General features: G+C 57.4%; 51 protein-coding genes and 2 riboswitches (2 of these 53 cut by a window edge). Of the genes, 43 read left to right on the top strand and 8 right to left on the bottom strand.

All coding sequences use genetic code 11. The features are described from left to right. From M516_RS0118735 to M516_RS0118720, 4 genes are all read left to right on the top strand, one after another. On the top strand, positions 1 to 348 hold the 3' portion of the coding sequence (locus tag M516_RS0118735) for a CoA transferase subunit A (protein WP_029100475.1). Its footprint begins 342 nt before the window's first position; 348 of the gene's 690 nt are visible here — the last part of the coding sequence; the start codon falls outside the window, past its left edge; the stop codon is at positions 346 to 348. Positions 349 to 360: 12 nt separating this feature from the next. Beyond that, the gene (locus M516_RS0118730) at positions 361 to 1,026 is read left to right on the top strand and encodes a CoA transferase subunit B (protein WP_029100474.1); all 666 of its coding nucleotides are present in this window, start codon (positions 361 to 363) and stop codon (positions 1,024 to 1,026) included. Between the two features lie 51 nt (positions 1,027 to 1,077). Continuing rightward, positions 1,078 to 2,463 carry a GntP family permease gene (locus tag M516_RS0118725; protein WP_029100473.1) on the top strand — a complete coding sequence of 462 codons (1,386 nt, stop codon included), beginning with the start codon at positions 1,078 to 1,080 and terminating at the stop codon, positions 2,461 to 2,463. 62 nt (positions 2,464 to 2,525) lie between these two features. Next, entirely contained in the window at positions 2,526 to 3,311 is a 786-nt protein-coding gene (locus M516_RS0118720; protein ID WP_029100472.1) for a 3-hydroxybutyrate dehydrogenase, read from the top strand. Positions 3,312 to 3,447: 136 nt separating this feature from the next. Here M516_RS0118720 and M516_RS0118715 read toward each other — a convergent pair whose 3' ends face one another. Continuing rightward, positions 3,448 to 4,068, bottom strand: a complete 621-nt coding sequence (locus M516_RS0118715) for a DUF3298 and DUF4163 domain-containing protein (protein WP_029100471.1) — start codon at positions 4,066 to 4,068, stop codon at positions 3,448 to 3,450. Positions 4,069 to 4,303: 235 nt separating this feature from the next. Here M516_RS0118715 and M516_RS0118710 point away from each other — a divergent pair, with 235 nt between their 5' ends. The 7 genes from M516_RS0118710 (at position 4,304) to M516_RS0118675 (ending at position 12,224) form a co-directional block, all read left to right on the top strand. Continuing rightward, positions 4,304 to 5,785, top strand: a complete 1,482-nt coding sequence (locus tag M516_RS0118710; protein WP_029100470.1) for a methyl-accepting chemotaxis protein — start codon at positions 4,304 to 4,306, stop codon at positions 5,783 to 5,785. A gap of 87 nt (positions 5,786 to 5,872) precedes the next feature. Next, positions 5,873 to 5,983: riboswitch (SAM riboswitch) on the top strand. A gap of 234 nt (positions 5,984 to 6,217) precedes the next feature. Next, positions 6,218 to 7,246 carry a BMP family lipoprotein gene (locus M516_RS0118700; protein ID WP_029100469.1) on the top strand — a complete coding sequence of 343 codons (1,029 nt, stop codon included), beginning with the start codon at positions 6,218 to 6,220 and terminating at the stop codon, positions 7,244 to 7,246. Positions 7,247 to 7,323: 77 nt separating this feature from the next. Further along, on the top strand, positions 7,324 to 8,853 hold the full coding sequence (locus M516_RS0118695; RefSeq protein ID WP_029100468.1) for an ABC transporter ATP-binding protein: 1,530 nt from the start codon (positions 7,324 to 7,326) through the stop codon (positions 8,851 to 8,853). After that, positions 8,828 to 9,898: an ABC transporter permease gene (locus M516_RS0118690; protein WP_029100467.1), complete on the top strand. Its 1,071-nt coding sequence runs from the start codon at positions 8,828 to 8,830 to the stop codon at positions 9,896 to 9,898. Before M516_RS0118695 ends, M516_RS0118690 begins: the two co-directional genes overlap by 26 nt. Beyond that, positions 9,885 to 10,802 (top strand): ABC transporter permease, encoded by a 918-nt coding sequence (locus M516_RS0118685; protein WP_029100466.1) that lies wholly within the window; start codon positions 9,885 to 9,887, stop codon positions 10,800 to 10,802. The genes M516_RS0118690 and M516_RS0118685 overlap by 14 nt, the downstream gene beginning before the upstream one ends. Positions 10,803 to 10,836: 34 nt before the next feature. Continuing rightward, positions 10,837 to 11,499 carry a sulfite oxidase-like oxidoreductase gene (locus M516_RS0118680; protein ID WP_029100465.1) on the top strand — a complete coding sequence of 221 codons (663 nt, stop codon included), beginning with the start codon at positions 10,837 to 10,839 and terminating at the stop codon, positions 11,497 to 11,499. 2 nt (positions 11,500 to 11,501) lie between these two features. Next, positions 11,502 to 12,224 carry a nucleoside phosphorylase gene (locus tag M516_RS0118675; RefSeq protein ID WP_029100464.1) on the top strand — a complete coding sequence of 241 codons (723 nt, stop codon included), beginning with the start codon at positions 11,502 to 11,504 and terminating at the stop codon, positions 12,222 to 12,224. A 288-nt stretch (positions 12,225 to 12,512) separates the two neighbouring features. Here the strand turns inward: M516_RS0118675 and M516_RS0118670 are convergent, their stop codons facing one another. Continuing rightward, entirely contained in the window at positions 12,513 to 12,713 is a 201-nt protein-coding gene (locus M516_RS0118670; protein ID WP_029100463.1) for a hypothetical protein, read from the bottom strand. Between the two features lie 88 nt (positions 12,714 to 12,801). Between M516_RS0118670 and M516_RS23915 the strand changes: the two genes are divergently transcribed. The 8 genes from M516_RS23915 (at position 12,802) to M516_RS0118630 (ending at position 19,782) form a co-directional block, all read left to right on the top strand. Further along, entirely contained in the window at positions 12,802 to 13,215 is a 414-nt protein-coding gene (locus M516_RS23915; protein WP_051188296.1) for a hypothetical protein, read from the top strand. Positions 13,216 to 13,523: 308 nt separating this feature from the next. Then, positions 13,524 to 14,126, top strand: coding sequence for a glycerol-3-phosphate responsive antiterminator (locus M516_RS0118660; RefSeq protein WP_029100462.1), 603 nt, complete (start codon positions 13,524 to 13,526; stop codon positions 14,124 to 14,126). Next, on the top strand, positions 14,104 to 14,778 hold the full coding sequence (locus M516_RS0118655) for an HAD-IA family hydrolase (RefSeq protein WP_029100461.1): 675 nt from the start codon (positions 14,104 to 14,106) through the stop codon (positions 14,776 to 14,778). The genes M516_RS0118660 and M516_RS0118655 overlap by 23 nt, the downstream gene beginning before the upstream one ends. Then, positions 14,766 to 15,833, top strand: a complete 1,068-nt coding sequence (locus M516_RS0118650) for an ABC transporter ATP-binding protein (RefSeq protein ID WP_029100460.1) — start codon at positions 14,766 to 14,768, stop codon at positions 15,831 to 15,833. Before M516_RS0118655 ends, M516_RS0118650 begins: the two co-directional genes overlap by 13 nt. Further along, positions 15,833 to 16,777, top strand: coding sequence for a carbohydrate ABC transporter permease (locus M516_RS0118645; protein ID WP_081656601.1), 945 nt, complete (start codon positions 15,833 to 15,835; stop codon positions 16,775 to 16,777). Before M516_RS0118650 ends, M516_RS0118645 begins: the two co-directional genes overlap by 1 nt. A 69-nt stretch (positions 16,778 to 16,846) precedes the next feature. Continuing rightward, on the top strand, positions 16,847 to 17,674 hold the full coding sequence (locus tag M516_RS0118640) for a carbohydrate ABC transporter permease (protein ID WP_029100458.1): 828 nt from the start codon (positions 16,847 to 16,849) through the stop codon (positions 17,672 to 17,674). A 45-nt stretch (positions 17,675 to 17,719) separates the two neighbouring features. Beyond that, positions 17,720 to 19,048, top strand: coding sequence for an ABC transporter substrate-binding protein (locus M516_RS0118635; protein WP_029100457.1), 1,329 nt, complete (start codon positions 17,720 to 17,722; stop codon positions 19,046 to 19,048). Positions 19,049 to 19,062: 14 nt separating this feature from the next. Continuing rightward, positions 19,063 to 19,782: a glycerophosphodiester phosphodiesterase gene (locus tag M516_RS0118630; protein WP_029100456.1), complete on the top strand. Its 720-nt coding sequence runs from the start codon at positions 19,063 to 19,065 to the stop codon at positions 19,780 to 19,782. Positions 19,783 to 19,892: 110 nt separating this feature from the next. On the opposite strand, the gene M516_RS0118625 is transcribed toward M516_RS0118630, so the two are convergent. Both M516_RS0118625 and ggt read right to left on the bottom strand, forming a co-directional pair. Continuing rightward, a complete protein-coding gene (locus tag M516_RS0118625) occupies positions 19,893 to 21,881 on the bottom strand; it encodes a methyl-accepting chemotaxis protein (RefSeq protein ID WP_029100455.1) in 1,989 nt (662 codons plus the stop codon). 95 nt (positions 21,882 to 21,976) lie between these two features. Further along, the gene (gene ggt / locus M516_RS0118620; RefSeq protein WP_238551012.1) at positions 21,977 to 23,599 is read right to left on the bottom strand and encodes a gamma-glutamyltransferase; all 1,623 of its coding nucleotides are present in this window, start codon (positions 23,597 to 23,599) and stop codon (positions 21,977 to 21,979) included. A gap of 249 nt (positions 23,600 to 23,848) precedes the next feature. Further along, a riboswitch (cyclic di-GMP riboswitch) is annotated at positions 23,849 to 23,938 on the bottom strand. Between the two features lie 285 nt (positions 23,939 to 24,223). Here ggt and M516_RS0118615 point away from each other — a divergent pair. From M516_RS0118615 to M516_RS0118580, 8 genes are all read left to right on the top strand, one after another. Then, entirely contained in the window at positions 24,224 to 24,823 is a 600-nt protein-coding gene (locus tag M516_RS0118615) for an SET domain-containing protein (RefSeq protein ID WP_029100453.1), read from the top strand. Positions 24,824 to 24,918: 95 nt separating this feature from the next. Next, positions 24,919 to 26,589 carry a glutamine--tRNA ligase/YqeY domain fusion protein gene (locus M516_RS0118610; protein ID WP_370512122.1) on the top strand — a complete coding sequence of 557 codons (1,671 nt, stop codon included), beginning with the start codon at positions 24,919 to 24,921 and terminating at the stop codon, positions 26,587 to 26,589. A gap of 188 nt (positions 26,590 to 26,777) precedes the next feature. Beyond that, positions 26,778 to 28,109: an APC family permease gene (locus tag M516_RS0118605; RefSeq protein ID WP_029100451.1), complete on the top strand. Its 1,332-nt coding sequence runs from the start codon at positions 26,778 to 26,780 to the stop codon at positions 28,107 to 28,109. Positions 28,110 to 28,528: 419 nt separating this feature from the next. Next, positions 28,529 to 29,122 carry a TetR/AcrR family transcriptional regulator gene (locus M516_RS23910; protein WP_051188295.1) on the top strand — a complete coding sequence of 198 codons (594 nt, stop codon included), beginning with the start codon at positions 28,529 to 28,531 and terminating at the stop codon, positions 29,120 to 29,122. Positions 29,123 to 29,228: 106 nt separating this feature from the next. Further along, complete coding sequence (locus M516_RS0118595) at positions 29,229 to 29,687, top strand: hypothetical protein (RefSeq protein ID WP_029100450.1); 459 nt, start codon at positions 29,229 to 29,231, stop codon at positions 29,685 to 29,687. Between the two features lie 13 nt (positions 29,688 to 29,700). Then, complete coding sequence (locus tag M516_RS0118590; RefSeq protein WP_029100449.1) at positions 29,701 to 30,288, top strand: NAD(P)H-dependent oxidoreductase; 588 nt, start codon at positions 29,701 to 29,703, stop codon at positions 30,286 to 30,288. A gap of 289 nt (positions 30,289 to 30,577) precedes the next feature. Continuing rightward, positions 30,578 to 31,861 (top strand): MDR family MFS transporter, encoded by a 1,284-nt coding sequence (locus M516_RS0118585; protein ID WP_029100448.1) that lies wholly within the window; start codon positions 30,578 to 30,580, stop codon positions 31,859 to 31,861. A 230-nt stretch (positions 31,862 to 32,091) separates the two neighbouring features. Further along, positions 32,092 to 32,793 carry a uracil-DNA glycosylase gene (locus tag M516_RS0118580; protein WP_029100447.1) on the top strand — a complete coding sequence of 234 codons (702 nt, stop codon included), beginning with the start codon at positions 32,092 to 32,094 and terminating at the stop codon, positions 32,791 to 32,793. 18 nt (positions 32,794 to 32,811) lie between these two features. Here M516_RS0118580 and M516_RS0118575 read toward each other — a convergent pair whose 3' ends face one another. Both M516_RS0118575 and M516_RS25735 read right to left on the bottom strand, forming a co-directional pair. Further along, entirely contained in the window at positions 32,812 to 33,456 is a 645-nt protein-coding gene (locus M516_RS0118575; protein ID WP_029100446.1) for a thiamine diphosphokinase, read from the bottom strand. A gap of 10 nt (positions 33,457 to 33,466) precedes the next feature. Then, entirely contained in the window at positions 33,467 to 33,637 is a 171-nt protein-coding gene (locus M516_RS25735) for a hypothetical protein (protein ID WP_193746996.1), read from the bottom strand. Between the two features lie 200 nt (positions 33,638 to 33,837). Between M516_RS25735 and M516_RS0118565 the strand changes: the two genes are divergently transcribed. The 4 genes from M516_RS0118565 (at position 33,838) to M516_RS24970 (ending at position 40,483) form a co-directional block, all read left to right on the top strand. Further along, positions 33,838 to 34,734: a GNAT family N-acetyltransferase gene (locus M516_RS0118565; protein ID WP_029100445.1), complete on the top strand. Its 897-nt coding sequence runs from the start codon at positions 33,838 to 33,840 to the stop codon at positions 34,732 to 34,734. Positions 34,735 to 34,889: 155 nt separating this feature from the next. Beyond that, complete coding sequence (locus M516_RS0118560; RefSeq protein ID WP_029100444.1) at positions 34,890 to 36,047, top strand: THUMP domain-containing class I SAM-dependent RNA methyltransferase; 1,158 nt, start codon at positions 34,890 to 34,892, stop codon at positions 36,045 to 36,047. A gap of 31 nt (positions 36,048 to 36,078) precedes the next feature. Further along, positions 36,079 to 38,835, top strand: coding sequence for a DUF4855 domain-containing protein (locus tag M516_RS0118555; protein ID WP_029100443.1), 2,757 nt, complete (start codon positions 36,079 to 36,081; stop codon positions 38,833 to 38,835). A 205-nt stretch (positions 38,836 to 39,040) separates the two neighbouring features. Beyond that, a complete protein-coding gene (locus M516_RS24970) occupies positions 39,041 to 40,483 on the top strand; it encodes an ATP-dependent nuclease (protein WP_081656598.1) in 1,443 nt (480 codons plus the stop codon). Between the two features lie 113 nt (positions 40,484 to 40,596). Here M516_RS24970 and M516_RS0118550 read toward each other — a convergent pair whose 3' ends face one another. After that, entirely contained in the window at positions 40,597 to 41,862 is a 1,266-nt protein-coding gene (locus M516_RS0118550; protein WP_029100442.1) for an MDR family MFS transporter, read from the bottom strand. A 630-nt stretch (positions 41,863 to 42,492) separates the two neighbouring features. Between M516_RS0118550 and M516_RS0118545 the strand changes: the two genes are divergently transcribed. From M516_RS0118545 to M516_RS0118515, 7 genes are all read left to right on the top strand, one after another. Further along, complete coding sequence (locus M516_RS0118545) at positions 42,493 to 43,605, top strand: aminopeptidase (RefSeq protein WP_029100441.1); 1,113 nt, start codon at positions 42,493 to 42,495, stop codon at positions 43,603 to 43,605. 165 nt (positions 43,606 to 43,770) lie between these two features. Next, the gene (locus tag M516_RS0118540; RefSeq protein WP_029100440.1) at positions 43,771 to 45,048 is read left to right on the top strand and encodes a helix-turn-helix domain-containing protein; all 1,278 of its coding nucleotides are present in this window, start codon (positions 43,771 to 43,773) and stop codon (positions 45,046 to 45,048) included. After that, positions 45,045 to 45,176: a hypothetical protein gene (locus M516_RS26190; protein ID WP_274518674.1), complete on the top strand. Its 132-nt coding sequence runs from the start codon at positions 45,045 to 45,047 to the stop codon at positions 45,174 to 45,176. The genes M516_RS0118540 and M516_RS26190 overlap by 4 nt, the downstream gene beginning before the upstream one ends. Before the next feature lie 215 nt (positions 45,177 to 45,391). Further along, positions 45,392 to 45,562: a hypothetical protein gene (locus tag M516_RS25730; RefSeq protein ID WP_156110380.1), complete on the top strand. Its 171-nt coding sequence runs from the start codon at positions 45,392 to 45,394 to the stop codon at positions 45,560 to 45,562. 105 nt (positions 45,563 to 45,667) lie between these two features. Next, complete coding sequence (locus M516_RS0118525) at positions 45,668 to 46,594, top strand: RluA family pseudouridine synthase (protein WP_029100439.1); 927 nt, start codon at positions 45,668 to 45,670, stop codon at positions 46,592 to 46,594. Positions 46,595 to 46,821: 227 nt separating this feature from the next. Then, positions 46,822 to 48,063 carry an efflux RND transporter periplasmic adaptor subunit gene (locus M516_RS0118520; RefSeq protein WP_029100438.1) on the top strand — a complete coding sequence of 414 codons (1,242 nt, stop codon included), beginning with the start codon at positions 46,822 to 46,824 and terminating at the stop codon, positions 48,061 to 48,063. Beyond that, a complete protein-coding gene (locus M516_RS0118515) occupies positions 48,060 to 51,173 on the top strand; it encodes an efflux RND transporter permease subunit (RefSeq protein ID WP_029100437.1) in 3,114 nt (1,037 codons plus the stop codon). Before M516_RS0118520 ends, M516_RS0118515 begins: the two co-directional genes overlap by 4 nt. A gap of 108 nt (positions 51,174 to 51,281) precedes the next feature. On the opposite strand, the gene M516_RS0118510 is transcribed toward M516_RS0118515, so the two are convergent. Further along, positions 51,282 to 52,175 (bottom strand): hypothetical protein, encoded by an 894-nt coding sequence (locus M516_RS0118510; RefSeq protein WP_238551003.1) that lies wholly within the window; start codon positions 52,173 to 52,175, stop codon positions 51,282 to 51,284. Positions 52,176 to 52,477: 302 nt separating this feature from the next. On the opposite strand from M516_RS0118510, the gene M516_RS0118505 reads away from it, so the two are divergent. The 5 genes from M516_RS0118505 to M516_RS23905 all read left to right on the top strand — a co-directional run. Beyond that, complete coding sequence (locus M516_RS0118505) at positions 52,478 to 53,773, top strand: HD domain-containing protein (RefSeq protein WP_029100435.1); 1,296 nt, start codon at positions 52,478 to 52,480, stop codon at positions 53,771 to 53,773. Continuing rightward, on the top strand, positions 53,766 to 54,293 hold the full coding sequence (locus M516_RS0118500; RefSeq protein ID WP_029100434.1) for a YwgA family protein: 528 nt from the start codon (positions 53,766 to 53,768) through the stop codon (positions 54,291 to 54,293). The genes M516_RS0118505 and M516_RS0118500 overlap by 8 nt, the downstream gene beginning before the upstream one ends. 187 nt (positions 54,294 to 54,480) lie before the next feature. Beyond that, positions 54,481 to 54,876, top strand: coding sequence for a thioredoxin family protein (locus M516_RS0118495; protein ID WP_029100433.1), 396 nt, complete (start codon positions 54,481 to 54,483; stop codon positions 54,874 to 54,876). Positions 54,877 to 55,035: 159 nt separating this feature from the next. Beyond that, positions 55,036 to 55,914: an S-layer homology domain-containing protein gene (locus M516_RS0118490; RefSeq protein WP_029100432.1), complete on the top strand. Its 879-nt coding sequence runs from the start codon at positions 55,036 to 55,038 to the stop codon at positions 55,912 to 55,914. A 1,038-nt stretch (positions 55,915 to 56,952) separates the two neighbouring features. Further along, positions 56,953 to 57,671, top strand: partial view of an ABC transporter permease gene (locus M516_RS23905; RefSeq protein WP_152523436.1) — the 5' portion only. The gene runs 2,269 nt beyond the window's last position; only the first 719 of its 2,988 coding nucleotides appear in the window; its start codon is at positions 56,953 to 56,955; the stop codon falls past the right edge of the window.

Here is a 57,671-nt window from a genome sequence, read left to right as displayed (position 1 = left end):
GCCTTTTACACCCCGGCAGGCGTCGGCACCCCCATCCAGGAGGGCAAGGAAGTCCGCACGTTCAACGGCAAGGAATACGTGCTGGAAACGGGGTTGCGGGCCGATTTTGCCCTGGTGAAAGCCTGGAAGGGAGACCGGCTGGGCAACCTCATCTACAACAAGACGGCCCGAAACTTCAATCCGATCATGGCCGCCGCCGGGGCGATCACCATCGCCGAAGTGGAAGAGCTGGTGGACGTGGGCCAACTGGACCCGGACGCGGTTCATACCCCCAGCATCTACGTGCAGCGGATCATCCGCTGTGAGAACTATCAGAAACGCATCGAAAAACGTACGGTGAGAAGCTAGGAGGGAGCTGTCCTGATGTTAACGAGAGAACAGATTGCCAAAAGGGCCGCGCAGGAAATTGAAAACGGTTTCTACGTGAACCTGGGAATCGGGATTCCCACGCTGGTCGCCAACTACATTCCGGCGGACAAACAGGTCGTGCTGCAGTCGGAAAACGGGCTGCTCGGGATCGGACCGTACCCGACGGAAGACGAGGTGGACCCGGACTGCATCAACGCCGGCAAGGAGACGATCACGATGATTCCCGGCGCCTGTCTGTTCGACAGCGCGGAATCGTTCGCGATGATTCGCGGCGGCCACATCGACGTCGCCATACTGGGCGCGATGGAAGTCTCCGAGCGGGGGGACCTGGCGAACTGGATGATTCCGGGAAAGATGGTCAAGGGAATGGGCGGCGCCATGGACCTGGTGCACGGGGCCAAGAAGATCGTCGTGATCATGGAGCATGTAAACAAGTACGGCGAGCCGAAAATCCTGAAAACCTGCCGGCTCCCCCTGACCGGCAAAGGGGTGGTTCACCGCATCATTACGGATCGCGCCGTCCTTGACGTCACGCCGCAGGGGTTGGAACTGGTGGAAGTCGTGGACGGCTATTCCCCGGCCGATATCCAAGCTTGTACCGAGCCTGAGCTGATCATCTCCCCCAATCTGCGCGTCCTGTCGTCCGCCGCGCTGTAACGTGGCGGCCGGGGCTCAGCTTTTTGGCGAGGGGCAGGAAAGGAGAATTCTATGGTAATCGAAGTGTTGGCGATTCTCGTCTCGTTGGGACTCTTGATGTTTTTTGCGTACCGCGGCTACCCTGTCATCGTGTTTGCGCCGATTTTTACCCTGTTGGCCGCCGTTCTGTCGGGACTTGCGCTGCTGCCCAGCTACACTGAAACGTTCATGACGAACGCGGCCAACTATGTGAAATCGTTCTTTCCCGTCTTCCTGTTGGGCGCAATCTTTGGCAAGGTGATGGAAATGAACGGAGCGGCCGCCTCCATCGCCCAGTCGATCGTAAAGGCGCTCGGCTCCAACCGGGCGATCCTGGCCGTCGTGCTGGCCTGCAGCATTTTGACCTACGGCGGCGTGTCGCTCTTTGTCGTGGCGTTTGCGGTGTACCCGTTTGCCGCCGCCATCTTTCGCGAGGCCAACATTCCCAAACGGCTGATTCCGGGCGCGATCGCCCTCGGCGCGTTTACCTACACGATGGATGCGCTTCCCGGTTCGCCGCAGATTCAGAATATTATCCCCACCAATTATTTTGGGACAGATGCGTACGCCGCTCCGCTGGTAGGGATTATCGGCGCCATCATGGTCTTTTGCGGCGGCATCTTCTGGCTGGAGCGCAGGCGCAAACAGGCAGCCGCGGCCGGCGAAGGGTACGGGGAAGGCCACATCAACGAACCGGAGCTCAACCGGGATCAAACCTACATGAACATCTGGCTGGCCGTGCTCCCGTTGGCGCTGGTCCTGGTGTCGAACTACCTGTTCAGCAGAGGGTTTCTGACCGTGGAAACCTGGTACGACCCGCAGCTTCTGAAGGACAGCTTCAAAATCGACAAGGTGAAGAACGTCGCCTCCTCCTGGGCGCTGATCATCGCGTTGAGCATCGGCATCCTGGCCGCGGTGCTGATCAATCTGAACCAGGTGAAAACGAAGCTCGCCTCCGGTTTGACCGCCGCCGCGATGGGGGCCCTGCTGGCCATCTTCAACACGGCGTCCGAGGTGGGATTCGGCAACGTGGTCAAAACGCTGCCCGGTTTCAAGCTGATTCAAGACTGGATTCTCGGGGCAAGCAGCCATCCGCTGGTCTCCGAAGCCGTGGCCGTCAACGTGCTCGCGGGGATTACGGGATCGGCCTCCGGCGGCATGTCCATTGCGCTGGAAGTGATGGGGAAACAGTATCTGGAACTGGCGCAGGCGGCCGGCATCAGTCCGGAGCTCTTGCACCGCATTGCCTCGATGGCTTCCGGCGGGATGGATACCTTGCCGCATAACGGAGCCGTCATCACCCTGCTGGCGATCACGGGATTGACGCACCGCCAGTCCTACAAGGACATTTTCGCGATCACCGTGTTGAAAACGCTGACCGTCTTTATTCTGGCAATCGCCGCTTCGCTCTTCGTCTAGGTCAAGAACGCATCCGGGACGAAGCGGCGGAGGTACCAATCGGAAAAAGGAGTTGTGTCATCATGAACAAGCTGCTGGAAGGAAAAGTCGCACTGGTCACCGGTGCGGCAAGCGGAATCGGGTATGAAATCGCCCGGACGTTTGCCCGGGAAGGAGCCAAGGTGCTACTGCTGGACCTCAACCGGGAGGCCGTGGAAAAGGCGGCCGAGCAGCTGCAGAGCGAGGGGAGGGAAGCCCTGGGGGCAGGCTGCGACGTGACGGATGAAGGCCAGCTCAAGGCGAGCATTGAGAAGAGCGTGGAGACGTTTGGCCGGCTGGACATCCTGGTCAACAATGCGGGGCTGCAGTTTGTGTCGCCGATCGAGGATTTCCCGACCGAGACATTTGAGCGGCTGCTCACCATCATGCTCACGGCGCCGTTTGTCGCCATCAAGCACGCCTTTCCCGTCATGAAGCGTCAGGGGCAGGGGCGGATCATCAACATGGCCTCGATCAACGGCCTGATCGGGTTTGCCGGAAAAGCGGCCTACAACAGCGCCAAGCACGGGGTGATCGGCCTGACCAAAGTGGCCGCCCTCGAGGGAGCCGCTCACGGCATCACCGTGAACGCGCTGTGTCCGGGGTACGTGGACACGCCGCTCGTGCGGAATCAATTGGCCGATCTGGCCAAGACCCGAAACGTCCCGCTGGAACGCGTGATGGAAGAAGTCATTTACCCGCTCGTTCCGCAGCGGCGGCTGCTGTCCGTGCAGGAAATTGCGGACTACGCCGTCTTTCTGGCAAGTGACAAGGCCAGGGGAGTGACGGGGCAAGCGGTCGTGATTGACGGCGGGTATACGGCACAGTAACGCCGTACGTGTTCCCGTCTGCTGCCGCCGTCTCCACACCCGGGCGCCCGGCAATCAACCAGGCTGTCGACATCGTCGGCAGCCTGGATGTTTTTATGAGTCCGATCCCACAAATGGCCGAATCCAGCCACGCACGCTACGAGTTGGTCGCCATGACGCTGAGCGGCCCCTTTTCGCTGATGATCGGCTCCAGTTCGAACACCGAGATGGGAAACATGGGGAAGCCCACGTAGTACGGCGTGATCTCGTAGAGTTGAAAATAGATGACGAGCGCTTTGTCGGCCACGTAGAAATCCTGGTCGGGACGGATCGCCTTGAACGGCTCCAGGGTGGGAATACGCCGTTCCGCGATCTGTCTCCTGATGTTGTCCGACAGCACCTTGACATAGTCGCTGCCCGGTTTGAACAGGTCCCGCAGGGAGAAGATTTTCCCGGTCTGCACATCCGCGGTGAGCGACTTCAGATAGGTCATGCCGTGGGCCATCGGATAGGTGTAGGCGTAGTTGTTCAGGGTGACGCTGAAGATGCCCCGCTGATTGTTTTTGATCTCGTAGCTCCCCTGCATGTCCGTCGTTCCCGGCACCTGGATGTCATGCTGCCGGTTGATCAAATCCTGCACGTACCGCGACAGGGTTTGGTTGATCTTCTGTTCGGCCTGCGGATTGGCCAGGCCGGCCAACTGCGGGTAGGTAATGGTCACGTTCGGACGGCTGATCGTGCGGGTCAGCACGGCTGCCGGCAGTTGATTCAGTTCCACGGCGTTCCCGTTCCCTTCCTGAAAAATGCGTTCCCTGCATTAGCCTATTCGCAGGGGGGCCAAACGGTCATTGCGGAACCCTCTTCTGATCCGGCAGCACTACGGGCGCGTTAGAACTTTTTTCACATGTTTTCCATGTACCCGATAGTATTTGGAAGATTTTTCAGGATATAATGACAAAAGAAAGCTGTATCCAGACACACGGGAGGTAAAGGAGGAACTTATGCTTCAGACCATGTTTCAATTGGTCCGCAACACCTTGACCAACAAAGAAGGCTTCATGATCTTTATTCTCTGGAATCATCTGTGGCTGGCCGGATGGATCGCGTATCAGGAGGACGTGAACTTCTGGAAGCTGACATCGCTGGGCCTGCTGGTGACGCTGATCGTTTCGCCGTACTACTTCATCCGCAAAGGCAGTTACGTGATTCGCTACCTGGTGGCGATCGGCTTTATGTATTACTCCATCGCGTTCGACCACTTTACGTCTTACCCGGAGACGGCGTTCCTTTCCTTCATCGTGCTCGGCTTCCTCGCGGCCTATCTGGACTGGAAGCTGGTCGTCTCCGCCGGGATTGTCCAGATCGCGGCGACGTTTGTCGGGTTTTACACCGGTTTCTACGACATGTTCGACGAAGGCCGGACGGAGGTCAACCTGATCCTGCACCTCGTGTCCGTTGTGCTGATGATCGCCGGCTTGACCTACCTGTGTCTGGCCGGACAAGCCTCGCTGAGCAAAGCGGAGGCGGCGCGGCGGGAAGCGGAGGAAAAGGAACAGCGGCTGGCGGAGCTGTTGGGCCACATCCGACTGGTGACGGAACAGCTCGACCGCACGTCGGAGCACGTGCATGAGCACGCGGAGACGACCAAACGGAACACGGACGAGATGATGATCGCGTTCCGCGAAGTGGCGACGGGGATGGAGGCGCAGGCCAACTCCACGGTGAAGATCGAGGAGGAAGTCCAGTCGATCGACCACGAGATCGTGGCGGTCAACGAGCAGGCCAACGCGATGAAGGCGGAGGCCGATCAGAACAACCGCCGCCTCACCGACAGCATCGGCATGATGAACGAGCTGTCGCGGCAGATGGAGCAGATCGTGCAGGCGGTCAACGTGGCCTCGTCCACCATCCGCGAGCTGAACCGGCAGGCCAACCGGGTGGAGGAGATCGTGCAGACGATCAACCAGATCGCGACCCAGACCAACCTGCTGGCGCTCAACGCGGCGATCGAATCGGCCCGGGCCGGGGAACACGGACGCGGCTTCGCCGTGGTGGCCGACGAGGTGCGAAAGCTGGCCGAGCAAAGCGCCACAGCCACCCAGGAGATTGCCGAAATCCTGCAGTCGCTGCACCAGGAGAGCGAAAACGCCGTGCGCCACATGAGCAACGGGGAAACGTCGGTGGCCAAGGGACAGGAGCTGGCCGTCCAGACCGTCACCTCCATCGAGGCGGTTCGGGCCGGGATGGAATCGTTTTTGCAGGCCGTCGAGCACGTGCGCTCCAGCATGGACAGGGTGAAGCTGCGCTCCGGGGAGGTGGCCGCCGAGATGTCGACGATTACGGCCGTGACGGAACAATCGGTGGCCAATCTGGAAGAGCTGTTCGCCACGGCGGAAAACCAGCATCAGAAGGTGCGGGAAATCACGGAGGAGCTGGGCGAGCTGAACGCGCTGTCGCGCAAACTGCAGCAGTCGTTTCAGGGGCAACAACCGTAATGTTTTGAAATGACAAAAAAATCGTTTGCAATTTGCTTTCCTTTTGCTAGAATAAGAGACATTACAACTGGATAGCGGATTCACCTTACCTTATCAAGAGAGGCGGAGGGACTGGCCCGATGAAGCCCGGCAACCACTGTACCCCGGTACAGAAAGGTGCCAATTCCTGCAAAACCCGTGGGTTTTGACAGATGAGGAAGAGGTTGGCGATACATGGCAAACTCTTCCTCCGGGAAGAGTTTTTTTCATACCATCAACAGGGTTTCCATGGAAGCGCCTCTTGCGGAAAAAAAGGAGGAATGAGTCGAACATTATTGTGTTTTTATAGTAAAATATTCGTGTTTTCTCTTGATATTTTTGATAAAAACCTGTAAATTACCGGTATGAGAATCGCAAAATCGAAACTTTTGTCACTGGATAGGAGAGAGCAGCATGAAAAAGTACCTGTTGGCATTGACAACGTTTGCCGTACTGGCCGCCGGATGTGCGGCGGGTGGCGGCGCACCGGAGGACAAGGGACAAGCCGGGGGCCAGGATGGCGGCGCGAAGAAGCGTGTTGCGCTGGTTCTTCCGGAGAAGATCGGGGTCAACCCGTTCTTCCAGCAGATGGACGAGGGCGCCAAGAAAGCAGCGCAGGAATTTGGCGTCGATGTGAAAACCATCGAGTCGACCGACCACGCCGCCATCGAGGAGAACATCCGCGCGGCCGTGGCTGAGAATTACGATTTGATCATTACGTCGTCGTTTGAATCGGAGGACGCGCTGAAAAAAGTGGCGGCGGAAAACCCGGACCGCATGTTTGCGATCATCGATACCGTCGTGGACCTGCCGAACGTCCGCAGCGTGGTCTTTCGCGAGCATGAAGCCGCCTACCTGATGGGAGCGGCGGCCGGCCTGGCGACCAAGACCAACAAGGTGGGCATCGTCGCAGCGATGGACATTCCGCTTCTGAAAAAGTGGACGGTCGGCTTCCAGGAAGGACTGAAAGCGACCAATCCGAAGGCAGAGGTCTTCGTCAACTACGTCGGCAGCTTCAACGACCCGGCGAAAGCCAAGGAGCTGGCCCTGCTGCAGGCAAACAAGGGAGCCGACTTCATCTACGGGGCCGCTGCCGTAGGCGATCTGGGCGTGTTTGAAGCGGCCAAGGAAAAAGGCTTCTACACCTCCGGCCAGGACGTCGACCGCACCGGCATCGATCCGGAACACATCGTCCTGTCCCAGTTGAAAGGAACCGACACGGCCGCTTACGAAACGGTAAAGGCGTTTGTAAACGGCAGCCTGAAACCGGGCGTGCAAACGTACGGCCTGAAGGAAGACGGCGTCGGCGTCACCTACGTCACGCGCGAGAGCAAGACGCCGCTCCATCCGTTCATCGGCGAAGAGATCGTCAACAAGGTGAAAGCGATCAAGGACGAGATCGTGGCGGGTACGCGCAAGGTGCCCGATCCGCTGCAGCAGTAAACGAGACGGCGACCGACTACTGTGGTAGTCGGTTTCCTGTTGCAACGGGCCAACAGGAAAAAGGAGGGAAGAACGGGATGGCGTACCGTCTGGAAATGCGCAACATGACGAAGAGGTACGGCGATTTTACGGCCAACGACAATGTGTCGTTCACCCTGCGGGCCGGCGAAGTCCACGCCATCGTCGGGGAGAACGGCGCCGGCAAAACCACCCTGATGCGGATGCTGTACGGCATGGAACAGCCCACGTCCGGGGAGATCGTGCTGAACGGCCGGCCGGTGGTCTTTCGCGGCCCCGACGACGCGATCAAACACGGCATCGGGATGGTGCACCAGCACTTCATGCTGTTTGCCGATTTCAGCGTGGCGGAGAACATCGTCATCGGCTATGAACCGCAGCGCGCCGGCCTGTTCCGGCGCAAGGAAGCGGTGGAGGCGGTGCGGGCCCTCAGCGAGCGCTACCGCATCCCGATCGACGTGACCGCCCGGGTATCCCAATGCTCGGTCGGGGAACAGCAGCGCGTGGAGATTCTCAAAGTGCTGTACCAGGGAGCGGACATCATCGTACTGGACGAGCCGACCGCCGTCCTGACGCCGCTGGAGGTAAAGGAACTGCTGCAGACGATCCGCCACCTGGCGGAGAGCGGCAAGAGCGTCATCCTGATCACGCACAAGCTCAAGGAAGTGATGGAGGTGGCCGACCGGATCACGGTGCTGCGCGGCGGCCGGGTGACCGGGACCGTTTCCCGGCAGGAGACCAGCGTGGACGAACTGGCCCGGCTGATGGTGGGCCGCGAGCTGCAGCCGTTGAGCGAGCGGGTGAGCCTGGCCGGCGGGCCGCTCCTGCAGGTGGAAAACCTGACCGTTTCTGACCGGCAGACGATCGTGGACGGCGTTGCTTTTACCGTGCACCACGGGGAAATCGTCGGAATCGCCGGGGTCTCGGGCAACGGCCAGTCGGAGCTGCTGCAGGCCATCACCGGGCTGCGGCCGGTCACGGCGGGCAGGGTGCTGCTGGGCGGAAAAGACGTCACCAACCGTCCGGTGGCGGCCATTCGCGAAGCGGGAGTGGCCCATATCCCGGAAGACCGGTACCTGTGGGGAACGGCCAAGCAGGAGAGCGTGGAGGAAAACGCCTTGATGGGCTATCAGCGCAAACCGGCGTTCAGCCGTCGCGGCGTCATTCTGCGGGACGCGTTCCGCCGCGTGGTGGAGCAGTGGGTGGAGCGGTTTGCCATCAAGACCGGTTCCCGGCACCTGCAGGAGCAGGCGGGCAACCTGTCCGGCGGCAATCTGCAAAAACTGATTGTCGCCCGCGAGCTGGGGCAAAAGACGCCGCTGTTGATCGCCGCCGAACCGACGCGCGGCGTGGACATCGGGGCGATGGAACACATCCACCAGGCGCTGATCGAAAAGCGAAACAGCGGCGACGGGATTCTGCTCGTCTCGTCGGAGCTGTCGGAAATTTTGGCGCTGTCTGACAGAATTCTGGTCATGTACAAGGGACGGATCGTCGGCGAGCTGAAGCGGTCGGAGGCGACGGAAGAGAAAATCAGCGTGTTGATGGCAGGAGGAAGCATCCATGGAAGCGGTCAAAAAGCTGTGTAAATCGCTGGTCCAGCCGCTGTTGGCGGTGGCGATCGGCTTGTTGACGGGAGCGGTCGTCATCAGCGCGGTAGGCGAATCGATCCTGGACACCTACCAGCAGATGTGGAAAGGGGCGTTCGGCAGCTTTTACTTTTTCGCCTCCACGCTGGCCCGGTCCACGCCGATCATGCTGATCGGGCTGGGGCTGTCGCTGGCGTTTCGCGCCGGGGTGTTCAATCTGGGCGCCGAGGGGCAGATGGTGCTGGGAGCAGTCGGCGCGACGCTGGTCGGGCTGTACCTGCCCGGTCCCGGACTGGTGAAAATGCTGGCCGCGCTGGCGACCGGGGTGGCCGTGGGCGGTCTCTGGTCGCTTTTGGCCGGGTACATGGAGGCGAAGTTTCGCGTCCAACTGCTCATCACCACCCTGCTGCTCAACTACATTGCCGTCCTGTTTGCCGGGTATCTGGTCAGTGAACCGTTTCAGGACAAGTCAGGCTCGGCGGCGCTGGCCCAGACGGCCATGCTGGAGAAGAGCGTCTGGCTGCCCAAGCTGTTCGCCGGCATGAGCGTGCACGCCGGCTTCCTGTTGGCGTTGGCCGCCGCTCTGGCATTGTTCTGGGTCGTCCGGTTCACGCCGTTCGGCTACGAGGTGAAGATGCTCGGACACAATCCGTTTTTTGCCCGGTACGGCGGGATCGACAAGGACCGGGTGATGCTTGTGGCAATGTTTGCCAGCGGGGGATTGGCCGGGCTGGCCGGCACCGTGGAAGTGCTGGGGGCGCATTACCGGTACGTCGACGGCGCGCTGACCGTCCCCGGGTATGCCTGGACGGGCTTGATGGCCACGCTGCTGGCCAATTCCCACCCGATCGGCGTCGTGTTTACCTCGATTCTGCTGGCCGCCCTGCAGACGGGCGCGATGGGCGTGGAGCGCAACACCGAGGTGCCGCTGGAGCTGGCCAGCGTCATCCAGGCCGTGCTGATTCTGTTTATCTCCGCCAAATTCAGCCATGACTGGTGGAAAAACCGCAAGAGCAAGAGGAGGGAGTCGCATGGAGTTGTTTGATGGAGCCCTCGTCAGTTCCACCATCCGGATGGTGACTCCGATCCTCCTGGCGGCACTGGGCGGAGCGCTGTGCGCCCGGGTGGGCATCTTCAACGTCGGGCTGGAGGGGCTGGTGCTGGTCGGAGCGTTTTCCGCCATCGTCGGCAACCACTTTACCGGCAGCCTGCCGCTGGCCGTCCTGTTTGCCGCCGCCGTCACCGTGCTGTTTTCGCTGTTGTTTGCCTACATGACGATCGGACTGAAGGCGAACGAAATCATCGTCGGCGTGGCGATCAATTTCCTCGCGCTGGGGCTGACCACGTTTGCGCTGCGCGCCGTCTTCGGCGTGAAAGGGGCATTTTACGACAAGGACATGGCCGGGCTGCCGCAGTGGCAGATCCCCCTGGTCACAGACATCCCCGTGCTGGGGGACATCCTGTCGGGCCATTCGCCGCTGGTCTACGCGGCCTTTTTGGCGGCGGTTCTGCTGCATCTGTTCTTTGCCCACACCGTGACCGGCTTCCGCGTGCTGGCGGCCGGGATGAATCCGGTGGCGGCCCGCAGCCTGGGCCTCAAAGTGACGCGGCTGCAGGTGCTGGCCATTGCGCTGTGCGGCGTTCTCTGCGGCATGGCCGGGGCACAGCTCTCGCTGGGACAGGTGACCATGTTTACTGAAGGCATGACGGCGGGGCGCGGCTTTATCGCGCTGGTGGCGATGATGTTGGGGCAGTCTCACCCGTTGGGCATTCTCGCCTCCAGCCTGCTGTTCGGGCTGATGGACGCGCTCAGCATCCGTCTGCAGGGCTTTTCGCTGCCGACGCAGTTTACCGCGATGCTGCCCTACGTGCTGACGATTGCGGCGATGTTCTTCCTCAAGGACCGGGGCGCGGCCGCAAGCACCGCCAGCCAGCAGAGCGCCCGCTAGACGGAGACGGACTGACTTGGGAGGGAACGAGAAGATGAACAAGGCAGAGCGAATCAAACGGATGAGGGTGCCCACAGTCGATCCGGCCCTGGCGCGGCGGCTGCCGCCGGGACAGGTGCTGACGGAGCGGTTTCCGATCTTGCACGAGGGGGAGGTGCCCGTCTACGACCTGGAGACGTGGACGCTGCGGGTCTTCGGGGAAGTCGACCGGGACGTAACGCTCTCCTACGCCGACATCATGGCGATGCCGCAGACGACGATCACCTGCGACATCCACTGCGTCACCCGCTGGTCCCGGTTTGACAACCGGTTTACCGGCGTTCGTTTCCGCGATTTCCTGGCGGCGGCCGGTGTCACGCCGCAGGGCAGGTACGTGATGCTGCACGGCGATTACGGCTACACGGCCAACGTGGCGCTGACCGACCTGGACCGGGACGACGTGCTGCTGGCCCACTCCTTTGACGGAGCGCCGCTGACGGACAAGCACGGCTGGCCGCTGCGGCTGATCGTGCCTCACCTCTATTTCTGGAAGAGCGTGAAATGGCTGCGCGGGATCGAATTCATGAACGAAAACAAACCCGGCTTCTGGGAGCAAAACGGTTTTCATCTGAACGGCGACCCGTTCCGCGAAGAGCGTTTCTCCGGCGAAGCCCTGCCGATTCCGGAAGACGAATGGGAGAAAAAGGAGTTTGATTGATGATGCTGCCCAATCTGAAAGTTGACCCGGAAAACCTGCCGAAGCGCGCGATCGTCTGCGGCGATCCGAAGCGGGCGGCCCGCATCGCCGCCCTGCTGGACGAGAGCAGGCCGATCGGGGAAAACCGGGAATACCACAGCTATGCGGGAACGTGGAACGGCACGGCGGTGGCCGTCGTCAGCCACGGCGTCGGCTCGCCGGGGGCGGCCGTCTGCTTTGAAGAGCTGGCCAAAGGCGGCGTGAAAACGATCATCCGCGTCGGAACGGCCGGTTCCTACCAAAAAGCGATCGAACCGGGCAGCCTGGTGATCAGCACGGCGGCTGTCCGCCGGGACGGACTGACCAGCCAGTTGGTTCCGCCGGGCTTCCCGGCCGTGGCCGACCGCCGCGTCGTCGATGCGCTGTCCGCCGCCGCCGCGAAGCGCGACACGGGACTCCATGTGGCCGAGGGCGTGACGCTGACGATGGACATGTTTTACAGCGGCGTCGTGGAGTTTCCCCACAAGCTGTACCAACAGGCGGGCGTGCTGGCCGTGGAGATGGAGAATGCGGCGCTGTTCGTGATCGCCGCTCTTAGAGGCATGCGCGCCGGCTCCATCCTGGCGATCGACGGCTACGCCGACGCCGACCTGTTGGAAACGTACAACCCTCATACCGAAACGACGGCCAAAGCGATTGAGGCGGAGGCGCGCATCGCGCTGGATGCGATCGTGGCGGTGGAATAGGGAGCCCATCCATAAAACGTCCCTCGTGTGATGGCACGAGGGATTTTATTATCTCACGATCCAGTTTCGTGTTGTTGAACGATTTTTTTAAGGGATTCCGAAGATGAAAGGCTGTATACCATGTTTCGACTAGGATCAATAAAGGAATACACGTCATATTCAGGGTAATAGATGATGAATCCGTTATGTCCCGTATGGATGGGATCGCTGTCACTGTCAAACATGATCGTGTATGCAGCTGCACCATTCGGCACCGTTCTTATCGGCGTGCTCCACGTACGTTCCAAATCATGTAGCAGAGCGGCAATCATCTCTTTGATCCGTGGTGAGAATCTTGTATTCCAAACTGTCTCCCTTGCCGATGAAAAGAAAGCGTACGTCCTCCTTGGGGCCAGCGATGCTTACGTCAGCAGACGGGATTCTGACAAAACTCACAACCAACGCAAGAAGGAGCAGAAACACTACCGTGATTGGTATCGTCCCCTTCATCCCCCTCTTCTCCTCTCAGCACAATGATAGTATGATTGTGTAAGATTATACACAAATATCCAATAAATAGAAAGAGAGGGAGGATCTGGTGCAAATCAGTCCGTTTATCCAAATGGGAAAAAGAAAGAAGGCAATCGCTGGATTTGCTGTGTTATTGGCTGCCATCGTATATGCCGTCTATACGTTCTGGTACAACACCCCCGAAAAAGCTCTTGAAAGATATTTATCGCTGATCGTAAGCAAACAAGGTGAAAAAGCCTATGAGTATGTCTATAAAGAAAGCGGCAGTTATTATCCTAAGCGCGGAGATTTTGTACATTCCGCGAAAACTACGAAATTACTTGACTTTAAGGTGTTGGGCGTTACGAAATCGGACAATACTTCCACGGAGGTGAAGGTATTGTTGCAATTCGCTAGACTCGACAAAGAAAAAGTGTTTACAATGAAAAAGGTTTTTGGAAATTGGCAGGTGGTTTTACACGGTCCGGATGGAAAGAGTTGACATCACACACGGATATGGAGAGCGCGTCAGATCCACGATTTTCTCGTCGTGAGGTCTGACGCTTTTCCTTTTCATGCGAGACTCTAGCTCAAACGGGCATTCCTTTACAAAATTCTGGCCCAACGTTAATACGCGCTTCACGTTCCCTTAACTTTCCAACGGTACCATCGTAATTGACAAGTGAACGATTCCCGCGGTTGGAGCCCTGGAGAAACCCCTCGACATCATTTCCAAGCACTCTCATCGAGAAGTATTTGGCGATTGTCATGTCGTGGGGGTTTTGTTTTGGCGAAAGGAGGCGCGCCTGGATGAACCAAGCGGAATTTTACGAGCGGCTGGCCCGGCAGAAGCTGATTGCCTCGGTCAAGGAGCCCAAGTATCTGGAAAAGGCGGCGGAAGCGCAGGCAAGCGCGGTGGTGCTGTCCATCGGGAACATCGGGGTGATCAAGCGTTACGTCGACTTTTTCAAAACGCACGGCGTGCCGGTGTTCCTGCATCTGGAACGGATCGGGGGAATCAGCTATGACCGGGAAGGCGTCGCGTTTGTCGCCCACTACGTCAGGCCGGACGGCATCGTCACCACCCGCAACACGCTGATCAAGCTGGCCAAAAAGCAGGGATTGCTGACGATCCAGCGGCTGTTTCTGGTGGACAGCGACGCCCTCCGATCGGGGCTGCAGTCGGTGCAGGACACGCAGCCGGACGCCGTCGAGCTGATGCCGGCACTGCTGCCGGAGGTCATCGCCGAATACCGGCAGGAGCTGGGGGAGACGCCGATCATTGCCGGCGGTCTGATCCGCAAACGGGAACAGATGGTGCAGGCGCTCCAGCACGGGGCCGTCGCCGTTTCTGTCGGCAGCCATTCTTTATGGAAGGAGGGTCTTGCGGATGTATCAATGCCTGTTGTTTGACCTGGACGGCACGCTGCTGGACAGCCGGGATGCGGTGATCGACGCGGTCGCCCGTACGGCGGAGCGCTTTGCGCCGGGGGTGTTCAGCCGGGACGATCTCTTGAAGCGTTTCGGCGAATCGCTGGACGACTTTCTCGCGGCGGCGGCCGGGGAGACGTACGACCGCGAGGCGGTAAGGAAAAGCTACGCCGCCTACGTCCGGGAGCATCACGACCGGCACGTCCGCCTGTTTCCCTGCGTACGCGAAGGGCTGGAGCGGCTGAAAGCGGCCGGTTACCGGATGGCCGTGGTGACCAACAAGCAGCGCGAGTTTGCCGTCGCGGGGCTGGAACTGGCGGGACTGGTGGAGTTCTTTGAGGTTGTCGTTACCATCGACGACGTGTCGCGCGGCAAGCCGTCCGCCGAACCGGTTCAACAGGCGCTCCGCCTGCTTCAGATGCGGCCGGATCAGGCCCTGATGATCGGTGACAGCCGCTACGACGTACTGGCGGCCGCAGGAGCGGGCGTCAAGTCGGCGGTGCTGGAGTGGTACGGCGCGGAAGAGTGGACGTACGCCGTTCCTGACTTGCGCTTTGCCAATTTTCAGACCTTTGCCGAAGAGATGCTGGCCGTCAGGGCACTGGGAGGGAATGGAGCCAGATGGCACGAGTGATATTGAAGCAGGTAACCAAAACATTTCACAGCCAGACGGTGGTCAAAGGGCTGGACCTGGTCATACCGGACGGTTCCTTTACCGTGCTGGTCGGTCCGTCAGGGTGCGGAAAATCGACCACGCTGCGGATGATTGCCGGGCTGGAGAGCGTCACGGACGGGGAAATCCTGATCGGCGACCAACCGGTCAATCATCTGCCGCCCGGCAAACGGGACGTGGCGATGGTGTTTCAAAACTACGCGCTCTATCCGACGATGAATGTCTACGACAACATCGCGTTCGGCCTGCGCAACCGGGGGTACTCGAAAAAAGACTGCCGAACGATGGTGGAAGAAATCGCGGAGGTGGTCGGGCTGACTCCGTATCTCAAGCGGAAGCCCTCGGAGCTCTCCGGCGGACAGCGGCAGCGCGTCGCTCTGGCCCGCGCGATGGTGAAAAAGCCGCAGGTGTTTCTGATGGATGAACCGCTGTCCAACCTGGACGCCAAGCTGCGCAACCAGATGCGGGTGGAGCTGACCAGCCTGCACAAACGGCTCGGCACCACCTTTATCTACGTCACCCACGACCAGGTGGAAGCGATGACGATGGGCGACCAGATCGTCGTCATGAGCGAGGGTACGATCATGCAGGTGGCGCCGCCGATGGAGCTGTACCGGGAGCCGGCCAACCTGTTCGTCGCCCAGTTTATCGGCTCGCCGGCGATGAACGTCGTCCCGGCGGATGGGCGGGCCGAACACTTGTGGGGGTTTCGCCCGGAAATGGCGGTCCTCCTGCCGGGCGGCGCGTCGGCCGACCCGGCGGAAGCGGCGTGGTCGCTCGGCGGCACGATCGTTTCACGGGAAATTCTCGGTTCGGACGCGCTGTACCACGTGGAAACGGAGAGAGGACGCGTCGTGGTCAAGGCGGAAACGGAGACGATGGCGGAGATCGGCGCGAGGGTGCTGGTGTCGGTGCCTTTGGCGCACATCCACGTGTTTGACCGCGCGACCGGGAAACGGCTGGGACGGCTGGAGGGACGGACGCGGAACCATTCGCTGGCGGGAGGAGTGGTCTGATGCGCAAAGCCGTTGCCGTCCAAGAAGTGGCGAACGCGCAATCGGCGGGGGCGCTGCCGGCGGCCCGGTTTGTCATCGCCGAGCGGATTCGTCCGTACCTGTACATCGCGCCGGCCCTGCTGTTCTTTGCCGTCTTCTTCTTCTTTCCGATCGCGTATGTGATCTACTTGTCCTTTCACGACTGGTCGCTGCTCAACCTGGAGGAGATCGAGTGGGTGGGGCTGGACAACTTTGCCGCTCTGTGGGAAGACGCCGATTTTCGTCAGGTGCTCGCCAACACCTTCATGTACACGCTCGCCACGGTGGGGCTCGGCATCGTCATCGCCTTTTTCCTGGCGCTGTGGCTCAACCGCAGGGCCAGGGTGTACGGTCTGGTGCAGGCGGCCGTGTTCAGCCCTCACATCGTCTCGCTCGTCTCGGTCGCGATGCTCTGGATGTGGCTGATGGACCCGCAGTACGGCCTGCTCAACGCCCTGTTGGAATTCGTCGGACTGCCGGCGTACACCTGGCTGACCGACACGAAAAGCGCGCTGGTGTCGCTGATCGTGGTAAGCCTCTGGAAAGGGGTCGGCTACAACACGGTGGTCTTCATCGCCGGGCTGCAAAGCATTCCCCGCGACATATACGAGGCGGCCGCCCTGGATCGCTCTCCGTGGTGGCGCACCCTGGTCAGCATCACGGTTCCGATGCTGTCGCCCACGCTGTTCTTTTTGCTGGTGATCAACACGATCTCATCGTTTCAGGTGTTTGACACGATCTACATCATGACCCAGGGCGGTCCGGTCAACAGCACCAACATGCTGGTCTTCTACATTTACGAGCAGGGCATGGATTTCTACAACGGCGGCATCGCTTCCGCCGCGTCCGTCGTCCTGCTGGGGATGGTCGGATTGCTGACGCTGCTGCATTTCCGCCTGATGGGAAAACGGGTCCACTACCGCTGACGGGCCCCTGATCCGGCCGGGCATAACGGCGGATTCGAACAGGATCGCCGGGAGGAAGGAGGAGGTTGTATGAGACATGCGGGACGTGCGGCGTGGAAAGTGGTGGAGTGGGGGCTTCTCGCCGTCGTTTCCCTGATCTTTGTGTTTCCGTTTCTCTGGATGTTTGTGACCGCGTTCAAGACGATGCCGGAGGTGTACCGGTTCCCGCCCACCTGGTGGCCGGAGTCGTGGCAGTTGGAGAACTTCCGCATCGCGTGGGAATCCGGCCCGTTTCTCACCTACGTCTGGAACAGCTTTCTCGTGGCGGCGGGCATTCTCGTCCTGCAGCTCTTGACCGGCGTGCCGGCCGCGTACGCCTTTGCCCGCTACCGGTTTCGCGGGCGGAATCTGCTGTTTGGCCTGACCCTGATTGCTTTGATGATTCCCCCCCAGGTGGTCTTTTTGCCGGTGTATGTGGAAATGAGCCAGTGGGGGCTGGTGAATACGCTGTGGGCGCTGATTCTGCCGTACGGGGCGAGCGCCTTTGGAATCTTTTTGCTCCGCCAGTGTTTCATGCAGGTGCCCGACGAGGTGATCGAAGCCGCCCGGCTGGACAATGCCTCCGAGTGGACCATCATGTGGACGATCATGGTGCCGATGGCCAAGCCGGTGCTGGTCACGTTCGGGCTGTTCAGCTTCATCTATCACTGGAACGACTACTTCTGGCCGCTGATCATGACCAACAGCGACGCCGTGCGGACGCTGCCGATCGGCATCTCCATGCTGAAGGCGGCGGAAGGCGGCAAGCTCTGGAACGTCATTATGGCGGGCAACATGATCCTCGTGCTGCCGGTCCTGGCCATCTTTTTCATCGCCCAGCGGCACATCATCAGCGCATTTGTCTATTCATCCAAATAAAGGGGAACACCCGCGTTTCTTCCCGATCAGAAAAAGGAGGTATGCATGGTGAAAAAGGTTCGAGTATCCATACTGGCGTGCGTTTTGACCGTGACGGCCGTACTGGCCGGGTGCAGCGGCAAGCAGGAGGCGGCTGGCGGACAGAAGTCCGGTTCCGGAAGCGGCGGCCAGCAGCAGACAGCCGATGCCGGAAAGCCCGTGGAAATCGACTTTTGGTACGCGCTGGGCGGCCGCAACGGCGAAGTGATCGAAGAGATGGTCAAACAATTCAACGACACGCACAAAGGCATCGTCGTCAAGCCGTCCTATCAAGGCAGCTACTATGAAAACCACGCCAAGGTGCTGGCCGCCGTCTCAGCCGGAAACCAGCCCGACGTGACGATGGTGGAGATCGCTTCGGTGGGCGCGTTTGCCGACGCCAAGGTGCTGCAGGACCTGGGGCCCTACGCGAACGGGGAGGAAGACAAATACATTCCCGGCCTGATGGGCAACTCCTACTGGAACGACAAGCTGTACGCCGTGCCGTTCAACCGTTCCACCCCGCTCTTGTACGTCAATCGCAACAAGCTGAAAGCGGCCGGGTTGGATCCCGACGGTCCGAAGACCTGGGAGGAACTGCGCCGGTACGCCAAGGCCCTGACCAAAAAAGAGGGGGGCAAGACGACGACCTACGGCTTCTCCACGCCGATCGACATCTGGTTCTACGAAGCGCTGGTCTTTGAGAGCGGCGGAAACATCCTGAGCGAAGACGGCAAGAGCGTGGCGCTCGACAACGAAGCGGGAAAAGCGCCGCTGGAGTTCTGGAGCAGCCTGCTGCAGGAAGGTGTGATGAAGGCTCCGCCGGGCGAAAAATACAACGCCTGGGACGTGGCCAAGCAGGATTTCCTCAACCAGCAGGTGGCCATGATCTTTACATCGACCGGAGACCTGCACGCGCTCAAGGAGAACGCCACGTTTGAAGTAGGGGCGGCTTTCCTGCCGGCCAACAAGCGTTACGGGGTACCGACTGGCGGCGCCAACCTGGTGATGCTCGCCAAGTCTTCGGATGAGGAGAAAAAGGCGGCATGGGAATTCATCAAATGGATGACGGACACCCCGCAGACGATTCGTTGGTCGCTGGAAACCGGGTACATGCCGGTGACGAAGGAAGCGGTCGAGTCGGACGAGATGAAAGCAGCATACCAGAAAGAGCCGAACTTCCAGGTGGCGGTCAAACAACTGGAGTACGCCCAACCGCGTCCGATGGTCCCCGGCTATAAGGAACTGCAGGAAGTCATCATGACGGAGATCCAGCGGGCCGTGCTGAAACAGGCGACCGTAGACGAAGCGATTGCCAAGGTTGTGGAAAAAGGAGAGAAACTGCTGAAAAAGTAGCGAGGTGACGTTGCATGAACGTCTGCATGGCGCATCGCGGCTGGTCGGGCAAGGCGCCCGAAAACACCATGACGGCCATTCGGTTCGCGCTGGCGGAACCGGCCATTCGCGCGATTGAGGTGGACGTACAGCTTTCCAAGGACGGCGTGCCGGTCCTGTTCCACGATTTTTCGCTGGAGAGGACGACCAACGGCAGCGGACGGGTGCAGGATCTGACGCTGGCGGAACTGCGCCAGCTTGACGCGGGGAGCTGGTTTGACGAGCGGTTTGCCGGCGAGCGGATTCCCGCGCTGGAAGAGGTGCTGGCTGCCGCGAAGGGACGGTGCACGCTGAACATTGAGCTGAAAACGGCGGCCGACATGCATCCCGGACTGGCGGAACGCGTGCTGACGCTGCTGGATCGGCACGGGATGAAGCGGGATGTGTACCTCACCTCGTTTGACCACGAGCTCATCCGGCAGGTGCGGCGGCTGGACGCCGAGGTCAAGACCGGGCTGATCGTATACGGACGGCCGGTCATGATCCTGGAACAACTGCGGCAGGCGGGAGCGGACATGCTCTCCATGTCCTATCCGTTTCTCACCCGGGAGTTGGCCTGCGAGGCGATCGACCAGGGGTTTGGCGTCATCGCCTGGACGGTGGACGACCCGGAGGCGATTCGCACGATCATGAAGTGGCATCCGCAGGTGCAAATCTGCACCAACCATCCGGACCGGATGCTGGCCCTTCGCTGAGCATCGAATCACAGTGGCCGTGAGGAATTGTCCTCACGGCCGCGGTTTGCGTCGGGACAGCCGGGGAGCAGAAAAAGGCACCGCTGCACGGGTGCCTTTTTCCGTTTTGCTTATATCTTGAAGCGTTTGACGTGGGCCTGCAGTTCTTCGGCGATTCTCGCCAGCGAGCTGGCGGAAGAAGTGACTTCCTCCATGGAGGCCAACTGCTCCTCGGTGGCGGCGGAGACGCTTTGCGTTCCTTCTGCGGAATTTTCCGCCACTTCGGCGATTTGGGTGACCAACTGGACGACCTGTTCCGTACCTGCGGTCATCTGGCGGGAGTGGTCTTTTACTTTCTGGATCTGGTCGGCCGTGTGGGTCACGGAATCCTGAATCTGTTCAAACGACTTGCCGGCTTCGTTGACGACCTCGATCCCGAGCGCCACTTCTTTTGTCCCTTTTTCCATGGATTGAACGGCCAGGTCCGATTCCTGCTGGATGGCCAGAATGAGCTGTTCGATCTGCTGGGCGGACTGGGCCGATTGTTCCGCCAGTTTGCGGACTTCGTTCGCCACGACGGCAAATCCCCGTCCCTGTTCGCCGGCCCGCGCCGCTTCGATGGCGGCATTGAGCGACAACAGGTTGGTCTGCTCGGCGATGTCGGTGATCACCTGGACGATTTGACCGATCTCCTGGGAACTGTCACCCAGCCGTTTGACGATGCGGGCGATCTGGTTGACCGTCTCGTTGATGGACTGCATTTGCTGCGCGACGGTTTGGATGGTCTGGTTGCCGTCGATCGCGATTTGCGAAGCCCTGAGGGCGGAATCTGCCGCGTTTTCCGCACTGGCGGCAATTTGCTGAACCCCGGAGGACACCTCCTGGATCGCGCGGACGCTTTCCTCCACGCTTTGCACCTGCCGCTCCGCGCCGTACGCCACCTCCTGGATGGTCGTGGCGATCTGCTCGGTGGCCTTGCTCGTGTGTTCGGCGTTTACGGTCAGCTCTTCCGCGGACGCAGCCAAATTTTCGGCGCTGGCGTTCACCTGCTGGATGATGGTGCGCAGATTTTCCACCATGGCGTTTACGGCCCGGGACAGTTGGCCGATTTCATCCTGCGTGCGGATGCGGAGCGGCTCCACCGTCAGTTCTCCATCGGAGATGCGTTTGGTCACGGTGGCCACTTCCTTGATCGGCCGCGTGATCCGGAGCGACACGGCGAATGCGATCGCGATCACAAGAGCGCTGACGATGACCACAATGACGGCGATGTTGCTGTTGAGAGCGGTCACGGCCGACGTAATGGATTGGACGGGGATATGCAGGAACAAGCCGTACTTCGTTTTCGCAATAGGCGCATAGGCGACCATGTACTCGCTGCCGGCGTCGCTGTAGGTATAGGAGGCCGTCTCGCTGCCGCCTTTCTTGAGGATCTCGGCCAACCCCTGCGGCAGGCCGGCTTCATCCACCGCTTTGCCGATCAGCTCTTTGTTGGGATGGGCTTGAATCAGCCCTTTGTTGTCCACGAGAATGGCGTACCCGCCGCTGCCCAGGTTGAGATTTTGCAGGAAGGTATCGGTAAACTGGTCAACGTTGACGAGACCGGTCAGGACGCCGAGAATTTGGCCGCTTTGGCTCTTGACGGGGGAGGCGACGACGATGGATCGCTTGCCGGTCGTCTTGGCGATCACGATATCGGAATAGCTGGATTTTCCGGCCATCCCGTCCTTGAAAAACGGTCGTTCGGACAAGTCGATGCCGACGCTTTTCGGAAACGTGTCGGCGGACACTTTCCCGTCCGGAGAGATGAAGGTGTTGCCGTCGAAGATCTTCATTTCCTCGGTGAACGAGCGGATGAACAGGTTTTTCGCGGCAGCGTCCGTCGATTGGATGTCCGACGAGCGGGCCAGCACCTGAACCTCCGTCATCCGTCTGTCCAGGTATTGATCCATCGCGACGGCGGTGCTTTGGGCGAGGTCGATGTAGGACTGCCGCTGCTTGTCCGTGATGATTGCCGAACTGCTGGTGGTGATGTACAGGGAGGTGCCGATGAGTGGAATGATCGCTACGACAAGAAACCAAACAATGAGTTTGTTTCGAAGTTTGCCGAAGACAAACACGAGGGAATTCCTCCTTTTATGATGAGGCCTGTTCGAACGTCTGAAGCGTGAAAGCATTCAGACTGCCGGGAACATTCCCGGCAGTCTGGAGTGAATCAATATCCGAGTGCTGCTCCTTCTCCGCGCGGATCGGCGCCGCCAAACTTCACGTTGGTGACGGGATCGATCAGAATCGCCCCGGATTGGCCCATTTGATCCGTGTAGGCGGCTTCCAGTTTCTCGACCGGGTGACCGCGTTTGATCAGTTCGTCCAGGACGTCCTGCGGAATCCGGCTTTCCACCTTGAGGTTGTTGGAAGAAGCGCCCCAGTTGCGTCCGTGCAGCCATCTCGGCGCTTCGATCGCGTCCTGTACGCTGAAGCCGAAATCGACGATGCGGGTCACCAGGGCGGCCTGGGTCTGAGGCTGTCCTTCCCCGCCTTGGGTTCCGTAGAGGAGGTAGGGCTTGTCTCCTTTAAACAGCATCGCCGGATTGATGGTGTTGAAGGTGCGCTTGCCCGGCTCCAACCGGTTGATGTGGTTCGGATCCAGGGAGAAGTAGCTGCCGCGGTTTTGCAGCAGTACGCCGGTGCCTTTGGCGACGATGCCGGAGCCCCAGTCGAAGTAGTGGCTTTGAATCATCGAAACGGCGTTGCCGTCCTTGTCGACGACGCCGAGCCAGACGGTGTCCCCCTTCGGATCGAGCGGCTCCACGGTTTTGGCTGCCTGTTTCATGTCGATCCGCTTGGCCAGTTCTTGTCCGTGCTCTTTGGACAGCAGGTAATCCAGCGGAATGTCGGCAAACTCGGGGTCGGTCAGCCATTTGTCACGGTCGGCAAAGGCTTGCTTGGTCGCTTCCACAATCACGTGGTAGTAGTCGGGGGTGCCTTCGCCCATGCTCTTCAGATCGAAGTTGTTCAGGATGTTGAGAATGGAGAGCGAGGCCATCCCTTGCGAGTTGGGCGGCACGTTGTACGCCTTGTACCCGCGGTAGTCGACGGAAATCGGCTTTGCCCACGTGGCGGTGTGTGTTTCAAAGTCTTTCAGGGTGAGCAGGCCGCCGTTTTTCTGCACGTCGTCGACGATTTTCTTGGCGATTTCGCCTTTGTAGAATCCGTCCGCCCCTTTTTTGGCGATCACTTTCAAGGTTTCCGCCAGGTCTTTTTGCTTCATGATTTCGCCGGCCTGGTACGGTTCGCCGTTGGGCTTCAGGTAGATTTTGCGGAACTCTTCGAAGCGCTGCAGATTTTTCAGTTCGTTGTCGGTCGGATCGGTCGCGTACTTGGTCCAGTACACCTGGTTGGGGGAGACGGGATAGCCTTTTTCGGCGTATTCGATCGCCGGCTCCAGCAGTTTGCTCCACGGGATCTTGCTGCCGCTCATCTCCTTGTGGGCGTAGTTGTACGCTTCCCACCAGCCGGAAACGACTCCGGGGACGGTGTTGGCGGCCAGGTAACCGCGGGACGGGATTTTATCGTACCCTTTGCTCTTGTAGAACTCGATGGTCGCTTTCTCCCCGGCACGGCCGCTGCCGTTCAGGGCGCGCAGTTCTTTCGTTTTTGCGTTGTAGATCAGCCAGAAGTTGTCTCCGCCGATGCTGGTGTAGTGGGGATAGACGACGGTCAGCGTGGAAGCCGCCGCGATCGCGGCATCTACCGCGTTTCCGCCCTCCTGCAGCGTCTTCAGTGCAGCGGCGGTAGCCAGGTAGTGCGGCGAGGTAACCATGCCGTTCGGCGACATGGAGGTTGGACGGTTGGCGGCATTTCCCGCCGGTGCGAAGGCGGACAGGCTTAAAACGCCGGCCAGACCCAGCGCGCTGATTTTTGTCCAGAACTTTTTCACAATCGTTCCTCCTTTGTCTTGTTGTAGAAGCGAGTTGCGATGGATGGTCCGTACGTCTGGCGCTTCACCTCCCCCTATGGCCTGCAACCGCTTGTTTACATAAAAAGACCGATGACATAGGATCATCGGTCTGTCCTACATCAATACTTCGGTAACTGGCTGGCGTGTCCGCACGCGGCGGAGGTAGCCCCTGTAGCTTTGCGCCGCCGGGTTTCCCCGGGTTTGCCGTTTCGATATCAATGCCTGGTCTTGAAATTCAGAAAACGGGAAATGAGACCATCCTCATTTCATCCCGCGGTGCAAGCAGTCCAATCGACTTGGAAAAATCACATCTCCTTTCATTAGATCGGTAAAAACGTCCCGATGTTTAATAATAAAATGAAAAAATTCTGTTGTATTTGTGACCATCGTCCGATCCTCCCTCTCTTGGCGGAAAACTTTTTTCTCTGCACACACCCGAGCCGGCCGGACTGCTTATGATGTAGAAAACAGGGCCGCTTCGCCAAGGAGGGAAATGAGACGATGATGCATCCGGATACGGAACTGCGGTATATTCATGATGAAATCGGGTACGGAGTCTTTGCCACCAAGCTGATTCCCAAGGGAACCATCGTCTGGGTGCTGGACGATCTCGATCAGGTATTGGACCCGTCTTACGTGGAATCGCTTGATCCGCTGCGCAAGCAGGACGTGTTGAAATACTCGTTTCGCAATCAGCATGGAGCGTACATTCTCTGCTGGGATAAGGCCCGCTTCGTCAACCACAGCTTTCACGCCAACTGCGTCGGCACGGCCTACGATCTGGAACTGGCGGCCCGGGACATTCAGCCCGGCGAACAGCTTACCGACGATTACGGAACGCTCAATCTGGACGAACCGTTTGACTGCCTGCCGGAAACGGGCACCGACCGGGTCAGGGTCATGCCGGACGATCTGCTGCGCTATCACGCGTACTGGGATGCCCTGGCCCGCGAAGCGTTCCGCCAGTTTGCCCGCGTTCCGCAGCCGCTCGGCCATCTGGTGCGCCCGCAGCATCTGGAGAAGATTCTGGCCGTCGTCGAACAGCGCAAGCCGCTGGATTCCATCGTGAACATCTACTACGACCGGCTGCTGCAGCGGTAAGTGCCCCGGCGGTGTGCGGCGGGACGGGGGAGGCCCGATTTGTTGAACTCTCGATGAGGAATCAGTATTATTGAATGTAAAGGTGAAGTGAAAGGTTGATTCAATTGGAAAACAAGTCGGCATCATCCAACTTTATCCGCAACATCGTCATCGAGGATTTGCAGGCGGGACGAGTGAAAGAAGTCGTTACCCGTTTCCCTCCGGAACCGAACGGGTATCTCCATATCGGGCATGCCAAATCCATCTGCCTGAACTTTGAGCTGGCTGACGAGTTCAAGGGCAGAACCAACCTGCGCTTTGACGACACCAATCCGCTGAAAGAAGACACCGAGTACGTGGAAGCGATCAAGGAAGACGTCAAATGGCTGGGTTTTGAGTGGGACGGTCTGTATTTCGCTTCCGACTACTTTGAGGAAATGTACAATCGCGCGGTGCTGCTGATCAAAAAAGGCAAGGCGTACGTCGACGACCTCTCCGCCGAGGAAATCCGCAAAACGCGGGGGACGCTGACGGAGCCGGGCACGGAGAGTCCGTACCGCAACCGTTCGGTGGAGGAAAACCTGGACCTGTTCCAGCGGATGCGCAACGGCGAGTTCAAGGACGGCGAAAAAGTGCTGCGCGCCAAAATCGACATGAGCTCGCCGAACATCAACCTGCGCGACCCGGTGCTCTACCGGATCGCCCATGCCACCCATCACAACACGGGAGACAAGTGGTGCATCTACCCGATGTACGACTTTGCCCACCCGCTGGAAGACGCCATCGAAGGCGTGACCCACTCGCTCTGCTCGCTCGAGTTTGAAGACCATCGTCCGCTCTACGACTGGGTCATTCGCGAGTGCGAGATGGAGCACGTGCCACGCCAGTATGAATTTGCCCGTTTGAACATGACCAACACGGTGATGAGCAAACGCAAGCTGAAAATGCTGGTGGACGAAAAAATCGTGGACGGATGGGACGACCCGCGGATGCCCACCATCGCCGGACTGCGCCGCCGCGGCTACACGCCGGAAGCGATCCGGGCGTTTGCGCGGGAAATCGGCGTCTCCCGCAGCAACAGCGTGGTGGACGCGAAGATGCTGGAGCATTTCATCCGCGAAGACCTGAAGCTGAAGGCGCCGCGCACGATGGCCGTGCTGCGCCCGCTGAAAGTGGTCATCACCAACTATCCGGAAGGCCAGGTGGAGATGCTGGACGCGGAAAACAACCCGGAAAATCCCGCGATGGGCATCAGACAAATCCCGTTTTCCCGCGAGATTTACATCGAGCAGGATGACTTCATGGAAAATCCGCCGAGCAAGTACTTCCGCCTGTTCCCGGGCAACGAAGTGCGGCTGAAGCACGCCTACTTCATCAAGTGCCACGACGTGATCAAGGACGAACAGGGGAACGTGGTGGAACTGCACTGCACGTACGACCCGGAGACGAAGAGTGGCACCGGGTTCACCGGCCGGAAAGTGAAGGGGACCATCCATTGGGTGGACGCCAAGCACGCCGTTCCGGCGGAGTTTCGCCTGTATGAACCGCTCATTCTGGACGGGCAGGAGGACGGCGATTCGTTCTTGGAAAACATCAATCCCAACTCGCTGGAAACGCTGCACGGCTTTGTCGAGCCCAACCTGAAGGACAGCAAGCCGCACGACAAGTTCCAGTTCTTCCGCCACGGCTACTTCAACGTCGATCCGAAGTACACGACCCCGGACAAACTGGTGTTCAACCGGATCGTTTCGCTGAAAAGTTCGTTTGAACTGCCGAAGCAGGGATAATTTCGAGCATAAGTGGAAAGGCTGTTAACGCGGTTAACAGCTTTTTCCATATTCTTGGGGACCCCGCCGGGTGCAGCATGCGCTCACCTGGGCGGGGGATTTTTTTGAGTGGGGCAGTCCGAAAAGTGTGGATATTTTTTCATCCAACTGTATAATAATTCATGTCATCTTTCGGAGGGGGACTGCCCATGCAACAGCAATCAGAGCTTCACCGCAGTTTAAAACTGTGGCACATCGTCGTTATCGGCCTCGGATACATGGCGCCGATGGCAGTGTTTGACACGTACGGCATCGTCGCGGAGGAGACGGGCGGTCACGTCCCGGCCGCCTATCTGCTCACCCTGCTGGCCATTTTGTTTACGGCGGCGAGCTATGGAAAAATGGTCCGGGTGTTTCCTTCCGCCGGTTCCGCCTACACGTACGCGCAGCAGACGTTTCACCCCTACGTGGGCTTTCTGGTCGGGTGGGCGTCGCTGTTGGACTATTTGTTTTTGCCGATGATCAACGCCCTGTTGACCGGTGTCTACCTGTCGGCGGTGTTTCCGGAAATACCGGCGCGGCTGTGGATCGTCGGGTTTGTCATCCTGATCACCGCGCTGAACGTGATGCGGGTGACCGTAACGGCCACCGTCAATTCGCTCCTGGTCTTGTTTCAGGTGTCCGTCGTGGCCGTCTTCGCCGCGCTGGCGGTCAGAGGCTTGCTGCACGGTGAAGGGATCGGCCAGGTGTTTGCCGTCCAGCCGTTTTACTCGCCGGACATGTCCGCCGCCGCCCTGCTTGCGGGCGCGTCCATTCTCTGTTTCTCGTTTCTGGGCTTTGACGCCGTCACGACGCTGGCGGAGGAGACGAAGGACGCGGCCAACACCATCCCGCGGGGCATTATCCTCGTGGCGCTGGCCGGGGGTGCGCTGTTTGTGACGGCTTCCTACTTCACGCAGTCGCTGTTTCCCGACGTGAGCGTCTTCGCCGACCCGGAAGCGGCCTCGGCCGAGATTGCGCTGCACATCGGCGGTGCGGTGTTTCAACTCGTCTTCCTGGCGGCGGCCCTCTCGTCGACGCTGGCGTCCGGCCTCGTGTCGGTAACCAGCGTGACCCGGCTGCTGTACGCCATGGGGAGGGACGGGTACCTTCCGGAAAAGTGGTTCGGCTACGTCCATCCCCGCCTGCAGACACCTCTGCTCAACGTGCTGCTGATCGGGGCACTGATGCTGAGCGCACTGTTTTTGGATTTGCTCACCGCTACGTCGTTCATCAATTTTGGGGCGCTGATCGCGTTTACCTTTGTCAATCTGTGCGTAATCGCCCACTACACCGGCAAACGGCGCGGGCTGTCGGGCTGGTGGAGCTATTTCGTCTCCCCGCTGATCGGGGCCGGCTTTGTCGCGTTTTTATGGGTCCACCTGGAGGCCAGGTCGATGCAGCTCGGCTTGGTTTGGACAGCGATTGGAGCGATGTATCTGGTGTACCTGGTGAAAATCAAGCGGGTGGCCGTTCGGAAGCTGAGCTTTGACGAGAGCTGAACCAGTCTCAATTTCCTTCCACAAAAAGAAGTAGACCACCCTTGGACTTGGTAGGCTAAGGTGGTCTACTCGCAATTACATGAGCCGCTCCCTTGTGGGGAACGTCTATTGTACCGACCGTCGGTGCGGCAACACCGGCGTTCGTGTTAGTTTATGCAGTTTCTGTTGTTATTAGGATAGACAACGCAGAGTGATAAGTCAACATGTACATACCGTCTGCATACACGTTTCCCCCGATCTCAGCAGCGTGATTGTGGAACGAGAGAGGTTCGACCTGCCGGATATGCTCGATTCCGGTCACGTTATTTGATGAAAAGACTTCTTTTGGATGGCAGCATATCCCATGGAATATCTTGACAACCAACACACAGATGATATATTGGTTGTACAACCAACCAAAAAATGAATGGGGATCTGGAATGAAACCAAGAGCAGGTAATACGCGAGCCCAATTGATTGAAGCGGCTTACAAGGTTCTCGCCGAAAAGGGATACGAAAACTGCTCCGTCAAGGACATTGCTCGTGAGGCAGGCGTGTCGCCCGGCTTGGTGCACTACCACTTTGCAAACAAGGAAGACCTTTTGGTGTCTGTTGTCAAGGAAGCGGCAAATGAGTACTGCCAACAGATGAGACAGCTACGGGAAACAGTCGCTGAAGACAAACTTGCCGACGCTGCGCTGGCGGAGTCGATGGAGCGAACGAAGAGCAAGGCGGATTGGTACAAGCTGCGATATGAATTGTATGTTCTTGGCTTGCGAAATCCCGCGATTCAGTCCGGGGTGAAAGAGCTTTTTGCAAGGGGACGAGAGGGAATCGAAGAGACAATCCAAACGGTGGCAGGAAAACCGCTGCCAAATGGGGCTGAGATGTCCGCCATTTTGTTCGCCTGTTTTGAAGGGCTGGCCTTGCAGTCTTTCGTTGATTCGGAGTTTGACCTTGAAGGTGCTTACCGAATCCTTGGTCAAATGGTCAAACAATTCTTGCAAACGCAATCGGAACGTGAGCGGACATGACACGGGTCGTGCCGCTGCGAGGCGTGGAAGGCATGTGTGGCGTTAGAAGTGCAGGTTTCTTCTGTATTGGTTGGTCATACAACCAAAAAATAATGGAGGTGTTATCATGTTGACTCTGGTTCTGGCAGCAATGGAACCATTGGCACTGACTGTGATCGTGGGCGGAGGGGTTGTCATGGCCGCTGGTGTCCGTCCTCTCCTTCTGTCCATTTTGGCGAAGCCGGAACAACCGGTTTTGGCTGAAACCGTTGAGGGGCTCTCAATCAGCGCGTGGAACCGATACAACCGATTTGCCTTATGGGCGGCCATTGTCGTTGCGGTCGTTGATCTTGTGCGTATTGTTACGGGTCTGGCTTTTTCCTGGTGGCATGTGGGCCTGATCCTTACAATCTTTGTGGCTCTGCTTGGAAAGTTATCGATCGATCAGACACTGAAAACGCGGCTGCAAGATGCCGGCGCTGAAGCTGTCGGCAGTGCCGAGCAGCGTGCTGGACACCGGCGGGTTGAGTTTCTCTCGGTCGTCATTCTTGTTTTGGCTGTGTTGTTGGTCATCCAGCCGTTCTGACGGAGGCATCCAGATGAATGTGTTGATTGTCTACGCACACCCGAATCCGAAGAGTTTGAATGCTGCCATTTTGAAGGAAGTGGAGCGCGGCCTGCAAGAGGCCGGCCACCTGTATACGGTCATCGATCTATACCAGGACAACTTTCAGCCGGTCCTGGTGTACAATGACAGCATCCGGCGCAGCGACCTCAAGAACGATCCGGAAACGGCGCGTTATCGTGAGCTGGTGCGGCAGGCCGATCATCTCATCTTCATTTATCCCGTTTGGTGGTATGGTGTCCCGGCGATTCTGAAGGGGTTCTTCGATCGCGTGTTTGTCTCGGGATTCGCCTATCACTACGAGGGGATGGTGCCAAAGGGATTGCTCAACGGAAAATCGGCATGGGTGTTCTATACGATTGACTCTCCCGGATGGTATGTCAGACTTGTTCGCCGCAGCGTCGAATGGAGGGTCATGAGAGATGCGATCCTCGCGTTTTGCGGAATACGAAAGGTCAAGAGATTCATGTTTGCCGGCGTCAAGGGGAGCAGCCAAAAGCGACGCCAAAAATGGCTGGCATCCGTCTATCATCAGGTGCGTTTTGGACTCAGGGAATCATGATGAAGAATCGGTTATCCCGGTGGGTCGATTCCCGGGCGAATCGCAAGGAAAACAGGTGGCACAAGTCTTACATCTTCGAAACACCCAGATGTTTACCCCTCCCCGCGGCGTTTTGAAGCGGACGCTATCGACTTCTTTGCTGGTCGTCAAGAGAGCGAGCGGGCACCATCACACATGACACCACGGACTTTGGCTACAATGCCCCATCAAAATGAAAATGCAGGTGAAATTGCCATTAATTAGTGTATAATGTGTGTATAAAATTTTGAAAAAAAGGGGGTGGGGAACCATGAGATTTCGCGACCTTCACATTAACATCAGAGTGCGCCTGCTGACAAGGTTTTTTAGCATTTTGGTCGGTGCGACGATTTTTCCGTTTATGTCGATTTATTTCACGGAAAAGCTGGGGCAGGCGATCGCCGGGGTTCTCATGCTGTCGACGGTCATAACCACGGTGATCATCAGCTTTTACGGCGGATTTCTGGCCGACAAGATCGGGCGGCGGAAAGTGATGATCATGTCGCAATCGGTACTGCTAGGGGCGTACTCCGTCATGACCATCGCCAACTCCGACTGGCTCGATTCGGCCTGGCTCACCTATGCGATGCTGCTGGTGCAAAGCGTCGGCACCGGCATGCTGTTTCCCGCTGTGGACGCCATGATCATCGACGTGACGAATCAGGAGAATCGCCGGTATGTCTACAGCTTGAACTACTGGTCGATCAACCTGGCCATGTCGATCGGTGCGCTGGGGGGCGGCTTCCTGTTTCAAACGCACCGGTTCGAATTGTTTCTGCTGTTCACCTGTGTTCATGTGTTAACGCTGATCATGTTTGTCTTGTTTATGACCGAATCGCACCAAACGAAGCGGAATGAACAGGGAAGAAACGTGGCGGTCTGGAAGGAACTGCTGCAAAGCTATCGGCTCGTGGCGAAGGACCGAACCTTTCTCTTCTTTTGCCTCGCGGTCTTGCTGGGCAACGCCCTGCTCAATCAGAAAACCTATTACATTGCCGTCCGTCTTCAGCAGGAGTTCGGCAGCCAGCTCTTATCCGTGGCGAATTGGTTTTCGCTCGAGATCAACGGGATCAAAATGGTCGGCATCATGCAGACGGAAAACACCATCCTGGTCGCCATGGGCATGCTGCTCGTGACAAAGTGGATCAAACGGTTTTCCGACAGCCTTGTCCTGCGAACAGGGGCGTGCTTGTACATGATCGGCTTCGCCGCCATGGGAAGCAGCAACATGCTGTGGATTCTGCTCGTGGCGGTGTTTGTCGTGACATGCGGCGAACTGGTGATGACGCCGGTATACCAGTCCGTGATCGCTGATCTGGTGAACGATGAGGCGAGGGGGTCCTACATGGCGGTGTACGGACTGGTTGGCCATGGGGGAAGGCTTCTGGGCGCAGCCGGCATCCTGGTCGGGGTGCTTGTGCCGTCCTGGATGATGAGCGGCCTCTATGTCCTGCTCGGAATCACCATGCTCGGCTTGTTTCAGTACGTGTTAAAACAGCGTCAGCAAAAAAGCGAGACCGACACTTCTTCCCGCAATACGCCGATCCCTGTGTAGCGGTGGAATTTGTCCGGCGGGGAAGGGAAACAGGGCGCCCTTGCTCGTCCAGGGGTGCCCTTTCGCGTTCGATTGTTCCGATGGCCGGGCGGCAGACAGCACGCGTCGTTCGCCTTTTTTTCTGCGGTTGTGGAGGAAAAGGGGGGCGGCCGGCTCGGGAAAGTTATCGCCGGACCCGTCTCTTTTTGATACAGTAGACAATGGAGAAGAAAAAGCAAGGTGTGAAGGACATGGCTATTTTGCGCAACGATTGGGCCGAACTGCTGGCGGACGAATTCGAGAAACCGTACTACCGGCAGTTGCGGCAGTTCCTGAAGGCGGAATACCAAAGCCGCACCGTGTATCCCGACATGTACGACATTTTCAACGCGCTCCATCTGACGCCGTACCGGGAAACCAAGGTGGTGATTCTCGGTCAGGACCCGTATCACGGACCGGGACAAGCCCACGGTCTCAGCTTTTCCGTCAAGCCGGGGGTCACGCCGCCGCCGTCGCTGCAAAACATCTTCAAGGAGCTGCAGAGCGATTTGGGCTGTGCCATCCCCGATCACGGCTATCTGGTGAGCTGGGCAAAACAGGGGGTCCTGCTGCTCAACACAGTGCTGACCGTGCGGGCGGGCAGCCCCAATTCGCACAAGGGGATGGGCTGGGAGCAGTTTACCGACAGGGTCATCGCCGTCCTGAACGAGCGGGAAACGCCGATGGTCTTTATTCTCTGGGGGCGTCACGCGCAGGAGAAAGCGTCGTTTATTGACACCCGGAAACACTGCGTGATTCAATCCCCGCACCCCAGTCCGTTTTCCGCCAACCGGGGCTTTTTCGGCAGCCGGCCGTTTTCCCGGGCCAACCGCTTTTTGCGGGAACAAGGTCTGGGGGAAATCGACTGGCAGCTTCCCTTACAGGCGGAGCTGACCGCCGCGAAGGCGCAATAGACGGGGGCGCGCTTTCCGCTAATCCATGCTGCGAATGACGATCAGACAGCCGCTTGCGACCGAGATCGTCCCGCTGTCCGCCGTCAGCACGTTGCTGATGCCCAGCGTGTCGCCGAGGCGCAGCGTCGCATTTTTCAACGGATACTGAAACCCGGACAGGGTAATGCCGGTCACTTCCGGGGTGAGCGGCAGCAGCGAGACGTGGGGAAAGCGGCTGGGGCCGAGGGTCAGCTCCCGGTCGGCGAGCATGATTTCGTTGGTGGCGTCGACGATCCGGCAGCGTGCGCCGGCGCGCAGCCCTTTCCACAACAGGTGGACGTTGGCCAGCGCGTGGTCGAAACGGGACCCCAGCGCCCCCGCCAGGACAATCTCCTGCGCGCCCTGCTCCAGCGCCCAGGCAAAGCCCATCTCCGTGTCGGTCAAATCTTTCATGACCGGGTCGCAGGAGCGCACTTCTTCGCTGTGCGCGCGGATTTCCGCCCACTCTTCGGGCGTGACCGAGTCAAAATCGCCGATGGACAGGCGGGGGCGAAGGCCGTGGCGGACGAGAAACAGCGCTCCCCGGTCGACGCCGACCAGACAGTCGCCCTCCCGCACTTCGGCGAGCGCCCAGTCGCCCAGGCTGCCTCCCGCAAACAGGATGATTCGCGTTGGTTTGTTCATGGTTTCTTCCTCATTCCGTGTCGATTGCGTTTGTCTTCCTCTGACAGTTCCCTTGGGAGCGGGCCCTGTCTTCCTCGATCAGCGAGTCCGGCCCCGTACCGCCGCCGATCCGTCCGGTGGCGGCGAAGCGCAGCGTGCCGGAGGCGTTGGAGCAGCCTTCCAACCGACCCGCGACCGCCACGTTTTTCTCCCTTTCACAATACCATGGACCCGCCCCGATTCGCCAATGAAGATGCCGCCGTCCGTTTCGCCTGCCGCATATCCGGCCGTCGATGCAGATCGTGCCGGCCGTCATCGCCCAAAATGCCGCCGATGAAAATGATTGAATGTTTTGGATTCGGTCGATTAAAATATTTTTACCAAATGCGGGAAGGTGAAACGATGATTGTCGTCAAGCGCATGAACCAATGCACGCTGGCCGAGGTCACGCTGGCGTGGAACCGGGGATTTGAGGGCTATTTTGTTCCGGTGACGATGACGGAGGAAAGTCTGCTGCAGCGGCTGGGACGGGAGGAATACGCGCCATCCCTGTCTGTGGTCGCGTTCGCGGACGGGGAACCGATCGGTTTGGTCGCCAGCGGCGTTCGCACCATCAACGGGAAAAAGGTGGCCTGGAACGGAGGCACCGGCATCGCCACGGCGTACCGCCGGCAGGGCGTGGGACGCCGATTGATGGAAGAGACGCTTGCGCTGTACCGGGAAGCAGGCGTCGAGCTGGCCACGCTGGAAGCCCTCCGGCAAAACGAAAAGGCGATCGCCCTCTACCGGCAGCTCGGGTACGAGGTGACGGACCGGCTGCTGTTCTGGCAGCGTACCGACGCGCTGGCGGATCGGCCGTTTGGTGACGTCACATCCGCCCCGTACCGGCTGCGGCGCGGCATTCCCCAGGAGGCGGCTTCGCTCTCCTTTTACGAGGCGGACGTGCCGTGGCAAAACCAGTGGCCCAGCCTTCGCGACGGGGAGGCGGTCTTCGTGGAAGACGGGTACGGCGAGACGGTCGGCTACGCCTTCTACAAACGGACGCTGGACGAGTCGGGCAAACCGACCGCCATCGTGCTGCGGCAGTGCGCTGTCCTGCCCGGACGGGCTGACGCGGAGGCGATCGTTCGCTTTGCGCTGGCCCATGTGTGGGCGCCGCTGGAGCTGGCCTGCACGCGTTCCACCTTCAATCTGCCGGCCTCCCGCAAGCTGGTGGTGAGCGTGCTGGAGCAGGCCGGGTTTCAGCCGTCCGGCACCGAACAGGTGTACATGATCCGCCCGATGGAGCAGGGCGGTTGAGCGACTGGGCCTCCTGCCGGCATGCGAGGCGTCACCCGTCCCCGATTTGGGAGACGGGACTTTTGTTTGACGAACATTACCAACGCGTATGCCAAATCGGGTAATATAGTAGAGGGGTTTCACCCTGCCATTTCCGAACGACAGGAGATTGTATCATGCAAAAAGTGGAATTGATCGCCACGGCGACGTTTGGCCTGGAAGCCGTGGTAGCCCAGGAAGTAAGGGCGCTGGGCTACGAGGACGTCAAGGTGGACAACGGCAAGGTGACGTTTACGGCAGACATTTCCGCGATACCGCGGGCAAATTTGTGGTTACGAACGGCGGATCGCGTGCGTCTTAAAATGGGGGAGTTTCGGGCGACGACGTTTGACGAGCTGTTTGAAAAGACCAAGGCGCTGCCCTGGTCGGACTGGCTCCCGGAAAACGCAGCGTTTCCGGTGGAAGGCAAATCGGTGAAATCGACGCTGTTCAGCGTGCCCGACTGTCAGGCGATCGTGAAAAAAGCGGTGGTGGAAAGCCTGAAAAAAACGTACAAGCGGGACTGGTTCGAGGAGCAGGGACCGATGTACAAGATCGAGGTGGCCCTGTTGAAGGACGTCGCCACCTTGACCATCGACACGTCGGGACCGGGGCTGCACAAGCGGGGATACCGCGGCTTGATCGGCGCGGCTCCGTTGAAAGAGACGATGGCGGCGGCGATGATCCTCTTGTCCCGCTGGAAGCCGGACCGCATCTTGATGGATCCGTTCTGCGGTTCCGGCACGATTCCGATTGAGGCGGCCCTGATCGGGCAGAACATCGCCCCGGGGATGAACCGCGAATTCGTCTCCGAGAGCTGGCCGACCATCCCGAAGACCGTGTGGCGGGAAGCCCGGGCGGAGACACACGATCTGGCCCGCTACGACCAGAAGCTGGAGATCATCGGCACGGACATCGATGACGAGATTCTGCGGGTCGCACGGCGCAACGCGGCCGAAGCGGGCGTGGAGGATCAGATTCACTTCCAGCGCATGGACGTGCGCGACGTCCGTACCAAACGCAAATACGGCTATCTGATCTGCAACCCGCCGTACGGCGAACGTCTGGGCGACTGGAAGCAGATAAGCCGGTTGTACCGCGACATGGGCGAGGTCTTTTCCGCGCTGGACACGTGGTCGTTTTACGTGCTGACGTCGGACGAGCAGTTTGAGAAGCACTTCGGCCGGACGGCCAGCAAGAAGCGGAAATTGTACAACGGCAACATCAAGGTGGACTACTACCAGTTTTTCGGCCCGAAACCGCCTCGTCCGGCGGCGGTTGCGCCGGATGCGTAATACAGAGAAGCAGTACGTTGGAGGAGGAAACATGGTGTTGAAACGTATGGCAGCCAGGACGATGACCGTTTGTCTGGTGCTGTCGATGCTGTTTACCCAGGCCGCGGCGGCCGCTGGTTCCGCGACGGCCCCGGCAGCGGAGAAACAGGGCGGGGTACTGCCCAACGAGCAGAACGTGACCTTTTCCGATTTGCAAAACAGCTACGCCCGGGAGGCCGTCAACCGGCTGGCTGCGGTTCATCTGATCAGCGGCCAGGGCGGGGACCGCTTTTATCCGCAAAAGCCGATGTCCCGGCAGGACGTGGCGGTGCTGCTGGCCAAGGTGATGGGCGTCCAGCCGAAACAGCCGAACCAAGCGGTGTTTGCCGACGTACCGGCAGACAGCCCGTACGCCCCGTACGTCTACGGACTGGCGGAGCTTGGGGTGCTTCACGGGCGCAGCGACGGCACGCTGGGAGCGGCCGACCCGTTAACCCGGCAGGAGCTGGCCGTTCTGCTGACGCGGCTGTGGAAAGCGGGCGGCGGCCAGATGCAGAGCGCAGCCGTACCGGCGTATGCGGATGAGGAGGAGATTGCCGACTACGCCCGGGAAGCAGTGACCGCCGTTACCGCCCAGCGCTGGATGCAGGGGGCTGGCGGCAATTTCCGCCCGCAGGGGACGGTGACCCGGGGAGATGCCGCGATCATCGCCGAGCGCGTGCTGAACGCCCGCTACCAGCAGGCAGAACAGGCCGATTTTACGCTCAATACAGCCAAGCTGTCGGTGATGGCCGGCACCAGCACACGGGTGGAAGTGACACCAACCGGCGGGACTCTGCCGTTTTCCCCCGTCTTTGCCTTTGACCGGCCGGAATTGGGAACGGTGCTGCCGGACGGCACGTTTGTCGCCGGCCCCACACCCGGCAAGGGCACGTTGACCGTGACGTTGGGGTATCGCACGAAGGACATTCCCGTGGAAATTACCGCTGCGCCGGAGCCGCAGCAGCCGCAGGATGCGGTTGAGCCGAATGAACAGCCGGAGGCGGCGGCTGCAACCGGAGGGGCATCGGAAGCGAAGGCGGCGGAAACGGCGGCTCCGGATGCGGAGAAGAAGGCGGAAAATGATGTTAGCGAAGCCAACAAACCGGCCAAAACCGCCGATTCGGACAAGGGCGATCAGGCCGGCACGGACACCGCACCCGCAAAACCCAATCAGGCCGGGCACGAAACAGAGCCGGCCTCACAACCTGCCGAGGAGGAAGGCCTGGTCAACTTCGCGCCGGGCAGCTTTACCTCTGTCCAAACAATGGGCAAGGCCGATGCCTATTTTACCCAGTTGGAAAAACAGTACCCCGGCCCGGTAGGCGGACTGGTTACCCCGTCGGAGACCTGGACCGGCTACAACCGCCAATTTGGGCGCAAAGTGACCGTCGCCCTGCATGAGGTAAAGCGGCTGGAGCGGGTGACGCTGACGTTTAAGCAGCAAAAAAGCGCGGGCATCACCATGCCGGAATGGATGGACGTGGAGGTCTCCCGCGACGGCAGGGCCTGGTACTACGCCGGTAAAGCGAAGCATGACGTGTCGCCGGCGGAGGAAGCGGTGGTGGTGCGCACGCTGGCCGTGACGCTGCCGAAAGTGGAGGCGCGCTACGTCCGCGTGTCGTTCCCGGTAAAAGTGTTTGCCTTTGCGCGCCAGTTGGAAGTGTGGGGGACCGATCTGAGCAAGGGAGAGAGCCCGTCCGTCCTGCTGCCGCCGGAAAACCAAAAGCAGACCGTCGTCGAGGAAAAAACGGTCCGCCGCGTGGAAAACATGCTGCTGGCCTATTCCGGCGCATACGGCGAGCGGGGCGTCTGGCGGAAGGAAGACTTCCTGCCGATGGTCGGCTACCGGACCAAGGACGGGTACATGGTCGACCAGATGTTTGACACGGTGCTCTTTTTGCCGTATCAAATCCTGCCCGCCACCAAAGAGGGATGGAAGGAATACATGAATGACCTGTTCCGCTCCGGCCAGCAGTTGGAAGCGCTGAACGACGCGATGCGCGAGTTCAACCGCCTGCGGGGCACGTTGTACGGCACGCCGACGGTGGAAAACGTCGTGCTCGCCCTTCCTTACCCCAATCCGGCCCAGACGGACTTCGGCAGTCTGGACGACAAGCAGCCGTCCCTCTCCTTCAACGCCGGTCAGGTGGGCGAGGAGCAGGCGTACCAAAACCGCAAGCAGGCGCTGGAGTGGTACTACCGGGAGCTGAAAAAGCGTTGGGACAAAGCCGGTTTTGCCTATCTGAAGCTGGAGGGCATCTACTGGTTCCACGAGCTGATCGATGACAGCGCGCCCAAGGAGCGGGAGCTGATTCGTCACATGGCCGGCATCGTGCACGACGACGCGCTTCGTTTCTACTGGATCCCGTACTACGGAGCGCCGGGGCTGGCCGAGTGGAAATCGCTCTACTTCGACTACGCGTTCCTCCAGCCCAACTACTACAACGACAAGCCGGTGCAGCTCGACCGCTTCGAAGGCACCCTGGACGTGGTGAGCAAGTACGACATGGGCGTGGAAATCGAAGGGGACGAGCGGATGTACCGCGATCCGAAGTTTTACCAGATCTACTACAACCAACTGGTGGCGGCCCACAAGCTGGGCATGGACAAAAACCGGATCCACGCCTACTACTTCGGCTCCAAAACGCTGCTGGAAGCGGCCAACAGCGACGACCCGGTGATCCGGGGCATCTACGACGACACCTACAAGTGGATGCGCGGCCGTTTTGACCGGGAGGAGTATTATTTGCCGGGAGAGATGCCGTAGCGTTGATTTGGATACTGTATAAATAATTTGCTAATATGCAATGAGAGTCTGTTTGTCCGATTTTGAGAAGCGACAGACTCTTTTTTTGTTTATTGTACGCAGTAAGCAGGGTAACATATTGAGAAATTTCTTATATTTAATGTAGACCCACCTCCTTTTGGAATAGTATTATAGAACTATATTCCAAAAAGGGGTGTAACTTAAGTTGCAGACAAGGGAAATTGCAAGAATATCTGATCAGTATCAACAAGGGTTGTGGCCTCAATTTTTGGAATCTATTGAGATAAATGGATTAAGAGGATGGTCCGGCCAAACCATCAATTTTAATTTCCCTGTTGTAGCCATTGCAGGGGAAAATGGAAGTGGAAAAAGTACGGTACTTAAATCCATTGCTTGCGCTTATGAAAATGTAGAAAAAAACAAGACATACTATCCATCTACTTTCTTCATATCAACTCACTGGGATACGATTGAAGGAGTTACATTAAGTTATAGAATACGTCAAGGAACTAGTACACATAGTTTTAGTTTCAAGAAGAACGCAAAGTGGAGTTATCCTGAAAAGAGATATAAACGCGATGTTTATATTTTTGATATTTCAAGAACACTACCGTTAGATGCAACTGCTGGTTATGCAAAGATCGCCAAGCAAGCAACAGGAGAAATTGCTAACAATCAAATTTCAGAAGAATACAGAAATTGGCTCTCATACATTCTACACAGGGAGTATAAAAATGCGCGGTTTGCAAAGCCTGATGTTGATAATAAGAAGGAAATCGGCCTGTTAGAGCGGGAATTTGGTGAGATTTCACAATTCCATCAAGGGGCTGGTGAAGATACAACACTCGATTTAGTACAGGCACTTCAATCTATACCTAATAATTCTCTATTAATTATTGATGAAGTCGAAGCTTCTCTTCACCCAAAGGCACAAAGAAGACTAATTCGATTTTTACTTTGGTTCTCGAGACAAAAGAGGGTTCAAATTATTCTATCAACTCATAGTCCATATGTACTCCAAGAATTACCTAAGGAAGCAAGAATTCTTCTACATCCAAGCCCAACGGGAATAAACGTAGTTTATGGGATATCACCTGAATTTGCAATGAGTAGGCTAGATGAAGATGATCAACCGGAGTTGCAACTATTTGTTGAAGACAAAAGTTCTGAAGTAATGATACGTGAAATTATTCGTTCTACTGATATAACTGATGATATAATTCGTCGATTATCATTTATTGATGTTGGTCCGGCCAATGTAGTGCGGTTATTAGGGGCACTTGCGATAAATAAAAAATTACCCTACAAGGCCCTTGGAGTTTTGGACGGAGATTGTGATGAAAGTCCCGGTTGTATTAAACTTCCAGGGGATAGTGCTCCAGAAATAGTTGTTTTCAAAGGATTAAAAGAGAAAAATTGGGGCAACTTACCTGAAAGGTTCGGAATGGGGGCAGGAAATCTTTTTACAGTATTAGAAGAAGTAATGCTTGAACCTGATCACCACACTTGGACAAGAATTGTGGGGGATAAGTTAAGGACAAGTTCAAACAGTGTTTGGGAAACTATGGTTAAGGAATGGGTTCAGATATGTCTTGCTGATGATTACAAAGAGAGTATATGCACTGTAATAAAAGATATGTTGGTGTAATACAAAGTAAAATCAACTATAATTACCTTCATCGCAAATATCATGAATGCCAGTTTCGATAATAATAAGCATCTTTTGAATCGCCCACTTACAAAACAGAGACTACTCTTTTATTAGAGTGGTCTCTGTTTTGTATACCTCTCCACCTCTTTTTGCATCTTTGCAATCAGCCGGAACATGTACACGTAGAGCAGCGTGCTCACCAGCGTGATCCCGAAAATGACGGAGAAGACGCCGAGAGGGGAGAGCCGATCTGATAAGCCGATGGTCAGCGGCGCGAGGAACCGGCCGATGGAAAACTGCAGCGAGGACGCCCCCATGTACTGGCCGCGCGCATCGTCCGGCGCGTATTTGCTGATGAAACTTTGAGCCACGGGCGTGCGAATCAGCTCGCCCAGCGTCAGGATGACCATGCAGCCGAACAAGAGCCAGATGTTGACCGTAAAGCCCATCAGGAACAGGCCGAAACCGTACAGGACGGACGACAGCACGAGACTGTTGCGGTCGCTCCAGTTTTCAAACCGGCGCGTGACCGGCAGCGTGAACAGCACCACCAAAAAGCCGTTCAGTCCCATCAGCCAGCCGAACGCGGATGTGCCGCCGATCGAAAACGACCAGTCGCCCCACCAGACAAGCGGCTGGCTGGGCACGTGTTCCTTGACGTACAGCGCCATGTACAAATCGAGCTGCATGAAGGCGATCGCGACCAGGACACCCGCTCCGATGTAGACGGCAAACGGCTTGTCGCGAAAGATCACGGCATAGCTTTGAAACTGCTCCTTCAGCGAGAACGCCTGGGGAGCTGCTCCTGCCTGGCGCGGCGGCAGCGTCTCCTTGACCCAGGCGTATATCGCGAGGCCAAACAACAGCTCGACGATCATACAGGTGACCAACAGTTCAAACCGGTGGTGCACGAAAAAGAAGGAGCCAAGAACGGGCCCGGCGACGACGCCGATGTTCATCGCGGTGTAAAAGGTGGCAAATACCAGGCGCCGATCCTCTTCCGTCGTCAGGTCGGCCACCATCGCCGAGCTGGCCGGCCAGTACAGGGAGCCGGCAATCCCGATGCCGATAAAGGCGACATAATCAACCCAGGGCGAGGGAGAAAAGGCAAACAGCCCGAACATCGTCGAGGACAGCGCGATGGACAGCAGCATCGTCGTCCGTCGACCGATCCGGTCGGCCAGGTATCCTCCGGCCAGGTTGGCGAACATCCCCAGCAGCGGAGGAATGGTCAGCAGCAGTCCGGCCGCCTCTTTGCCGAACGCGTCGCTGAAATGAAGCGCCATAAAGGGAAAGTACATCCAGAAAAACGTATGCGTAATCAGTTCGCCGAAAAGCCTGACTTTCAAGTTTACGTCCCATGAACGCCAATGCATGACAAGGATCCCTCCGATTTCTCGATGGTTCGCTGCCTGCAGGCGCCTTGCCCGCTGCGCCTCCCACCCGCGCGCAAACGCGAAAAGACGGGACCAAAAAAGCGCAAACGGGAGAGAAGCGAAACCTCTTCCGCATGCGCTTGATCGACAAGGCCGGGTACGGATACGGGGAATCGGGCGGGTGCGAAAACGGCGCGTTTTCCGCTGCCCGTGCCGGGACAGCCGATGGTTTCGGCATTCCAGGCCGGCCCCCTATCGAAACGGACGGAAGTGGTTCAGGCGTCCTGCAGCTTCTTGCAAGACAGGGATGTGAAAGGGGCGGAGACCCCTCGCACAAGGTCCCCGTCCTATGCCAGAAAAACTGCAGCATTCACCATGAACCAACACTCCCATCCTTTGCGTGTTCATTCAAAACGTTCGTACAGATCAACTCTTGATGACTAGAATACTCCAAGGCTGTGAAAACATGCAAGAAATTTTTTTGATTGACCGCGGTCACGGCCATGCGCTGATCGTGGCCGGATGGCGCTCCGTGACATCGGATGAAACAATGAGTGGTTCCATAATTGAAAAATATCTGTCCATTCGATAAAATATTTTTTATTTAATGCACCTTGGGGAGGAGTTAGGATGCTGGATCCACGCATCGTCAAGCTGGCGGAAACCCTGTTGAACCACTCCGTTCGTTTGCAGGAAAAGGAATGTTTGTTGATTGAAGTGCGCGGGGAAGGACATGCGCTGGCGAAGGAACTGATCAGGCAGGCGTACGCCAAGGGAGCGTATCCGTTTGTGCGGTTCATCGACCCGGCCATTCAGCGCGAATTGATGATGGGGGCTGACGAAAAACGGGCCGGGTATCTGGTCAAGTGGGAAGAGCCGATGTTCAAAGACATCCAGGCGTTTATCGTGATCAACGGCCCCGCCAACGACAGCGAGGCAGCCGACGTGCCGATCGAGCGCCGCCGGGCCCATCAGTCGGTGATGCAGCCGCTCCACGACTACATCACCTCCCATGTGCGCTGGACGCTGCTGAACTACCCGACGCCGGCGATGGCCCAAAGCGCCAACATGTCCACCGAGGCGTTCGAAGACTTTTACTTCGACGTCTGCTCGCTGGACTATCAAAAGATGCACGAGGCGTTTTTGCCGCTGAAAGCGCTGATGGAGCGGACGGACAACGTGCGCCTGATCGGGCCGGGAACCGACCTGACCTTCTCCATCAAAGGCATTCCCAGCGTCATCTGTTCCGGCGAGGCGAACATCCCGGACGGGGAGATTTACACCGCGCCGGTGCGCGACTCCGTCAACGGCACGATTACGTTCAACACGGCCACCACGTATCTGGGTACCCGGTTTGAAAACGTGCGGCTCACGTTTGAGAACGGCAGGATTGTGGAGGCGACGGCCAACCACACCAAGAAGCTGAACGAGATTCTCGACAGCGACGAAGGAGCCCGATACATCGGCGAGTTTGCCATCGGCGTCAACCCGTACATCCTGCACCCGATGAACGACATCCTGTTTGACGAAAAGATCGCCGGCAGCTTTCACTTCACGCCCGGGCGCGCCTACGAAAACGCGGACAACGGCAACCGCAGCCAGGTACACTGGGACATGGTCAACATCCAGCGTCCGGAGTACGGCGGCGGCGAAATCTGGTTTGACGACGTGCTGATCCGCAAAGACGGCCTGTTCGTCCTGCCGGAGCTGGAGGCGCTCAATCCGGACAAGTTGAAAGGCTGAACAACGCGAACCATGGACGGTCTGGCCCGCTTATCCAAGCGGGTCTTTTTTTGTTGGGGCGGACAATACCGGGAAAGGCAGTAAAATATTTACAGTTAATCAAATCTTGTGATAATCTATTAAAAAAGTTAAAAAGGATAAAGATTTTTGTAGGGGGCTTCTGCTATGGTAGAGGACGTTCGAGAGATGCTTCTGAGGTATCGGCGCCAGGAGAACATCACGATCAGCGAATTGGCGGAGCGGACAGGTGTCAGCAAAAGCGTCCTGTCACGGATCGAATCCGGGGAAACGAAACGGCCCGGATTTACCACCTGCAAAAAAATAACGCGCGCACTGCAAATTCCCTACGCATCGCTTGTCAGCTCGTACCTGGACGTGACCGAGCGGGCGGAAATGCTGAAATTTCTCCTGGAAGAAGCTGTCTCCCTGAATAACAGGTCGCTGGTTCGGAAAGCGGCTCAAAAGTTGCTGGAGACCCCTAAAATGGACACGTTTCTTGCCCTGGATACGCTGCTGCAGGTCGCAAAAGAGAAAGAAGAGGCGGAAATCAAACTGGCCTTGTATGACGTTTTGATCGACTATACCAGGAGACGCGGCATTCCCTACTACCTGGCAAAAGGGCTTCTGGAACGGTATGAAATCGAACGCGACCACTTCACCCAATTCGAGGAGACCTACCGCAGAGGAAAGGAACTGCTGCACTACATCGAATACCTGCACCCGTTTGAGCGAATCTCCGCGTATTATCGTTTGGGCGTACACGCCTACATCCTGGATTATTATCAGGAATGCATTGACCTGTGCAGCAAGGGGATTCGTGAAGACCAATCCGACAGCAAACAGAGAGCCTCCGCCCTGATTGCCATCGTCAACGCTTACCTGCGCCTGAACGATCTCATTCTTGCCGAGCTTTACCTGAAAAAGTATGAAAAAAGCGAATATGCGGACTTTCGCAAAAACCACCTGCGGGCACTGCTGTATGCAAAGAAAGGGGAGTATGACGAAGCAACCAGTCTTTATAAAAAGTGTCTCAATGATACAAGTCGGGAAGGGCGTATCTCCATTGTCAGCGATCTTCTGGAGGTCTACCTGGAGATCGGCAGATACGATTTAATCAAAGAGTTGATCGAATTGGAAGATCAATTTTTGCCTGAAGACATTCTCACCCATCCGTATCGGATCAAACAGGCAGCGAGGTATTACAAGCGAAAGGGCTTGTGTCAATTCGCGATTGGTCAGGTTGACGAAGGTTTCAACAGTCTTCTCCAAAGTATTTTGTACTATCGGCAGTTGGGAGACTTTCAGAAGGTCACAGAATGCATCAGCCTTGTTATAGAAAATCATAGACTGAACAAAAAAAATTTATCATTCGAATATATGGAAAAAATTTCAAGTATTTGCCATAATGATACTAGTGTGGTACAAGGAGGTGAAATTCAATGAAAAAACTGATGGCGATTGTAGCCTTTGCTTTCCTGTTCACTACAAGTGTCTTGCCCGCAACATTCTCAAATCAAAGCGGGCAAAATAATCTCATCAAATATTACGGCGCGGAACCTGACTGGGACTAAATCAGTTGAGTGTCTGAAAACAGCTTCCCCCACATTGAGATGCACACTCTCAATATGGGGGAAATTTTTTTTTTCGGAAAAGATCAAGGGCGTGCCTGGAATAGCTCCTGAAAGGTACGATTTCCTTATTTTTTAAACAAAAATGTTTACAAACGCCCCTGTCCAATACTATACTTAACATACAATAAAGTATGGTAAGTGAGGGGGATGTTGCCATGATCCATTTGGGGTGGAAACGTCGGCTGCATGTGATGTTTGCCGGGAAGCTGCTGGGACGGGAATTGTACGCGGATGAGGGGTATGTAACACAACTGCTGGAGATGGGCCAGCAGGAAGCGATTGCGGATTTTGACCGCGATTTGCAGGCGATGATCGTCCGCTCCTGATACGGGACGCGGACGCTTTCCCCTTTTCGCGGCGGGGGGAGCGCTGGCATACCGGCCCGCTTTTTCAGTACAATGGGGAGAAAAGCGTGAAACAGAGGGATAAACGTGAGTCGCAAGGGATGGTTGGAGTACGTCGTGACACAAGAAGATGCGGGGCTTACCGTCGAGCAGATCGCCCGGCAAAAACTGAGTGTATCGGGCCGGATGCTGCAGCGGCTGACGCGGAGCAAAGGGATTTTGCTGAACCGCAAGTCTCCGTATTTGCAAAGGCAGGTAAAGGCGGGCGACCGGGTGCTTGTCCGGGTGGCGGAACGGCAGCAGCAGAGGGAAGGGACGTCGGAAACGGACGGGGCCCGGGAAGCTGCCCGCATACCGGTCAGCATTCTCTACGAAGACGAGCACCTGCTGGTGGCCGACAAGCCGGCGGGCATGCTGGTTCACCCCGTTCGGGAAGGGCAGAACGGCACCCTGGTCCACGCCCTTGCCGCCTATTTGCGGGATAAGGGAGAACAGGCCGGCGTACATCCGGTGCACAGGCTGGACAAGGAGACCTCGGGCGCGATCCTGTTGGCCAAAAGCGGGTACGGCCACCAATTGGCTGACCGGCTGCTGCGCGAAGGGGGCATCAAGCGGGAGTATCTGGCCGTCGCTTCGGGTGTGGTGGAGAAAGAGGCGGACACCATTACGGCCCCGATCGGCCGCGACCCGCGACACCCGACCAGACGGCGCGTGATCGATGGCGGCGATCCTGCCGTCACCCACTATGAAGTAATCGCGCGGGCCGAGGAGGCAACGCTGGTGCGTGTCTGGCTGGAGACGGGACGCACCCACCAGATACGCGTCCATTTTCAGCACATCGGACATCCCCTGGTGGGCGATGCCATGTACGGCGGAAACAGCAGGCTGCTGCGGCGACAGGCCTTGCACGCCTGGAGGCTTTCGTTTGTGCATCCGGTGAGCGGGGACGAGATTGTGTGCACCGCCCGCATGCCTGAGGACATGACGAGCCTCGTGACCCGGCTTCGTTTGTAGGGGGGAATCCTGAGGGAAAGCTGCGGGTATTCGGTCGGGCAGCTTTCCCGTTTATGTTACGAACAACAGGCAGCATCTGCATGTGGAAAACGAGGAGCCTGTTCCAAAACGCCGCGGAAAATTTTGCTGGGCGGAATGTCCAATATGTGAAATTTGACCGATTTCTGTTCCGTATGTAACAGATGGATCAATCTTCTGAAATGAAAGGAAATGGAGCGGAGGGTGACATGAACAGCAAATGGTTGGTTTCTGCACTCATGGCCGGCCTCTTGACCACGACCGCCTGCAGCGGACAGGAGCAGACAGAGGCTCCGGCCGTGTCGGCTGCCGAGGTCAAGAAAGTGGAAATCACCGCGGTCAAAAAGGAACAGGCGACCCAGGTGTCAGAATTGTCCGGCACACTGCAGCCGTTGGAAGAGGCGCTTGTTTCGTTTGAAGTGGGCGGCCGGGTGGTCGAACTGGCCAAGGAAGAAGGGGACAACGTCAAGGCAGGCGAACTGCTCGCCCGGTTGGACGGCAGCGACTACTCGCTGCAGGTGGCGTCGGCAAACGCGTCCGTCCAGCAGACCGCCGCCAATTTGGAAAAGGTAAACAACGGGGCGCGCGATCAGGAGGTCACGCAGGCGCGGCTGCAGGTGGAAAAAGCGACGATTGCCTACCGGAAGGCGCAAGACGACTTCAAACGGATTGAGCGGCTGTACCAGGAAAAAGCGATTTCCCAAAGCGAGTACGAAAATGCCCAAAACTATCTGGCCGTCGCCCAGAAAGACCTGCAGAACGCGCAGCAGGCGTACTCGCTGGTCACGCAGGGGGCGCGGGCGGAGGACAGGGAGCTGACCCGGGCCAGCTACAACCAGGCGATGATTTCCAAGGAGCTCGCCGCCAGCACGCTGGCCAAAACGCAGCTCCGCGCGCCCATCAGCGGGACCATCATCGCCAAGCTGTCCTCCACCGGTTCGCTGGTTGGCGTGGGAACGCCGGTCTACCGCGTGGGCAACATCGACACGTTGAAAGTGGTGCTGCCTGTCCCCGACCGGGAGATTTTTGCCTGGAAGGAAGGAGAGACCGTCGCCATGGATCTCTACGGCCAAAAGCGCGACGGCAAGGTGGTGAAAATCTATCCGGCGACCAACCAGGGAACGGGGACGATCGGGGTGGAGGTTCACGTCGCCAATCCCAGGCATGACTGGTTTGCCGGCCAGGTGGTGAAAGCGAGAAAAACGATCCAGGGCAAGGAAGGCATCTTCGTGCCGGTCGAGGCCGTCATCAGCCGCGGGCAGGGAGACGCGCACGTCTTTGTCAACGTCGGCGGAAAGGCGGTCAAAACAGCCGTGTCCATCGGAGCGATCAACGGCAACCGACTGGAGATCCTGAGCGGTCTGAAAGAGGGCGACCAACTGATCGTCAAAGGCGTGGACCGGTTGTTTGACGGCGACCCAATCGAAGCGGCAGGGGGTCAGCCACAGTGATCGAATACATCGTCCGCAAACGGAAAATCACGCTGATGTTTTTCGTGATGGTCGTGCTGGTTGGATTTCTCAGCTTTTTCCAGCTTCCCAAGCAGGAGTCACCGGACATCATTATCAATATTGCAACCGTCACGACCATCTACCCGGGGGCTTCACCGGAAAAGGTGGAGCAGACCGTCACGAAAAAGCTGGAAGAGAAAATCAACGAGCTGCAGGGGCTTAGCTACATTTCGTCCCGTTCCAGCCTGGGCGTGTCGACGATCGTCGTGGAGACGAAGAGCGGTATCGACCCCAAGCAAAAATGGGATGAACTGCGCAAGAAAGTGAAAGACGCGGAAGCTGACCTGCCCGCCGACGCGAAACAGCCCATCATCAACGACGATCTGAACCGCACGTTTGTGCAGACGCTGGCGATTACCGCCGACACGCGGGAGCAGCTCTACAGTCTGCGCTCGCTGTTGAAGTCGTGGAAGGATCAACTGCGTACCATTCCCAATGTGGCGGACGTTTCCATCGAGGGCCTGCCCGAAGAGGAAGTACATATCGAGGTGGATACGCAGAAGCTGAGCCAGTACGGCCTCACCTGGGGCCAAGTCATGATGGCGGTGAAAAAGGAGAACGAACGCGTCCCGCTGGGGGATTTGACCGCCGACAGCCGGACCTACCAGCTCAAACTGGCAGAGAACTACGATGTGAATGCGCTGAACCAGGTGATCATCTCGCGCACTGCGGAAGGCTACCCCATTTATCTGAAAGATATCGGCACCGTGAAGCTGACCACGGAGACGGTCAAATCGTATTCGTACTACAACGGGAAACCGTCCGTCTCCCTGAGCATCAACGCCGAGACGGGCAGCGACGTTCCCTCGCTGCAGCGGCGGGTGGACGAGATGATGGCGACGCTGGAAAAGTCGCTGCCGGCGTGGGCCGAGAAGCACTCCATCTATACGCAGAACGAACGTGTGGATGAGCTGTTTGACGATCTGTCGCGGGAGATGTGGATTGCCATCGCCGCCGTTTTGCTCGTGTGTACGCTGGGGCTGAATCTGATCACCTCGTTTGTCGTCGCCCTGGCCATTCCCATCTCGCTGGCCGTGGGCTTGTTGTTCCTGCCCCCGCTGGGCATCACCTTGAACATGATCTCCATCGTCTCGCTGATCATCGTGTTGGGGATTTTGGTGGACGACGCCGTGGTCGTCAACGACAATATCGAACGGCGCCTCTCGGTTCTGGGCGAAAATCCGCTGCAGGCAGCCATCAACGGCGCCAATGAAGTGTCCATCTCCATCGTGACGGCCACGCTGGCGACGATTGCCTCATTTGGTCCGCTCATGTTTTTGAACGGCAATGCGGGCCAATTCATCCGTCCCGTGCCGGTCATCATCTCACTGACCATGCTGGCGTCGATGATCATGTCGCTGACGATCATTCCGATTTTCCGCCAATGGTATGAGCAGCGCCGCCGCTCCGGAGTGGAAGGCTACCGCAAACCGGCGGGACTGTTGGGCAAGCAGCTGCAGCAGTTGACCAAATGGTACGCCAACCGGCTGATGCCGAGGATTTTGAAGCGCCCGCTGTTGGCCGGGATGGTCGGCGTGCTGATCGGCACGCTCGCCTACGGATTGATTCCGTTCACCCCGGTTCAACTGTTTCCCAACGATGATCGCCCGCAGTTTTTGGTGGACATCCGCCTGCCGGTCGGCAGCAGCATCGACGAGACGGATCGCGTGGTCAGAGGGGTTTCCGACTGGATCATGAAGCAGCCGGGCATCGAATCGGTCGCTTCGTACGCCGGCGGCAGCGCGCCGAAAATGTTCAGCGGCGACACCGGTGCCGGCGAAGGCATCACCGTCGGCCAGTTGGTCGTCCGTTTTGACGAGGAGAAAGTAAAAATCGACGACATGATGGAACCGTGGCGGGAGGAATTCAAGAAGCTGTACCCGGAAGCAAGCATCCTGCCCAAGCAGTTGGAAGCGGGTCCGCCCGTCGGCAAGCCGGTGGTGATCCGGCTGTACGGGGAGGATGTGGCGACGCTGCGCACCCTGTCAGAGCAGGTCAAGAGCAGGGTGGCGAAAATTCCGGGAACGTACGATGTGCAGGACGACTTCGGAATCGAGCGCTACACGCTGGAATTTGTCGTCAACAAGGAAATCATGGAACAAAAGCTGGTCAACTACAATGATCTCTCCCAGACGTTGCGCCTCGTCAGCGAAGGGATTACGGTCAGCCAGTTTGACAACGGGACCGATCTGCTCGACATCAAGCTGTTCCTGCAAAAAGGGGAGGAGGACCCGTCCCTGCTCTTTCAACGGCTGACCGTGGCCAACGCCCGGGGCGAACAGATTCCGCTGTCCCAGTTGGCGGAAGTCAAGCCGTCTTTCAGCACGCAGGCGATTCCGCACCGCGACTTGTCCCGCTGCGTCACCATCTCCAGCGACGTCAGAGGGCGCACGGCGACCGAGGTCATGCAGGAGATAAAGCCGATGCTGCAGGCATTCCCCCTGCCGGACGGCTATCGCTGGGAGATCGGCGGGGAGACGTCGGAGCAGACGGACATTTTCATCGACATGGGCAAACTGTCCGTCGTGGTGGTGTTCCTCATCCTGATCCTGATCGCCATGCAGTTCTATTCGCTCAGCATTCCGGTGCTGGTGTTAAGCACGGTCTACCTCGCGTTTGCGGGCAGCCTGATCGGGCTGTTTGTCACCCAGACCCCGCTCGGCTTCATGACGATGATGGGCGTGATTTCACTCTCCGGGATCGTCGTCCGCAACGGGATCGTCCTGATCGAATTTATCGAGGAAGCGCGGCGTGACGGCGCGGAACTGAAGCAGGCGGTGATCCAGGCGGGAGAAGCGCGGCTGAGGCCGATTCTGCTGACCTCGCTGACGGCCGTGGCCGGCTTGATGCCGCTCGCCATCTCCGGTGACGTGCTGTTCCAGCCGCTGGCGGTCACGATTATTTTCGGGCTGCTCTTTTCCACCATGCTGACGCTGATCGTCGTGCCGTCCTTCTACACGGTGCTGGCGGAGCGCAAAAGGAAGCGGCTGGCGAAAAAGGCGGCCAAGCGCCCTGACCTGTTTGGGCCGGAGGCGGAGATGAACACGTAGCACGCTGGACATAAAGCAAACGCTGCAACGATAGGTGGGGATCCCCCTCCGTGCCGAACCGGAAAGCCGGGTGTTTTCCGCACGCGCGGAGGGGGTTCTTTGTGAAGATCAACCGGTTAACCCGCCCGGGGAAGAAGGGCTGAGCCCAAACATGCTGTCCACGTCTTGCGGCGTCGTGGCGGGCAGTCCTCTGAACACGTACGAGATCTGTTTATCATCCAACCGTTCGTGGACAACCGTACCGCGGGCGGGATGCCGGTAGAACTCGCGGCGGCCGATCACGACAGGCGGCGAGTAATTGCGGGTCCAGGAGGCGGCGGGATAATAGCCGCCCGCTTTGGTGCGGATGGCCCATAGGGCATACGTCTTTGAACGTTCATCCCAATACACGTATTGGGTCTCGCCGTCAGCCGCCCCTACCGATTCCAGGATCCACGTGCCTGGCAGCGTGACGGGGAGTGGGTGGAAGCCGGCAGCATTCGGAGACGTCCAGCGGCGGCAGCGGCTGATTTCTCCCTGTCCCTTCCCGGTTCGGGTGTGAAAACTGAGCGCATGGAACGGATTGTTCACAATCTCCTCCGCCCGCAGCGGATCCTCCGGCTGCAGCCCGGCAATGAAGCGGCCCATTTCCTCCAGATCTATCCGGCCGGAGTCGATCGAGATTTCGATTTGCGTTTTCCACAAGGAGAGGACGTAGCTGTCGCGGTTTTTGTAGTTGGTTCCGCGCCAGAACGCAATCCCGTCCACCGCATGGCATTCCCCTTTTGCCTGGAAGATGCAGGTGTCGGGGTAAGACGGTTCCATGAGGTCGAGAAAAAATTGTTTGACGCGAAAAGCACCGGTTTTCGCCTGGACGCGATACCACAGTGTGGCCCACTTCTCTCCTTCCGGACGGATACGGATCTCGGCAATGTCCCAGTTGTCGATCATGTCGCGGGGAACCAGGCAGACGAACGGCAGGAAACGGGAGGCTTCGGCAAAGGAACGGCAAGTGCGGATCACTGGGCAAACCCTCCTTCGAATTGAGATATAAGGAAGAAAGACAGAGCGGAGTGTTGGCATGAAGGTAAACGAGTGTGTAAACGGGATGTTTCCCAATCTGAGACGAAGGCTGCCTCTTTTTTACAAGTGGAACGTAGGATTTCATTCGGCATTTCGAGGTCAACTCCTCCGTCTTGGGCGGCAGCTCTCTCCGCTGGCAGACATGCCGTCGTTTTCCAGCCGGCTGACGTTATGGTATGATGGACCCAAAAGCCCGATCGGGACATGACGACGGGACGTAAACCAGGAAAGGAGTGTCCAGGATGCAACAGCCCCAGCTTCTTCATGAAGAAAAGGTGTTCAAGGACCCGGTGCACCGGTACGTTCACGTCCGGGAGAAACTGATCTGGGACTTGATCAACTCGCCGGAGTTTCAGCGGCTGCGCCGGATCAGGCAACTGGGCACCAGCTTTTTTACCTTCCACGGCGGGGAACACAGCCGGTTCAACCACTCGCTCGGCGTGTACGAGATCATGCGGCGCATTCTTGAGACGTTTGAAGGGCGGATTCACCTGTCGTACGAGGAAAAACTGCTCTGCCTGTGCGCCGCGCTGCTGCACGACGTGGGCCACGGGCCGTTTTCCCATTCGTTTGAAAAGGTGTTCCGCTACCATCACGAGGATTGGACCCGAGCGATTTTGCTCGGCGACACGCAGATCAACCGCATTTTGCGCCGGATGGGCGACGATTTCCCCAAACGGGTGGAAGAGGTAATCGCCAAAACGTACGATAACAAACTGATTGTCAGCCTCATCTCCAGCCAGATCGACGCCGACCGGATGGATTATTTGCTGCGCGACGCCTACTATACCGGCGTCAACTACGGCAACTTTGAAATCGAACGGATTCTGCGGGTGATGCGCCCCCACGAGGATGGCATCGTGTTTAAATTCAGCGGGATGCACGCCGTCGAGGACTACATCATGTCCCGCTACCAGATGTACTGGCAGGTATATTTCCACCCGGTCACGCGCAGCGCGGAAGTGGTGCTCCGCAAGATTTTCCAGCGGGCCAAGGAACTGTTTGCCCAAGGCTACTCGTTCGCGCAGGAGCCGGTGCTGCTGCTGCCGTTCTTGACGGACAAGGTGAGCCTGTCGGATTACCTGTCCCTTGACGAGTCTGTGATTCTCTTTTACATGCAGATGTGGCGCAAGGAGAGCGATCCCATTTTGAAAGATTTGTGCGCCCGTTTTCTGGACAGGAATCTCTTTAAATACGTCGAATACAATCCGAGGGATTACCGCTTGCTGGCAGAGCTGAAAGAAGAGTTCCAAGCGGCGGGCATCGACCCGATGTATTATTTGGAAGTAGACACCACCTCCGATCTTCCGTATGATTTTTATCGTGCCGGCGAGGAAGAGGAGCGTATTCCCATCATGCTCCTGATGCCGTCCGGAGAACTGGTAGAGCTGTCGCAGAGATCGGAGATTGTGGAGGCGATCAGCGGCAAGCGCCGGTTTGACTACAAGCTGTACTTTCCAATGGATAAGGTGCTGGCTTTGCCGGAGGACGTCTCCGGAAAGATACGAGAACGTCTGGGAGTGATGGAAGATGCTTAGTCGTCACGCCAAAATCATACGCTTGATCGAGATTGCCGGCGAAGTGAGCGGACGAAAAAAGTTGCAAAAGATGGTATACATAGCGAAACAACTGAACATGGACTTCGACGAGCGGTTTGAATTTCACATGTACGGCCCCTATTCCGAGGAACTGACGCTGCGCGTGGACGAGCTGTGCAACATGGGCTTGTTGGACGAGCAGATGGAGAGCAAGGGGGCCATTCAATTGTATCGGTACACCCTGAACGAAGCGGGCCGCGATTTTCTCCGTTTCCACGAGGTGGATTTCGGCCTTGGAGAGCGGCTGATCCGACGGATGAACGAGGAAAACTCCCGCTTTCTCGAATTGGTCTCCACCATCCTGTATTTCAGCAATCTTCCCTATGATGAAATGAAGGCCAAAATTTTTACCTTTAAAAGCAAACAGCGTTATACCGAAGAGGAGATTCTCAAAGGCATGGCGTTTATCGAGGAGCTGCGTGCGCTGATGAATGCCGACAGCGACGCGCCCGCGCACTGATTATTGATGGTATTGTCATGATAGAAAATGATAGAGTGGGGATGCAAGAAAAAGACCGGCCGTGATGCCGGTCTTTTTTTGTCTCAACAGGGAGCGGCATAATGAAGCCACCGTTCCTTGACAACTCCATATGGACACGCCTGATCTGCCAAAATACGCATTGGGAAGCGCATGAGGAGGTACGGAAATGAAGGGTGGCATCAAACGCCGCTGGATGTGGGTGGCGTCGCTGTTTGGCTGCGCGGTCGCGGCGATGGTGTTGTGGACCGGTGCCAGTGCCAATCAGACGAAAGTGGTGTACGTGTTCAGCGAGAGCTGCGGGTACTGCACCACGTTTACGCCTACGTTCGAGCAGGTGATCAAGGAGTTTCCGCGATGGCAGGTGGAGCGGCTGGACGTTCACGACAAACGGGATCTGGCCGAAGCCGAACGGCTGGGAGCGGAAGCAACACCCACCGTCTTCGTCGTGCAAGACGGGGCGGTGGCGGGCAAGCTGGAAGGAGATGTGCCGGCACCGGCTTTGCGAAGATTTTTGCAGAAACATCTAACAAAACCTCTTTCTGGAAAAGATGAGGGTGGGTAAAATGGTCGTAGGAGAAAAGGGGGGGACGGGGCGGAGAAGCATCAAATGGACGGCCTGGCAAACGTGATTGTGTCGATGCGAATGGTATCAATTCCATATAATTTCAATATTCCGAATAGAGGAAATGTTGATTTTGGAGGAGGTAGGCACTTGAAACGAATGTATTTTTTTCTCTCCAGTGTGTTGGGAACCGTTCTTACATTAAGCGGTCTTTTCGCGGCGGCCCATCCCTCTACTGCGCAAGCGCAAACGGTGCAGAAAGACTATGAAAACCACCCGAACCGTGCAGCGATCGAATATGTGGTCAAAAATAAACTGATGTGGCTTTACCCTGATGGGAATTTCCGTCCCGAGCAGCCGGTTACTCAGGCGGATCTTGTTGCTGGGTTGGTGAATGTTAAGGGATTGACCCAAGGTGTTCCGATTCCCGGTTTTCCGGCGAATCATTGGGCCAAGGTGTACTATGAGAGGGCGAAGAAAGACGGGATTTTGGATAATGTTTCGATTAATCCCAATAAGGTTCTAACTAGGGAAGAGACTGGATTGCTTATGGTCAATGCTTGGAAGAAGTTGAGAATACCTTTTGATAGGGAGCATCAATCTTATACGGCGGTTGCCGTAGCTGAAGAATGGTTACCACCGAGACCCGGGAAATTCGCTAATGGGGTTTCGACCACACGCTTTGACGCTTTTTCAGGTGTTTCCCGAGTCGAGCAGGCTAAGGCCTTGGCAATGCTTCATAGAGATTTTTTGGGTATTAACGAGGGGGAAAAGATCGCTAATCAAGTTCATAATTCCTTTAAAATTTCTGGAGGGTATTTGCGAGGGACAATTCCTGTTGTTAATGGGTTTTCTATTCGGCTTATAGCCAGCCTAAAAAATGGGAAGGTAGTAGAATTTGAGTCTGGAGGAATCCTGCTTAATGCGGATCAGATAAAGTACTTTCAACTGAGTGTGAAGAGGAAAGGAGAGGCCGTTCCTTTAGCGCTTTACAATTATATTAAATTACCTTCACTTGAACGGGAAAACGTAAGGTGATGAATCACGATGAAGTTGAAAACATCCCAAACTTTAATCTGCACAATAGTAGCATTTTCATTCTTACTTAATTCAATTATGTTTCTTCCAATGTCCGTTAAAGCGAGTGCAAGTAATCCCAAAATGTATGGACGTACTGCAGGGTGGCTTAATGATAATAAGGGGGTTGAAGGTAGTTACGATCATATAATTTACGGGCCTAGTTATGGTCTAAACAACACTAGGACGTATCTTACAGTAGCTGATGTACAATACAACGGGGCTACTAGCGGTAGTGGCAAAGTTTTAAACTACTCTAAAGCTACAGATACTGCTAACAATGGTTACCCAATTGTAGACTTTGCTGAGGCTCAGGCTTGGGCTACCCTATTTAATGGTAATCCCGCTTTTATGAGCAACGCAAATGGCCTTTACGGTGTCGAATTAACCGGAGGAGATCCCGGTTCGGAACCGTACACCGGTTATCTATTGTCCAAGGTAGCCGAAATGTCCGGAGGAAAAGGCCTGCCTTTCTCATTCAGACCTGCAAAAAGTGGCGAACAAGGCTCGTGGGTTGGTGTTGTTAAATTTGTAACGACCCAGCGACCGGATGGTTCGATTCGCACCGATAAGAGCCAGTATCATGTTGGGGACACCGTCAAGATTGATGCTTCTGGCAAGGACTACAGTATTTACAATCGCGGGTTAAAAGTCTTCAACTATTACATCTACAATGTCGATACCGGAAAGACAGAGTATACGTTTTCCTCGTTGATCAAAGAATACCCGATCAGTGGCGAGGGGGACGGGAGCGGTGCAACGATAAATTTCCCGCAACAAACGTGGGTCCCCTCGAAAGCCGGAAACTACGAAGCAAGAATCCTCTTCACAGATTTACATGCCCGAAATACCAAAAATGCCCCTGCAGTGGGAGGTCAAGGTGTTGCGTATGCAGCACCTTTCGTTGTTGGCAGCCCTCCTTCGCCTCCTCCGGATGGAGGTGGGGGAAATGAACCGCCACCGCCCGCGACGTGCAGTATCTCTTCCACCCAAACCAAGTTGGATATTCGAATCGAGGAAGAGAAAAGCGATCGGGAATTACAGAGCGTTCCTAGCGGCGGGGAAACCATCTATGTCGAACCGGGCAGCCGGATCATCATTACGGCAGCCAAGTCGGGAAGATTCACGGCCAACGGCGTGCCAATGGAGAAAGGGGCCGGGAACAACGCCAGGGTTGGTGTGCTGGACGCCCCATTCGACGAAGGACCAATACAGATCAAGTACGAAAGCGACGACGGGGCTGACTGTTGGGTAAAAACGATGTTTGTGCTGAAGAAAGGAGACCGCCTCGACAAGTGCCCCATCGTAAAACTGTCGGGAAGTACGGTGAGAAACGGGGAAACCATCGAGGTATCACCAGGGGAAGAGCTGAACTTTCGTGTGCAGTACACGGATCGATATGGTGACGTGCAGCCCCTGAATGTCTATTGGGAAGTGACGCTGCCGGATGGGAAACTAGTGACCGTGCCGCTGGCAGAGAACGATAAGGGAAAGGTCGGACCGTACGAGTCGGACAAGCTCACATTGCCCTACGAATACGCTAGGAAAGACATAGTTCCTCTGGAACGGGGAAAGACGTACCAACTGAGACTCAACCTGGAGCATACGAACTTTGATGCTGCCAGCCGGCCGGAATGCGCCTGGTCCATCACCATCAAAGTCCGGGATGCGAGCTGCACAATAGACGAGCAGGATCGGATCAAGTTCTACGCGTATGG

This window comes from Brevibacillus thermoruber 423, from assembly GCF_000454065.1.
In the GTDB taxonomy this organism is placed as follows: Bacteria; Bacillota; Bacilli; order Brevibacillales; family Brevibacillaceae; genus Brevibacillus; species Brevibacillus thermoruber.
Note: the sequence above shows the minus strand (reverse complement) of the source record. Positions and strands in the feature narration are given on the sequence as shown.

What these genes read in the sequence shown, in the direction of transcription:
- M516_RS0118725 (WP_029100473.1), top strand. Translation starts at nt 1,078, where the DNA reads ATGGTAATCGAAGTGTTGGCGATTCTCGTCTCGTTGGGACTCTTGATG.
- M516_RS0118720 (WP_029100472.1), top strand. Translation starts at nt 2,526, where the DNA reads ATGAACAAGCTGCTGGAAGGAAAAGTCGCACTGGTCACCGGTGCGGCA.
- M516_RS0118710 (WP_029100470.1), top strand. Translation starts at nt 4,304, where the DNA reads ATGTTTCAATTGGTCCGCAACACCTTGACCAACAAAGAAGGCTTCATG.
- M516_RS0118700 (WP_029100469.1), top strand. Translation starts at nt 6,218, where the DNA reads ATGAAAAAGTACCTGTTGGCATTGACAACGTTTGCCGTACTGGCCGCC.
- M516_RS0118695 (WP_029100468.1), top strand. Translation starts at nt 7,324, where the DNA reads ATGGCGTACCGTCTGGAAATGCGCAACATGACGAAGAGGTACGGCGAT.
- M516_RS0118690 (WP_029100467.1), top strand. Translation starts at nt 8,828, where the DNA reads ATGGAAGCGGTCAAAAAGCTGTGTAAATCGCTGGTCCAGCCGCTGTTG.
- M516_RS0118685 (WP_029100466.1), top strand. Translation starts at nt 9,885, where the DNA reads ATGGAGTTGTTTGATGGAGCCCTCGTCAGTTCCACCATCCGGATGGTG.
- M516_RS0118680 (WP_029100465.1), top strand. Translation starts at nt 10,837, where the DNA reads ATGAACAAGGCAGAGCGAATCAAACGGATGAGGGTGCCCACAGTCGAT.
- M516_RS0118675 (WP_029100464.1), top strand. Translation starts at nt 11,502, where the DNA reads ATGCTGCCCAATCTGAAAGTTGACCCGGAAAACCTGCCGAAGCGCGCG.
- M516_RS0118670 (WP_029100463.1), bottom strand. Translation starts at nt 12,713, where the DNA reads ATGAAGGGGACGATACCAATCACGGTAGTGTTTCTGCTCCTTCTTGCG.
- M516_RS0118660 (WP_029100462.1), top strand. Translation starts at nt 13,524, where the DNA reads ATGAACCAAGCGGAATTTTACGAGCGGCTGGCCCGGCAGAAGCTGATT.
- M516_RS0118655 (WP_029100461.1), top strand. Translation starts at nt 14,104, where the DNA reads ATGTATCAATGCCTGTTGTTTGACCTGGACGGCACGCTGCTGGACAGC.
- M516_RS0118650 (WP_029100460.1), top strand. Translation starts at nt 14,766, where the DNA reads ATGGCACGAGTGATATTGAAGCAGGTAACCAAAACATTTCACAGCCAG.
- M516_RS0118645 (WP_081656601.1), top strand. Translation starts at nt 15,833, where the DNA reads ATGCGCAAAGCCGTTGCCGTCCAAGAAGTGGCGAACGCGCAATCGGCG.
- M516_RS0118640 (WP_029100458.1), top strand. Translation starts at nt 16,847, where the DNA reads ATGAGACATGCGGGACGTGCGGCGTGGAAAGTGGTGGAGTGGGGGCTT.
- M516_RS0118635 (WP_029100457.1), top strand. Translation starts at nt 17,720, where the DNA reads ATGGTGAAAAAGGTTCGAGTATCCATACTGGCGTGCGTTTTGACCGTG.
- M516_RS0118630 (WP_029100456.1), top strand. Translation starts at nt 19,063, where the DNA reads ATGAACGTCTGCATGGCGCATCGCGGCTGGTCGGGCAAGGCGCCCGAA.
- ggt (WP_238551012.1), bottom strand. Translation starts at nt 23,599, where the DNA reads ATGTCGCCGAACGGCATGGTTACCTCGCCGCACTACCTGGCTACCGCC.
- M516_RS0118615 (WP_029100453.1), top strand. Translation starts at nt 24,224, where the DNA reads ATGATGCATCCGGATACGGAACTGCGGTATATTCATGATGAAATCGGG.
- M516_RS0118605 (WP_029100451.1), top strand. Translation starts at nt 26,778, where the DNA reads ATGCAACAGCAATCAGAGCTTCACCGCAGTTTAAAACTGTGGCACATC.
- M516_RS23910 (WP_051188295.1), top strand. Translation starts at nt 28,529, where the DNA reads ATGAAACCAAGAGCAGGTAATACGCGAGCCCAATTGATTGAAGCGGCT.
- M516_RS0118595 (WP_029100450.1), top strand. Translation starts at nt 29,229, where the DNA reads ATGTTGACTCTGGTTCTGGCAGCAATGGAACCATTGGCACTGACTGTG.
- M516_RS0118590 (WP_029100449.1), top strand. Translation starts at nt 29,701, where the DNA reads ATGAATGTGTTGATTGTCTACGCACACCCGAATCCGAAGAGTTTGAAT.
- M516_RS0118585 (WP_029100448.1), top strand. Translation starts at nt 30,578, where the DNA reads ATGAGATTTCGCGACCTTCACATTAACATCAGAGTGCGCCTGCTGACA.
- M516_RS0118580 (WP_029100447.1), top strand. Translation starts at nt 32,092, where the DNA reads ATGGCTATTTTGCGCAACGATTGGGCCGAACTGCTGGCGGACGAATTC.
- M516_RS0118575 (WP_029100446.1), bottom strand. Translation starts at nt 33,456, where the DNA reads ATGAACAAACCAACGCGAATCATCCTGTTTGCGGGAGGCAGCCTGGGC.
- M516_RS0118565 (WP_029100445.1), top strand. Translation starts at nt 33,838, where the DNA reads ATGATTGTCGTCAAGCGCATGAACCAATGCACGCTGGCCGAGGTCACG.
- M516_RS0118560 (WP_029100444.1), top strand. Translation starts at nt 34,890, where the DNA reads ATGCAAAAAGTGGAATTGATCGCCACGGCGACGTTTGGCCTGGAAGCC.
- M516_RS0118555 (WP_029100443.1), top strand. Translation starts at nt 36,079, where the DNA reads ATGGTGTTGAAACGTATGGCAGCCAGGACGATGACCGTTTGTCTGGTG.
- M516_RS0118550 (WP_029100442.1), bottom strand. Translation starts at nt 41,862, where the DNA reads ATGCATTGGCGTTCATGGGACGTAAACTTGAAAGTCAGGCTTTTCGGC.
- M516_RS0118545 (WP_029100441.1), top strand. Translation starts at nt 42,493, where the DNA reads ATGCTGGATCCACGCATCGTCAAGCTGGCGGAAACCCTGTTGAACCAC.
- M516_RS0118540 (WP_029100440.1), top strand. Translation starts at nt 43,771, where the DNA reads ATGGTAGAGGACGTTCGAGAGATGCTTCTGAGGTATCGGCGCCAGGAG.
- M516_RS26190 (WP_274518674.1), top strand. Translation starts at nt 45,045, where the DNA reads ATGAAAAAACTGATGGCGATTGTAGCCTTTGCTTTCCTGTTCACTACA.
- M516_RS25730 (WP_156110380.1), top strand. Translation starts at nt 45,392, where the DNA reads ATGATCCATTTGGGGTGGAAACGTCGGCTGCATGTGATGTTTGCCGGG.
- M516_RS0118520 (WP_029100438.1), top strand. Translation starts at nt 46,822, where the DNA reads ATGAACAGCAAATGGTTGGTTTCTGCACTCATGGCCGGCCTCTTGACC.
- M516_RS0118505 (WP_029100435.1), top strand. Translation starts at nt 52,478, where the DNA reads ATGCAACAGCCCCAGCTTCTTCATGAAGAAAAGGTGTTCAAGGACCCG.
- M516_RS0118500 (WP_029100434.1), top strand. Translation starts at nt 53,766, where the DNA reads ATGCTTAGTCGTCACGCCAAAATCATACGCTTGATCGAGATTGCCGGC.
- M516_RS0118495 (WP_029100433.1), top strand. Translation starts at nt 54,481, where the DNA reads ATGAAGGGTGGCATCAAACGCCGCTGGATGTGGGTGGCGTCGCTGTTT.
- M516_RS0118490 (WP_029100432.1), top strand. Translation starts at nt 55,036, where the DNA reads ATGTATTTTTTTCTCTCCAGTGTGTTGGGAACCGTTCTTACATTAAGC.